The organism is Nonomuraea sp. NPDC050556 (assembly GCF_044457355.1).
Classification (GTDB): Bacteria; Actinomycetota; Actinomycetes; order Streptosporangiales; family Streptosporangiaceae; genus Nonomuraea.
The window spans coordinates 8,238-63,899 of the sequence record NZ_JBITGU010000001.1 but is presented as its reverse complement, the minus strand read 5'-3'; the positions used below and the strand labels follow the sequence as shown (position 1 = coordinate 63,899).

Annotated in this window: 57 protein-coding genes and 1 pseudogene (1 of these 58 cut by a window edge); 22 read left to right on the top strand and 36 right to left on the bottom strand. The window is 70.4% G+C overall.

Annotation, left to right across the window (positions count from 1 at the left end; genetic code table 11):
* The 9 genes from ACIBG8_RS00335 to ACIBG8_RS00295 form a co-directional block, all read left to right on the top strand.
* Positions 1–1,324 carry the 3' portion of a glucose-6-phosphate isomerase gene (locus ACIBG8_RS00335; protein ID WP_397340228.1) on the top strand. The gene continues 290 nt to the left of window position 1, outside the view, so the window shows 1,324 of its 1,614 coding nt (coding positions 291–1,614); the start codon falls outside the window, past its left edge; the stop codon is at positions 1,322–1,324.
* Between the two features lie 3 nt (positions 1,325–1,327).
* Positions 1,328–2,929, top strand: a complete 1,602-nt coding sequence (gene zwf, locus ACIBG8_RS00330) for a glucose-6-phosphate dehydrogenase (protein WP_397340227.1) — start codon at positions 1,328–1,330, stop codon at positions 2,927–2,929.
* Complete coding sequence (opcA, locus tag ACIBG8_RS00325) at positions 2,929–3,843, top strand: glucose-6-phosphate dehydrogenase assembly protein OpcA (RefSeq protein ID WP_397340226.1); 915 nt, start codon at positions 2,929–2,931, stop codon at positions 3,841–3,843. The genes zwf and opcA overlap by 1 nt, the downstream gene beginning before the upstream one ends.
* Positions 3,844–3,911: 68 nt before the next feature.
* The gene (gene pgl, locus ACIBG8_RS00320) at positions 3,912–4,685 is read left to right on the top strand and encodes a 6-phosphogluconolactonase (protein WP_397340225.1); all 774 of its coding nucleotides are present in this window, start codon (positions 3,912–3,914) and stop codon (positions 4,683–4,685) included.
* 46 nt (positions 4,686–4,731) lie between these two features.
* The gene (locus ACIBG8_RS00315; RefSeq protein WP_397340224.1) at positions 4,732–5,409 is read left to right on the top strand and encodes a DUF4129 domain-containing protein; all 678 of its coding nucleotides are present in this window, start codon (positions 4,732–4,734) and stop codon (positions 5,407–5,409) included.
* A complete protein-coding gene (locus ACIBG8_RS00310) occupies positions 5,406–5,876 on the top strand; it encodes a hypothetical protein (RefSeq protein ID WP_397340223.1) in 471 nt (156 codons plus the stop codon). The genes ACIBG8_RS00315 and ACIBG8_RS00310 overlap by 4 nt, the downstream gene beginning before the upstream one ends.
* Positions 5,877–6,848 carry an AAA family ATPase gene (locus tag ACIBG8_RS00305; protein ID WP_397340221.1) on the top strand — a complete coding sequence of 324 codons (972 nt, stop codon included), beginning with the start codon at positions 5,877–5,879 and terminating at the stop codon, positions 6,846–6,848.
* On the top strand, positions 6,845–8,122 hold the full coding sequence (locus tag ACIBG8_RS00300) for a DUF58 domain-containing protein (RefSeq protein WP_397340220.1): 1,278 nt from the start codon (positions 6,845–6,847) through the stop codon (positions 8,120–8,122). Before ACIBG8_RS00305 ends, ACIBG8_RS00300 begins: the two co-directional genes overlap by 4 nt.
* Positions 8,119–8,697 (top strand): hypothetical protein, encoded by a 579-nt coding sequence (locus ACIBG8_RS00295; RefSeq protein WP_397340218.1) that lies wholly within the window; start codon positions 8,119–8,121, stop codon positions 8,695–8,697. Before ACIBG8_RS00300 ends, ACIBG8_RS00295 begins: the two co-directional genes overlap by 4 nt.
* Here ACIBG8_RS00295 and add read toward each other — a convergent pair.
* Positions 8,669–9,679: an adenosine deaminase gene (gene add, locus ACIBG8_RS00290; RefSeq protein ID WP_397340216.1), complete on the bottom strand. Its 1,011-nt coding sequence runs from the start codon at positions 9,677–9,679 to the stop codon at positions 8,669–8,671. The two genes, ACIBG8_RS00295 and add, sit on opposite strands and share 29 nt — an antisense overlap.
* 73 nt (positions 9,680–9,752) lie before the next feature.
* Here add and ACIBG8_RS00285 point away from each other — a divergent pair, with 73 nt between their 5' ends.
* Positions 9,753–10,487, top strand: a complete 735-nt coding sequence (locus tag ACIBG8_RS00285; RefSeq protein ID WP_397340215.1) for a class I SAM-dependent methyltransferase — start codon at positions 9,753–9,755, stop codon at positions 10,485–10,487.
* Here the strand turns inward: ACIBG8_RS00285 and ACIBG8_RS00280 are convergent.
* Genes ACIBG8_RS00280 through ACIBG8_RS00265 form a run of 4 tightly spaced genes read right to left on the bottom strand, consistent with a single transcriptional unit; the run spans position 10,484 to position 13,128 of the window.
* Positions 10,484–10,897, bottom strand: coding sequence for a hypothetical protein (locus ACIBG8_RS00280; protein ID WP_397340214.1), 414 nt, complete (start codon positions 10,895–10,897; stop codon positions 10,484–10,486). The two genes, ACIBG8_RS00285 and ACIBG8_RS00280, sit on opposite strands and share 4 nt — an antisense overlap.
* 47 nt (positions 10,898–10,944) lie before the next feature.
* Positions 10,945–11,517, bottom strand: a complete 573-nt coding sequence (locus ACIBG8_RS00275; RefSeq protein ID WP_397340213.1) for a TetR/AcrR family transcriptional regulator — start codon at positions 11,515–11,517, stop codon at positions 10,945–10,947.
* Between the two features lie 16 nt (positions 11,518–11,533).
* Complete coding sequence (locus ACIBG8_RS00270; RefSeq protein WP_397340211.1) at positions 11,534–12,361, bottom strand: oxidoreductase; 828 nt, start codon at positions 12,359–12,361, stop codon at positions 11,534–11,536.
* 35 nt (positions 12,362–12,396) lie between these two features.
* Complete coding sequence (locus ACIBG8_RS00265; protein WP_397340209.1) at positions 12,397–13,128, bottom strand: hypothetical protein; 732 nt, start codon at positions 13,126–13,128, stop codon at positions 12,397–12,399.
* A 75-nt stretch (positions 13,129–13,203) separates the two neighbouring features.
* Here ACIBG8_RS00265 and ACIBG8_RS00260 point away from each other — a divergent pair.
* Positions 13,204–13,576 (top strand): annotated as a pseudogene (locus ACIBG8_RS00260) (Clp protease N-terminal domain-containing protein); the annotation flags it as partial.
* A 176-nt stretch (positions 13,577–13,752) separates the two neighbouring features.
* On the opposite strand, the gene ACIBG8_RS00255 reads toward ACIBG8_RS00260, so the two are convergent.
* The gene (locus tag ACIBG8_RS00255) at positions 13,753–14,796 is read right to left on the bottom strand and encodes a GNAT family N-acetyltransferase (RefSeq protein WP_397340208.1); all 1,044 of its coding nucleotides are present in this window, start codon (positions 14,794–14,796) and stop codon (positions 13,753–13,755) included.
* A gap of 107 nt (positions 14,797–14,903) precedes the next feature.
* On the opposite strand from ACIBG8_RS00255, the gene ACIBG8_RS00250 reads away from it, so the two are divergent.
* The 3 genes from ACIBG8_RS00250 (at position 14,904) to ACIBG8_RS00240 (ending at position 18,592) form a co-directional block, all read left to right on the top strand.
* Positions 14,904–16,286 carry an NAD(P)/FAD-dependent oxidoreductase gene (locus ACIBG8_RS00250; RefSeq protein ID WP_397340206.1) on the top strand — a complete coding sequence of 461 codons (1,383 nt, stop codon included), beginning with the start codon at positions 14,904–14,906 and terminating at the stop codon, positions 16,284–16,286.
* Positions 16,287–16,295: 9 nt separating this feature from the next.
* Positions 16,296–17,906, top strand: a complete 1,611-nt coding sequence (locus tag ACIBG8_RS00245; RefSeq protein WP_397340205.1) for an amidohydrolase — start codon at positions 16,296–16,298, stop codon at positions 17,904–17,906.
* Positions 17,907–17,986: 80 nt separating this feature from the next.
* The gene (locus ACIBG8_RS00240; RefSeq protein ID WP_397340204.1) at positions 17,987–18,592 is read left to right on the top strand and encodes a glycoside hydrolase family 25 protein; all 606 of its coding nucleotides are present in this window, start codon (positions 17,987–17,989) and stop codon (positions 18,590–18,592) included.
* Positions 18,593–18,646: 54 nt separating this feature from the next.
* On the opposite strand, the gene ACIBG8_RS00235 is transcribed toward ACIBG8_RS00240, so the two are convergent.
* The 5 genes from ACIBG8_RS00235 to gap all read right to left on the bottom strand — a co-directional run bounded on the left by ACIBG8_RS00235 (position 18,647) and on the right by gap (position 22,370).
* A complete protein-coding gene (locus ACIBG8_RS00235; RefSeq protein WP_397340203.1) occupies positions 18,647–18,991 on the bottom strand; it encodes an RNA polymerase-binding protein RbpA in 345 nt (114 codons plus the stop codon).
* A 70-nt stretch (positions 18,992–19,061) separates the two neighbouring features.
* Positions 19,062–19,292 (bottom strand): preprotein translocase subunit SecG, encoded by a 231-nt coding sequence (gene secG, locus ACIBG8_RS00230; RefSeq protein ID WP_397340202.1) that lies wholly within the window; start codon positions 19,290–19,292, stop codon positions 19,062–19,064.
* A gap of 116 nt (positions 19,293–19,408) precedes the next feature.
* On the bottom strand, positions 19,409–20,185 hold the full coding sequence (gene tpiA, locus ACIBG8_RS00225) for a triose-phosphate isomerase (protein ID WP_397340201.1): 777 nt from the start codon (positions 20,183–20,185) through the stop codon (positions 19,409–19,411).
* Positions 20,182–21,366, bottom strand: a complete 1,185-nt coding sequence (locus ACIBG8_RS00220; protein WP_397340200.1) for a phosphoglycerate kinase — start codon at positions 21,364–21,366, stop codon at positions 20,182–20,184. The genes tpiA and ACIBG8_RS00220 overlap by 4 nt, the downstream gene beginning before the upstream one ends.
* The gene (gene gap / locus ACIBG8_RS00215; RefSeq protein ID WP_397340199.1) at positions 21,366–22,370 is read right to left on the bottom strand and encodes a type I glyceraldehyde-3-phosphate dehydrogenase; all 1,005 of its coding nucleotides are present in this window, start codon (positions 22,368–22,370) and stop codon (positions 21,366–21,368) included. The genes ACIBG8_RS00220 and gap overlap by 1 nt, the downstream gene beginning before the upstream one ends.
* Before the next feature lie 186 nt (positions 22,371–22,556).
* Between gap and ACIBG8_RS00210 the strand changes: the two genes are divergently transcribed.
* Both ACIBG8_RS00210 and ACIBG8_RS00205 read left to right on the top strand, forming a co-directional pair.
* A complete protein-coding gene (locus tag ACIBG8_RS00210) occupies positions 22,557–23,117 on the top strand; it encodes a hypothetical protein (RefSeq protein ID WP_397340198.1) in 561 nt (186 codons plus the stop codon).
* 85 nt (positions 23,118–23,202) lie between these two features.
* Positions 23,203–24,012 carry a hypothetical protein gene (locus tag ACIBG8_RS00205; protein ID WP_397340197.1) on the top strand — a complete coding sequence of 270 codons (810 nt, stop codon included), beginning with the start codon at positions 23,203–23,205 and terminating at the stop codon, positions 24,010–24,012.
* Positions 24,013–24,164: 152 nt separating this feature from the next.
* Here ACIBG8_RS00205 and whiA read toward each other — a convergent pair whose 3' ends face one another.
* The 9 genes from whiA to uvrA form a co-directional block, all read right to left on the bottom strand.
* Positions 24,165–25,145: a DNA-binding protein WhiA gene (whiA, locus tag ACIBG8_RS00200; protein ID WP_397340196.1), complete on the bottom strand. Its 981-nt coding sequence runs from the start codon at positions 25,143–25,145 to the stop codon at positions 24,165–24,167.
* Positions 25,146–25,217: 72 nt separating this feature from the next.
* Positions 25,218–26,183, bottom strand: a complete 966-nt coding sequence (yvcK, locus tag ACIBG8_RS00195) for a uridine diphosphate-N-acetylglucosamine-binding protein YvcK (protein ID WP_397340195.1) — start codon at positions 26,181–26,183, stop codon at positions 25,218–25,220.
* Between the two features lie 338 nt (positions 26,184–26,521).
* Positions 26,522–27,385 (bottom strand): RNase adapter RapZ, encoded by an 864-nt coding sequence (rapZ, locus tag ACIBG8_RS00190; protein ID WP_397340194.1) that lies wholly within the window; start codon positions 27,383–27,385, stop codon positions 26,522–26,524.
* Positions 27,382–29,286 carry an excinuclease ABC subunit UvrC gene (gene uvrC / locus ACIBG8_RS00185; protein ID WP_397340193.1) on the bottom strand — a complete coding sequence of 635 codons (1,905 nt, stop codon included), beginning with the start codon at positions 29,284–29,286 and terminating at the stop codon, positions 27,382–27,384. Before uvrC ends, rapZ begins: the two co-directional genes overlap by 4 nt.
* A gap of 72 nt (positions 29,287–29,358) precedes the next feature.
* Positions 29,359–29,784 carry a Rieske (2Fe-2S) protein gene (locus ACIBG8_RS00180; protein WP_397340192.1) on the bottom strand — a complete coding sequence of 142 codons (426 nt, stop codon included), beginning with the start codon at positions 29,782–29,784 and terminating at the stop codon, positions 29,359–29,361.
* Positions 29,785–29,828: 44 nt separating this feature from the next.
* Positions 29,829–30,287, bottom strand: coding sequence for a Rieske (2Fe-2S) protein (locus tag ACIBG8_RS00175; protein WP_397340191.1), 459 nt, complete (start codon positions 30,285–30,287; stop codon positions 29,829–29,831).
* A 106-nt stretch (positions 30,288–30,393) separates the two neighbouring features.
* A complete protein-coding gene (locus ACIBG8_RS00170) occupies positions 30,394–30,813 on the bottom strand; it encodes a Rieske (2Fe-2S) protein (RefSeq protein ID WP_397340190.1) in 420 nt (139 codons plus the stop codon).
* Positions 30,814–30,906: 93 nt separating this feature from the next.
* Positions 30,907–32,004, bottom strand: a complete 1,098-nt coding sequence (locus tag ACIBG8_RS00165) for a M20/M25/M40 family metallo-hydrolase (protein WP_397340188.1) — start codon at positions 32,002–32,004, stop codon at positions 30,907–30,909.
* 182 nt (positions 32,005–32,186) lie between these two features.
* Positions 32,187–35,027 carry an excinuclease ABC subunit UvrA gene (gene uvrA / locus ACIBG8_RS00160; protein ID WP_397340187.1) on the bottom strand — a complete coding sequence of 947 codons (2,841 nt, stop codon included), beginning with the start codon at positions 35,025–35,027 and terminating at the stop codon, positions 32,187–32,189.
* Between the two features lie 183 nt (positions 35,028–35,210).
* Between uvrA and ACIBG8_RS00155 the strand changes: the two genes are divergently transcribed.
* Both ACIBG8_RS00155 and ACIBG8_RS00150 read left to right on the top strand, forming a co-directional pair.
* The gene (locus ACIBG8_RS00155; RefSeq protein ID WP_397340186.1) at positions 35,211–35,963 is read left to right on the top strand and encodes a maleylpyruvate isomerase family mycothiol-dependent enzyme; all 753 of its coding nucleotides are present in this window, start codon (positions 35,211–35,213) and stop codon (positions 35,961–35,963) included.
* Positions 35,960–36,610 (top strand): MBL fold metallo-hydrolase, encoded by a 651-nt coding sequence (locus ACIBG8_RS00150; protein ID WP_397340185.1) that lies wholly within the window; start codon positions 35,960–35,962, stop codon positions 36,608–36,610. The genes ACIBG8_RS00155 and ACIBG8_RS00150 overlap by 4 nt, the downstream gene beginning before the upstream one ends.
* Before the next feature lies 1 nt (position 36,611).
* Here ACIBG8_RS00150 and ACIBG8_RS00145 read toward each other — a convergent pair whose 3' ends face one another.
* From ACIBG8_RS00145 to ACIBG8_RS00085, 13 genes are all read right to left on the bottom strand, one after another.
* A complete protein-coding gene (locus ACIBG8_RS00145; protein WP_397340184.1) occupies positions 36,612–36,878 on the bottom strand; it encodes a hypothetical protein in 267 nt (88 codons plus the stop codon).
* Between the two features lie 19 nt (positions 36,879–36,897).
* Entirely contained in the window at positions 36,898–37,707 is an 810-nt protein-coding gene (pssA, locus tag ACIBG8_RS00140; protein ID WP_397340183.1) for a CDP-diacylglycerol--serine O-phosphatidyltransferase, read from the bottom strand.
* Positions 37,694–38,305, bottom strand: coding sequence for a phosphatidylserine decarboxylase (locus tag ACIBG8_RS00135; protein ID WP_397340182.1), 612 nt, complete (start codon positions 38,303–38,305; stop codon positions 37,694–37,696). The genes pssA and ACIBG8_RS00135 overlap by 14 nt, the downstream gene beginning before the upstream one ends.
* Before the next feature lie 140 nt (positions 38,306–38,445).
* Positions 38,446–39,441 carry a TerC family protein gene (locus ACIBG8_RS00130; protein ID WP_397340181.1) on the bottom strand — a complete coding sequence of 332 codons (996 nt, stop codon included), beginning with the start codon at positions 39,439–39,441 and terminating at the stop codon, positions 38,446–38,448.
* A gap of 535 nt (positions 39,442–39,976) precedes the next feature.
* Entirely contained in the window at positions 39,977–41,041 is a 1,065-nt protein-coding gene (locus ACIBG8_RS00125) for a glycosyltransferase (protein WP_397340180.1), read from the bottom strand.
* Positions 41,042–41,499: 458 nt separating this feature from the next.
* Positions 41,500–43,083, bottom strand: coding sequence for a murein biosynthesis integral membrane protein MurJ (gene murJ, locus ACIBG8_RS00120; protein ID WP_397340179.1), 1,584 nt, complete (start codon positions 43,081–43,083; stop codon positions 41,500–41,502).
* 31 nt (positions 43,084–43,114) lie between these two features.
* Complete coding sequence (locus ACIBG8_RS00115) at positions 43,115–43,963, bottom strand: hypothetical protein (RefSeq protein ID WP_397340178.1); 849 nt, start codon at positions 43,961–43,963, stop codon at positions 43,115–43,117.
* Position 43,964: 1 nt separating this feature from the next.
* A complete protein-coding gene (locus ACIBG8_RS00110; RefSeq protein WP_397340177.1) occupies positions 43,965–44,939 on the bottom strand; it encodes a copper transporter in 975 nt (324 codons plus the stop codon).
* Positions 44,936–46,132 carry a putative cytokinetic ring protein SteA gene (steA, locus tag ACIBG8_RS00105; RefSeq protein WP_397340176.1) on the bottom strand — a complete coding sequence of 399 codons (1,197 nt, stop codon included), beginning with the start codon at positions 46,130–46,132 and terminating at the stop codon, positions 44,936–44,938. The genes ACIBG8_RS00110 and steA overlap by 4 nt, the downstream gene beginning before the upstream one ends.
* Before the next feature lie 73 nt (positions 46,133–46,205).
* Positions 46,206–47,915: a DNA repair protein RecN gene (gene recN, locus ACIBG8_RS00100; RefSeq protein ID WP_397340175.1), complete on the bottom strand. Its 1,710-nt coding sequence runs from the start codon at positions 47,913–47,915 to the stop codon at positions 46,206–46,208.
* A 123-nt stretch (positions 47,916–48,038) separates the two neighbouring features.
* Positions 48,039–48,938, bottom strand: a complete 900-nt coding sequence (locus ACIBG8_RS00095; RefSeq protein ID WP_397340174.1) for an NAD kinase — start codon at positions 48,936–48,938, stop codon at positions 48,039–48,041.
* Complete coding sequence (locus tag ACIBG8_RS00090; protein WP_397340173.1) at positions 48,935–49,747, bottom strand: TlyA family RNA methyltransferase; 813 nt, start codon at positions 49,745–49,747, stop codon at positions 48,935–48,937. Before ACIBG8_RS00090 ends, ACIBG8_RS00095 begins: the two co-directional genes overlap by 4 nt.
* A 22-nt stretch (positions 49,748–49,769) precedes the next feature.
* Positions 49,770–49,928: a hypothetical protein gene (locus tag ACIBG8_RS00085; protein ID WP_397340172.1), complete on the bottom strand. Its 159-nt coding sequence runs from the start codon at positions 49,926–49,928 to the stop codon at positions 49,770–49,772.
* A 71-nt stretch (positions 49,929–49,999) separates the two neighbouring features.
* Here ACIBG8_RS00085 and ACIBG8_RS00080 point away from each other — a divergent pair, with 71 nt between their 5' ends.
* Positions 50,000–50,347, top strand: a complete 348-nt coding sequence (locus ACIBG8_RS00080; RefSeq protein ID WP_397340171.1) for an SCP2 sterol-binding domain-containing protein — start codon at positions 50,000–50,002, stop codon at positions 50,345–50,347.
* Here the strand turns inward: ACIBG8_RS00080 and ACIBG8_RS00075 are convergent.
* On the bottom strand, positions 50,344–50,832 hold the full coding sequence (locus ACIBG8_RS00075; protein ID WP_397340170.1) for an LURP-one-related/scramblase family protein: 489 nt from the start codon (positions 50,830–50,832) through the stop codon (positions 50,344–50,346). The genes ACIBG8_RS00080 and ACIBG8_RS00075 overlap by 4 nt on opposite strands.
* Before the next feature lie 58 nt (positions 50,833–50,890).
* On the opposite strand from ACIBG8_RS00075, the gene ACIBG8_RS00070 reads away from it, so the two are divergent.
* Positions 50,891–51,622 (top strand): ABC transporter ATP-binding protein, encoded by a 732-nt coding sequence (locus tag ACIBG8_RS00070; protein ID WP_397340169.1) that lies wholly within the window; start codon positions 50,891–50,893, stop codon positions 51,620–51,622.
* Positions 51,622–52,392, top strand: a complete 771-nt coding sequence (locus ACIBG8_RS00065) for an ABC transporter permease (protein ID WP_397340168.1) — start codon at positions 51,622–51,624, stop codon at positions 52,390–52,392. The genes ACIBG8_RS00070 and ACIBG8_RS00065 overlap by 1 nt, the downstream gene beginning before the upstream one ends.
* Positions 52,393–52,694: 302 nt before the next feature.
* On the opposite strand, the gene ACIBG8_RS00060 is transcribed toward ACIBG8_RS00065, so the two are convergent.
* Positions 52,695–53,681, bottom strand: coding sequence for an HAD-IIA family hydrolase (locus ACIBG8_RS00060; protein ID WP_397343877.1), 987 nt, complete (start codon positions 53,679–53,681; stop codon positions 52,695–52,697).
* Between the two features lie 725 nt (positions 53,682–54,406).
* Positions 54,407–54,829: a tetratricopeptide repeat protein gene (locus tag ACIBG8_RS00055; protein ID WP_397340167.1), complete on the bottom strand. Its 423-nt coding sequence runs from the start codon at positions 54,827–54,829 to the stop codon at positions 54,407–54,409.
* A 110-nt stretch (positions 54,830–54,939) separates the two neighbouring features.
* Between ACIBG8_RS00055 and ACIBG8_RS00050 the strand changes: the two genes are divergently transcribed.
* Positions 54,940–55,662: DUF1015 family protein (locus ACIBG8_RS00050; protein ID WP_397343876.1), on the top strand; the 723-nt coding region annotated here is incomplete at its 3' end.

Here is a 55,662-nt window from a genome sequence, read left to right as displayed (position 1 = left end):
CGCGACCGCCGACGTCCCGCTGACCGTGCTCGACACGACCGACCCCGGCCAGGTACGGCGGGCGCTGGACGAGCGCATCGAGAACACGATCGTGGTCATCGCCAGCAAGTCGGGCGGCACCGTCGAGACCGACAGCCACCGCCGCATCTACGAGCAGGCGTTCAGGGACGCGGGCATCGACCCGGCCGACCGCATCGTGGTCGTCACCGACCCCGGCTCGCCGCTGGAGCAGGTCGCCGCTGAGGCGGGCTACCCGGTGCTGCTGGCCGACCCGAACGTGGGCGGGCGCTACTCGGCGCTGTCGGCGTTCGGCCTGGTGCCCAGCGCGCTGGCCGGCGTCGACGTCGAGCGGCTGCTCGACGAGGCAGCCGAGGTGGCGCCGCTGCTGGCGCTCGACGAGGGCAACCCGGGGCTGGCCCTGGGCGCCGTGCTCGGCGGGTGCGCGCTGGCCGGTCGGAACAAGCTGATCCTGGAGGACCAGCTCTCGGAGATCAACGGCCTGCCCGACTGGATCGAGCAGCTCGTCGCCGAGTCGACGGGCAAGCACGGCAAGGGCATCCTGCCGGTGGTCGACGCCGAGCCGCGCGGGGCGCGCGACGAACTGATCGTGGCCATCGAGTCCGACAACGGCGACGTGCGGGTCGACGGCCCGCTCGGCGCGCAGTTCCTCGTCTGGGAGTACGCCACGGCCCTGGCCGGGCGGCTGCTGGAGATCGACCCGTTCGACCAGCCGAACGTCACCGAGTCCAAGGACAACACCAGCGCGCTGCTCGGTGCGGGAGAGCTGCCGGTCGGCACGCCCGCACTGGTCGACGGTCCCGTCGAGGTGTACGGCGACGTCCAGGGCAAGGACCTGTCCGAGGTCCTCGACCACCTGCTCGACGCCGTGCCCGAGCACGGCTACCTCGCGGTGATGGCCTACCTCGACCGGCTGTCGGCCTTCGACGCCCCGGTCAGGGAGGGCGCCGACTTCGAGGAGATGACCGACGCCTGGATGGCCGCCGACCCGGCGACGCTGCGCGCGCTGCTGGCGATGCGCACCGAGCGGCCCGTCACCTTCGGGTGGGGGCCGCGCTTCCTGCACTCCACGGGGCAGTACCACAAGGGCGGCCCGCAGGACGGGGTGTTCCTCCTCATCACCGGCGCGCTCGAAGGCGACGTCGAGGTGCCGGGCAAGCCGTACACGCTGGGCAGGCTGCAGCTGGCCCAGGCGCTCGGCGACCTCGGGGCGCTCACCTCGCGCGGGCGGCCGGCCGTACGACTGCACTTGACTGACCGGGCGGCGGGCGTCGCGCATCTGCTCGCCGCGGCACAGGAGGTCTGAACCATGACGGAACCGGCAGCACCCGCGGAGGAGGCGGCCACCGTGGCCGCGGCCGTCGCGGGCACCGCCACCACGCTGGAGGTGGCGGCAGCCAACCCCCTGCGCGACCCACGTGACAAGCGCCTCCCCCGGGTGGCCGGTCCGTGCGTGCTCGTGCTGTTCGGCGTGACGGGGGACCTGGCCAAGCGCAAGCTGCTCCCGGCGATCTACGACCTGGCCAACCGGGGGCTGCTGCCGCCCGGTTTCTCGCTGGTCGGGTTCGCCAGGCGCGACTGGGCCCACCAGGACTTCGCGCAGCTCACCCATGACGCCGTCAAGGCGCACGCGCGGACGCCGTTCCGCGAGGAGGTCTGGAAGCAGCTCGCCGAGGGCATCCACTTCGTGCCCGGCGAGTTCTCCGACGACGGCGCGTTCGACGCGCTGGCCATGGCGCTGAAGGAGATCGACGAGACCCGCGGTACGGGCGGCAACTACGCCTACTACCTGTCGGTGCCGCCGAAGTTCTTCCCGACCGTGGTCAAGCAGCTCAAGCGGACCGGGCTGGCCGACGCGCCCGACGGTTCGTGGCGGCGGGTGGTGATCGAGAAGCCGTTCGGTCACGACCTGAAGAGCGCGCACGAGCTGAACGAGATCACCAACGAGGCCTTCCCCGAGTCGTCGATCTTCCGGATCGACCACTACCTGGGCAAGGAGACCGTCCAGAACATCATGGCCCTGAGGTTCGCCAACAACCTCTACGAGCCGATCTGGAACCGCTCCTACGTCGACCACGTGCAGATCACCATGGCCGAGGACATCGGCCTGGCCGGTCGCGCGGGTTACTACGACGGCATCGGCGCGGCCCGCGACGTGATCCAGAACCACCTGCTGCAGCTGCTCGCCCTGGTGGCGATGGAGGACCCGACCTCCTTCGACGCCTCGGCGCTGCGCAGGGAGAAGGAGAAGGTCCTCAAGGCCGTACGGTTGCCGGCCGACCTCGGCGAGAACACCGCGCGCGGCAAGTACGCGGCGGGCTGGCAGGGCGGCGAGAAGGTCGTCGGGTACCTGGAGGAGGAGGGCATCCCCGCCGACTCCATGACCGAGACCTACGCGGCCATCAAGCTGGAGATCGCCAACCGCCGCTGGGCGGGCGTGCCGTTCTACCTGCGCACCGGCAAGCGGCTGGGCCGCCGCGTCACCGAAGTGGCCGTGGTGTTCCAGCGCGCGCCGCACCTGCCGTTCAGCAAGGACGACACCGAGATCCTGGGGCAGAACGCCCTGGTGATCAGGGTGCAGCCGGACGAGGGCATCACGGTGCGGTTCGGCTCCAAGGTGCCGGGCACCGCGATGGAGGTGCGCGACGTGTCCATGGACTTCGCCTACGGCGAGTCGTTCATGGAGTCGTCGCCTGAGGCCTACGAGCGGCTGCTGCTGGACGTGATGATCGGCGACCCGCCGCTCTTCCCGCACCAGCGCGAGGTGGAGCTGTCGTGGAAGATCCTCGACCCGATCGAGGACTTCTGGGCCACGCAGGGCCAGCCGGAGGACTACCCGGCGGGCACGTGGGGCCCGCCGTCCGCTGACGAGATGATGGCCCGCGACGGCCGCAAGTGGCGGAGGCTCTGATGACGTCGTTCATGTTGACGGACACGACCGCGGGGAAGATCTCCGCGCAGCTCACGCACCTGCGCCACCAGATGGGCGCGCCCGCGGTCGGGATGGTGCTGACGCTGGTCGTGGTGACCGACGAGCGCGACCAGTACGACGCGGTGCGCGCGGCCACCGAGGCGGCGCGCGAGCACCCCTCGCGCATCCTCGTGGTGATCAACCGGGAGACCGACGAGGCCAACCGGCTCGACGCCGAGCTGCGCATCGGGGAGTCGACGCCGGGCGAGGTGGTCGTGCTGCGCCTGTACGGCGAGCTGACCGCGCACGCCGACTCGGTGGTGAGCCCGCTGCTGCTGCCCGACACCCCGGTGGTGGCGTGGTGGCCGGGCGAGGCGCCGACGGTGCCGTCGGAGGACCCGATCGGCGCTCTGGCGCAGCGCAGGCTCACCGACGCCAAGGCCGTCCCCGACGGCATCAGGACGCTGGCGAGCCGGGCCAAGGGCTACGCGCCGGGCGACACCGACCTGGCGTGGGCGCGGCTGACGCCGTGGCGCAGCCTGCTGGCAGCGGCGTTCGACCAGCCGGTGGGCAAGATCAAGAAGGGCGTCGTGGAGGCGGCCGCGGGCAACGCGAGCGCGCCGCTGCTGGCGGCGTGGCTGACCGAGCGGCTCGGCGCGCCGTTCAAGGTGGCAGACTCCAACGGCCCCGGCCTGACGTCGGTACGGCTGTCGCTGGCCGAGGGCGGCGAGCTGACGGTCGCGCGCAGCGACGCCAGGCTGGCCACGCTGATCCGCCCTGGTCAGCCGGACCGGCACGTGGCGCTGGCCCGGCGGCACACCTCGGAGCTGCTGGCCGAGGAGCTGCGCAGGCTGGACCCCGACGAGATCTACGCGGCCGCGCTCAAGCGGCTGGCCAAGACCTACAAGGCCTGATTCGTCACAGAAGGGGCCGCGCGGAGTGCCGCGCGGCCCCTTCGCGTGCAGCGTGAAAGAGTGAGCTCGTGAGTGTTCCGAACGTAGTTGTCCACCGCGACGCCGACGTCCTGGCCAAGGCCGTCGCGGCGCGCATCATCACCCGCCTGGTCGACGCGCAGTCCGCCAAGGGCTCGGCGCACCTGGTCCTGACCGGGGGCACGGTCGGCATCGCGACGCTGGCCGCGATCGCCGCGACCCCGGCGCGCGACGCCGTCGACTGGCGCAAGCTCGACCTGTGGTGGGGCGACGAGCGTTACCTGCCGACCGGCGACCCTGAGCGCAACGAGACGGGCGCGCGCAAGGCGCTGCTCGACCACGTCGACCTCGACCCGGCCCGCGTGCACGTCATGCGGGGGCCGGACTCCGGCCTGTCGGTCGAGGACTCGGCCGAGGCGTACGCCGAGGAGCTGCGCAAGGCGGCCAGGCCGGAGGACCACGGCCCGGTGCCGTCGTTCGACGTGATGCTGCTCGGCATGGGCCCCGACGCGCACGTGGCCTCGCTGTTCCCCGGCCAGCCCGCGCTCTACGACACCAGGCCCGTGGTGGCCGTGCACGGCTCGCCGAAGCCGCCGCCCACCCGCGTCTCGCTGACGCTGCCGACCATCCAGGCGGCCCGCGAGGTGTGGGTCGTGGCGGCGGGCGAGGAGAAGTCGGGCGCGGTACGGCTGGCGCTGTCGGACTCCGGCCCGGTGCAGGTGCCCGCTGCGGGCGCCAGAGGCAGGCAGCGCACGCTGTTCCTGCTGGATCGCGCGTCGGCTTCCAAGATCCCGCCGGGCCTCGGCCGGATCGCCTCCCCTTGAGGCTGGGCGATTTCTCCTGACATAGTTCCTTTTATGGGGAGAATCGTTGGGGCGTAGGTGGCTGCTGCTCGCCCTCGTCGCGGGTGCGCTGATCGCGGTGGCGCTGGGGGCGAACGCCGGTGGGATCCAGGTCGGGCCCATACCGCCGCAGGACCAGGTGGAGGCCGTCCCCCTCGCCACGCCGCCCAGCGCTGTCGCGCCGACCCCGCAGCTCACCCTCGAACCGGAGCCGGAGGCCGTGCCGGTCCTCGACCGGGCCTCGTTCTGGGTGCGGATGCTGGCCATGGCGCTCGGCGCCCTCGTGGTCCTCTACCTGGCCGCCAGGCTGGCCAGGTGGCTGCTGGAGAACTCCGGGCAGGGCGCCTACGGCCGGGTCACGCCGTTGCCACCGGGCGGCGGCGGTCGTGAGACCGAGCAGGTGCGCGCCGCCGTCCTGGCCGCGCTGGCCGACCTCGACGAGGCGGGCGACCCGCGCCGCGCGGTGATCGCCTGCTGGCTGCGGCTGGAGCGGGTGGCCGCGACCGCCGGGACGCCGCGCCTGGCCAGCGACTCCCCCACCGACTTCGTCTCCAGGCTGCTGGAGGCGCACGGTGTCGACGGGGCAGGGCTGGCCGAGACATACGAGCTGGCCCGCTACTCCCCGCACGACATCACCGAGGAGCACCGAGCCTCGGCCAGGCGCGCGCTGACCGACATCGACGCCCGGCTGCGGGTGACCTCGTGAGGGGAATCCTCCTCGGGGTCGCGCTCGCCGCCGTCGCCTATGTCGCGGCGCCCGCCGTCCTGCCGCCGCTCGGGCTGCGCATCGACGGCTGGCAGGCGGCGCTGCTGACGCTGGCGGCCACGCTCGTCACGTGGCTGGCCAGGTCCATGCGGCCGGAGCCCGGACACGACAGCCCGCGCTCCAGGCCGCCGGTGAACGACGGTGCGGGCGTGGCCGACCTCGGCATGTGGCAGCGCAGGCTGGAGGCGGGGCGCGCGGACCCCGAGCGGTTCCGCAACTCCGTACAGGTGCGGCTGTCGGCCACCGTGGCCGAGCGGCTGCGCCAGCGGCACGGGGTCGGGCTCGACTCGCCCGAGGCCAGGCGCATCCTCGGCGACGACCTGCACGATCTGGTGACCGTACCCGCTCCTGTAGTGCCGACGGCGGCGCGGCTGGACGAGCTCATCGCACGCATCGAGGGGATCTAGATGGAACTGACCGAGGTCGGCGGGCTCGCCAGGACCGTGCTCGACCGGATCGAGACGGTCGTCGTCGGCAAGCGCGAGGCGCTGGAAACGGTGCTCGCGGGCATCCTCGCCGGCGGGCACGTGCTGCTGGAGGACTTTCCCGGCCTGGCCAAGACGCTGACGGCGCGGTGCTTCGCGCAGACGCTCGGGCTGGGCTTCCGCCGCCTGCAGTTCACCCCGGACCTGCTGCCTGCCGACGTGACCGGATCGTTCCTGTACAACCAGCGCACCGGCGACTTCGACTTCCGTCCAGGCCCGGTCTTCACCGACCTGCTGCTGGCCGACGAGATCAACCGCACCCCGCCCAAGACGCAGTCCGCGCTGCTGGAGGCGATGCAGGAGCGGCAGGTCAGCGTCGAGGGCGTCACGCACCCGCTGACCGCGCCGTTCCACGTGCTGGCCACCGCCAACCCCATCGAGCACGAGGGCACCTACCCGCTGCCCGAGGCCCAGCTCGACCGGTTCCTCCTGCGCGTCTCCTTCGGCTACCCCTCGCGCGAGGACGAGTGGACGGTCCTGCGGCGCAGGATGGAGCGCCGCCAGGAGGACAGCGTGCTCGAACCCGTCGTGGACGCCGCCACGCTCGTCGCCATGCAGCGGGCTCTGGAGGACGTCGCCGTCGACGACAGCGTCGGCCGGTACATGGTCGAGCTGGCCGCGGCCACGAGGACGCACCCGCAGGTGCAGGTCGGCGCGTCGCCGCGCGGCTCGCTCGCGCTGCTGCTGACCTCCAGGGCGGCGGCTGTGCTGGCCGGGCGCGACTTCGTGACGCCCGAGGACGTCAAGCGGATGGCCGGGCCCGCGCTGGCGCACCGGCTGAGCCTCATGCCGGAGGCCTGGCTGCGCCGTACGGAACCAGGGGCCGTGATCGCGGAGGTGTGCGCGTCGGTGGCCGCTCCGGCCTCCGGCAAGCTCCCGTCCTACAGCCGATGAAGTCCGGCTGGGCCGCCGCGCCCGCGTTGTGGCGCGCGATCGTGATGAGCGCGGCGCTGCCGGTGGCCGCGCTGCTGTTCGGCCGCGTCGACCTGCTGCTCCTGGCGATCCCCTTCGCGCTGGGCACAGCGGCGGCGCTGCTGTCCAGGCCGGGCGGCGACCCGGTGGCCGAGCTGGAGCTCGGCTCGGGCTCCGTGGTCGAGGGCGGGCCGGTCGACGCCAGGCTCACGGTGACCAACCCGGGCCCCGCTCCGGTCATGTGCGTGCTCAGCCCGCGCTCCGACCGCTTCCTGCACCCCAGGTACGGCTCCCGCCACCTGCTGCTCGAGCTCCCCCCGCACAGCAGGGGCGGCGCGGCCCTCGGCTACACGGCAACGCGGTGGGGCGTGCACGAGCTCGGCCCTGCGCTGGCGAGCGTCTTCGCGGCCGACGGGTTGCTGGAGCACAGCGTGCAGGTCGCGACCGCCCGCCAGGTGGCCGCCCTCCCGTCAGCGCCCGGGTTCTCCTCGCGGGTCGGGCTGCCGGACGCGACCGGGATGTCGGGCGTGCACCGCTCGCGGCGTCCAGGCGAGAACGGCGAGCTGTCCGGGGTGCGCCCGTTCCAGCCGGGCGACCGGCTGCGGCGGATCAACTGGCGCACGACGGTACGCACCGGGCAGGCGCACGTGAACGCGATGTTGTCGGAGCGCGACACCGAGGTGGTGATCCTGCTCGACGTGCTGACCGAGGTGGGCGAGTCCGGCGGGGTCGGCGGCGAGGAGAGCGCGCTGGACGCGGCCGTGCGCGCCGCCGCCGCGATCACCGAGCACTACACGCACCAGGGCGACCGGGTAGCGATCGTGGAGCTGGGACGCCCGCGCAGGCTGCGCCCCGGGACCGGGCGGCGTCACTACCTGGCCGCCCTGCAGTGGCTGGCCGGGGTACGGCAGGCGGCCGGGCTGGGCGAGGAGTCCCGCGAGCGGCTGCTGGCCAGCGGTCTCGTCACGCGGGCCGGGCTGATCGTGGTGCTGACGCCGCTGGTCGACGAGCGCAGCTCCATGGCGCTCGCCGTCCTGGCCCGCTCGCGCCGCGCGCTCGTCGCCGTGGACACGCTGCCGCCCGGCCAGCCGGTGCCCGGCGACGGCGCGACGGCGCGGCTGGCCGAGCGGCTGTGGCGGATCGAGCGGGACAACGTGATCGGACGGCTGCGCGAGGCCGGGGTTCCGGTGGAGGTGTGGCGCGGGGCGGGCAGCCTCGACGCCATCCTGCGCGACGCGGCCCGGGTCGCCCGATGAGCGCCCCCGACGTGCGACGCGACTCCGGCCGCCCGATGACCGCCGCGCCGTTCCGCCGGGTGCTGCCCGCCGCTGCGGCGTTGCGTGCGGCGGTCGCGGTGCCGGGTGGGCTGGCCGTCCTGCTCGCACTGCCTCCGGCGTACGCGGACGGGGTGGTGTGGCCGATGGTCGCGGTCGGGCTGGCCGTGCTCGCCGCCGCGCTGCCGAGGTCCGGGGCCGTCGGGGTGTGCATGGGCGCAGCCGTCCTGCTGTGGCTGGTCGGGCCGGTCGCCTACAGCTACCCGCCGGACCCGCTGACCGGCTTCGCCGTCGGAGCGCTGCTCTACCTGCAGCACAGCGCCGCGGCGCTGGCGGCCCGGCTGCCGCTGTCCACCGGCGTCCCTGCCGCCGCGCTCGGCGGGTGGGCGCTCAGGGCGGGCTCCGTCGTGCTCGGGTCGGGCCTGCTCGCCCTGGCGGTGACCGCCCTGCCGGCCCTGCCCGCGAACGTCGCCGTCCCGCTGGGCGCCGCCGGCGCGGTGGCCCTGACCGCCCTGACCAGGTTCCTGCTCACACCAGGGACTCGATCTCGGCGATGAGCGCCTTCTTCTCCTCCTCGGCCAGATAGGAGGCCTGTACGGCGTTGCCCGCGAGCGTGGCGAGCTCCGCCCTGCCCAGCCCGGCCACGCGCGCCGCGACCCGGTACTCGTCGGCCAGCGTGGTGGCGAACATCGGCGGGTCGTCGCTGTTGATCGTGACGAACAGCCCCTCCTGGAGCAGCCGGGGCAGCGGGTGGTCCTCGATCCGCCCGACCTGCCCGGTGCACACGTTGGACGTCGGGCAGACGTCGAGTGGGATCTGCCGCTCACGCAGGTGCGCGACCAGCCGGGCGTCGTCCAGGCAGGAGATGCCGTGCGCCAGGCGCTCGGCGCCCAGCGCCTCGACGGACTCCCAGATCGTCTCGGGGCCGGTCATCTCGCCCGCGTGCGGCAGGCTGTGCAGCCCGGCCGCGCGGGCCGCGTCGAAGGCGGAGCGGAACACGTCGCGGTAGGCGGGGCGGTGCTGCTCGATACCGGCCAGCCCGAAACCTACCAATGCGGCGGGAGGTTCCTCCAGAGCGTGCTCGACGGTGATCCTGGCCGCCTCCTCGCCGTACTCGCCTGGAATGTCGAAGATGTAGGCCATCCGCACGCCGTGGTCGTCGAAGGCGGCTCGGGCGGCGAGGTCGAGCGCCTCGGTGACCGCGCGCATCGGGATCCCGGCCACGTGGTGGGCGTACGGGGTGACCTGCAGCTCGACGTAGCGGCCGTTCTGCGCGGCGAGGTCGCGGGCGTAGCCGGTCACCAGGGTGGCGACGTCCTCGGGCTCGCGGACCAGGGCGTTGACCTTCTGGTAGACGCGGGCGAAGTCGGTGAAGTCGCGGAAGGTGTAGAAGGCGCGCAGCTCCTCCTCGCCCGTGGGCACGCCGCCGTCGGGGTGCCGCCCGGCCAGCTCCAGCACCGTCGGCACCGAGGCGGAGCCGATGAGGTGCACGTGGAGTTCCACCTTGGGCAGGGCGTCGATGAAGGTGTCGATCGTCATGGCTGAGACGATAAGCACCCGGATTGCCCGCAGGACAGTCAGAACCCTGAAATTTCACATAAAGGTGTTAGGTTTGAACGCTGAGGCCTACGAGCGGTGTTTCGCCCTGCTCACCGCGCGCACCGTCGACCCGCTCCTCAACCTGGTCAGCAAGAGCCGGGCGCAGCGCCTGCTCGACGTCGGCTGCGGCACCGGCGTCGTGACCGGGGCGGCGCTCGCGCTCGGCGCGGAGGTCACCGCGGTGGACGCCGACCTCGGCATGCTGGAGCACCTCGCCCGCCGCCACCCGCACGCCGACGTGCGCCTGGCGGCGCTGCCCGAGCTGCCCTTCCCCGACGAGGCGTTCGACGCGGTGGCGGGCAACTTCGTCATCAACCACGTCGAGGACGTTCCTGCCGCGCTGGAGGAGCTGCGCCGGGTGCTGCGACCTGGCGGCACGCTGGCGCTGAGCTGGTGGAAGAGCGATGAGATGCACGCCACCGGGGTGATCGGCGAGGCGATGCTGGCGGCCGGGCTGCCGTACGAGCGGCCGGTGCGCGCCTTCGCCGAGCCGCGCGTCCTCGCCGCCGCGCTGAAGGAGGCGGGCTTCTCCGGCGCCGGGGTGGACACGATGCGGTGGCGGCACCACGTCGACCTGGACGAGTGGTGGAACGGGGTCATCGCCGCAGGTGGGCCGCGGTTCGGGGCGCTGGCCTCGCTTTCCGAGGCGGACGCGGCGCGGGTGCGGAGCGCCTATGACCTGCTGGCCTCGCCGTACGCGGAAGAGGGGTTCCCGGTCGCCGCGCACCTCGCGCACGCCACCCGCTAGAACCCCTGGCAGTGCTTCTCGCCCCAGGCCTTGTACCGGTCCAGAGGCTCGACGATCGAGGTCATCTGCTTCTCCAGCTCGGCGGTCTGGCCCTTGGCCTCGCTGAGGGCGGCGAAGGCGGCGGCGATCTGGGCGACGTCGGCGCGGATCTCGGCCGGGGCCTCGTCAGCGAGCTCTCCCCAAGCCTTGGCCAGGGCCTTCATGTGCGTGGTGCCCGGCTGCCCGAGGTCGCCCAGCACGGTCTTGCCCTTTTCGAGCGCCGCGCCGCAGAACGCGTCGGGGGCGCCGTTCTGCTCGGCGCTCTTCTGGCCCGCCGCCTGTGCCGGGCGCTCGCCAGAGGTGGTGGCCGTGCCGGAGCAGGCCGCCAGGGAGAGGGCCAGGACGCAGGCCGTGATCAGTTCGCGTGTCATGGCTCCAGCGTGCGGCCCCGGCGTCTCATGGGCCGCTCACCGGCGTCTCACACCGCCCAGGCGCGCACCAGCGGGAGCAGGACGTCCTCGACGGACTCCGTCACGAACGCCGCGTCGAACGGCGGGCCGATGAAGATCATGCGGTGCCACACCAGCGCCTCGGCGATGGTGAAGACCTTGCCCGCGTCGACGGGACCGGTCAGCTCGCCGCGGGCCACCGCCCGGTCCAGGAGCGCGGCCGTACCGCTCAGGTCCTTGGACGGCATGTGCTCGCGCAGCGTGCGCGCCAGCTCCTGGTGCGAGACGAGCGTGGACGACAGCCCCATGATCAGGCTGTGCTTGCGCTCGACGGCCCCGCACAGGCCGCCGACCACCGAGGCCAGGTCGCCGGCCAGGCTGCCGGTGTCGTCGGACTGCGGGATGTCCATGTCGAAGCGGCGGCAGATGACGTCGACGACCAGCTCGGGCTTGCCCGGCCAGCGCCGATAGATGGTGGCCTTGCTGGCTTTGGCCCGCTTGGCGATCTGGTCGACCGACATCCGGTCGTAGCCCACCTCCGACAGCAGTTCGAGCGTCGCGTCGAGGATGGCGCGCTCCCGGTCCGGGTCGAGTGGAGCCACGTGCACGTCCCTTGCGTTAGGCGATCTCGTCGAATCGTACGCCGGTGAGCTCGGTGGACACCTCCCACAGCCGCGCCGCGAGCTCCGGCGACCGCGCGTCCTTCGACGGGGTGAGCAGCTGCTTCTTGGGGCCGAAGAACTCCCCTCCGCGCACGTCGGACGACAGCGCCGCGTGCACGGACGGCACCGCGCCCGCCTCGGCCGAGTGCAGGAACAGCTTCGTGAGGAAGTTGAAGGGGCCGAGGTTGAAGAAGTTGGTCGCCGTGGCTCCCGGGTGGGTGGCCGCGGTGAGCAGGTCGGCGCCCGCCCTGTCCGCCTTGCGCTTCAGCTCGTAGGTGAACAGCAGGTTGGCCAGCTTGGAGCGGCCGTAGGAGCTCATCCGGCCGTAGCCCTTCTCCAGGCCCAGGTTGCCGAAGTCGAGCCTGCCCATCTTGTGCGCGTCGCTCGACACGTTGATCACCCGCGCGCCCGGACTCTTCAGCAGCAGCGGGAGCAGCAGCCCGGTCAGCGCGAAGTGCCCCAGGTGGTTGGTGCCGAACTGGAGCTCGAAGCCGTCCTTGGTCTCGCCGCGCGGGATCATGCCGATGCCCGCGTTGTTGACGAGCAGGCGCACCTCCTCCACGCCGGAGGCGAACTCCCGCACCGAGGACAGGTCGGCGAGGTCGAGGCGGCTGAAGACGACCTCGGCGCCCGGCGCCCTGGTCCTGATGTGCGCGGCGGCCGCCTCGCCCTTCTCCGTCGACCTGGAGGCCACCACGACGCGCATGCCGTGCTGGGCCAGCGCGATCGCGGTCGGCAGGCCGATCCCGCTGTTGGCTCCGGTGACGATGGCTGTACTACTCACTGGCCCTCCAGGTGTACGAAACCGTTTCGTACACCCTACCGCGTCTTCTCCAGCCGCTGTCGAGCGTGCCGCTCCTCGCGTTTGGTGACCTCGACCCGCTGGTCGGCCTCGGCGAGCTTCTTGCGCGCCTTGGTGAGCTTGCGCTCCAGCCTGGCCGCCTTCTCGGCGCGTTCCTGCTGTTCCTGTACGGCTGCCGCCAGCGCGTCGCGCCACTCCTGGTAGGCGGCCTCGGCCTCCTCGCGCTCCTTGGCGCGCCTCGCCTCGTCCACCTCGGTGGGGCCGGGCTTCTTCTCCGGCCTGATGCGCGGGATCGGGGCGGGGGCGAAGCCGCTGTAGCTGAGCGGCTTGGCCAGGCGGCCCTGCCGTACCTGCTCGGCCGCCTCGGCGTCCACGGTGGCCGCGTCCAGCGTCTGGTCCACCTCGGTCGCGGCAGCGGCCGACAGCCCGGCCCTGACCAGCTTGGACACCTTCGCCGTCACCTTGACCCTGCGCTTGGTCAGCTCGGCCAGCGCGTCGGCGTCCTGCGCCTGCCAGGCCGCGCGCAACTCCTCGCCGAGCGCCAGCAGCTCGTCCAGCTCCTTGCGATGGTTCCTGGCCGCCTGGTTCACCGCCCAGGCGGAGACGGTCGGCTTGCGCAGCTTGGCCACGGCCCGCGACAGCGGCACGTCGCCCGCCTCCTTGGCGGCGCGCGCCTCGGCCTCGCGGGCGGCGGTGAACTCGGCCGGGGCCAGCGCGTAGAGCCGGTCGGCGATCTCGTCAAGATCCACACTTGTCAATTACCCCAATTGGCGCTCTTTGTAGCGCATAGTGGAGTGCAGCCAACCGCCGGACGGAGGCCCCCCTTGTTCGAGCGTTTCACCGACCGCGCGCGCCGCGTCGTCGTCCTCGCCCAGGAGGAGGCGCGGATGATGAACCACCACTACATCGGCACCGAGCACATCCTGCTCGGCCTCATCCACGAGGGCGAGGGCATCGCCGCCATCGTGCTGCGCGAGAGCGGCGCCGAGATCGAGGCGCTGCGCGCGACCGTGCACGAGAAGGTCGGCGAGGGCGAGAAGCCGCCCGCCGGCCACATCCCCTTCACCCCGCGCGCCAAGAAGGTGCTGGAGCTGTCGCTGCGCGAGGCGCTGCAGCTCGCCCACAACTACATCGGCACCGAGCACATCCTGCTCGGCCTGATCCGCGAGGGTGAGGGCGTGGCCGCCCAGTCGCTCATGGAACACGGGCTCGAACTGGAGTCGCTCAGGTCGCGGGTGATCGACAAGACGCACAAGAACCCGCGAGAACGCACCAGCGAGATGTTCTTCACCCAGGGCTCGATGCTCGGCGAGCGGCTGACCAGGATCGAGGAGAGCCTGGCCAGGATCGAACGCCACCTGGGCATCGGGGAGTCAGGCGACAGCGTGGGCGCCTGAGAGCCGCGGCGCCAGCGCGCCCACCGGCAGCCTGGCCTCCACGACCCCGGGGTCCTCGGTGTAGCTCAGCGTGGCGCCCAGCGACACCAGCAGCCGCCGCATGCGCACGTTGTCCGAGAGCAGGGCGGCCCGGACCTCGGCGTACCCGAGGTCACGCGCCTCCTGCACCAGCATCCTGGCCAGCGCCGAGCCCAGACCGCGCCCCTGCCAGCGGTCCTCGACCAGGAAGGCCATCTCCGCGATGCCGGGGTCGGGGGTGAACATGAGGTTGGCCAGCGCGACCACCTGGCCGTCGTGCCCGGCGACCAGCGAGTGCCCCCTGGTCCTGTCGCACAGGCGCTCGAACACGCGCGGCGGCAGCGCGGGCATCGAGGTGAAGTAGCGGAACCTGCGGCTCTCCGGCGAGCACCTGTCGTGCAGGTCGCGCACGGCCTCGCGGTAGATGGCGGTGAGCGGGCGCACCGAGACCTCCCCGGCGTCCAGCTTCACGTGCCGCTCCGAGCCCATCGGCTCGGCGGCCGGCTGGGCCAGCCGTACGAAGGAGGCCGCCCTGGCGGCCTCGGTGAGCGTGAAGGGCAGCTCCGACCTGCGCAGCCGGATGGCGCGGCGGACGGCGACGGGCACCACGAGCTGGGTCGGATCGGGCAGCTCGCTCACCGCCTCACCGTAGATCCACCGGGCGTCGTCCGCGCGCAGCAGCTCGGCGAGCAGCTCGGGCAGGCGCCAGGGCATCGTGCGCAGCCTGGAGGCCAGCAGCAGCGCCCTGGTGGGCTCGTCGGTCAGCTCGTGGGCGGTGGCGGGCACCACGTGCACCCGGCGCCCTCCCGCGGCCTCCAGCGCCGCCTTGACGCTCTCGGGGGCGGCGGGGATGTCGGCGACGAACTCGTCGACGGTCCCGTCGGTGTCCGGCTGGACGCTCAGGCCCAGGATGTTGCCGCCCCGGTCGGCCAGAGCGGCCGCCAGGGAGGCGAGCCGACCCGGCCTTTCATCCACTGTGGTACGGATGCGCAAGAATCCCATACACATGAGCATGCGCGCCCCCTGTTACAACCGACGGCACCTCGTGTTTCATTTGGTATCCGTCGCGAGATGACGCCGGATGTACGGATATAGCAGGATGTAGGCCCATGAGTGTGCGTGTTCCTTTGTCTGACGGCTTCGCGAATGGAGACGTCTCCTTCTGGTACCGGTCGCTGGGAGTGCCGCCGGCCGGTGCGGCGCTCGACGGGTCGATCGAGGCCGACGTGGCGATCGTCGGCGCCGGTTACACCGGGCTGTGGACCGCGTACTACCTCAAGAAGGCCAGGCCGTCCCTGCGCGTGGTGGTGCTGGAGAAGGAGTTCGCCGGGTTCGGCGCCTCGGGGCGCAACGGCGGCTGGCTCACCGGTGAGCTGGCCGGGTCGCACGAGCGATACGCGAAGACGCACGGACCTCACGCCGCGAAGGCCCTGCAGCGGGAGATGTACGCCTCCATCGACGAGGTCATCGCCGTCTGCGAGAAGGAGGGCATCGACGCCGACGTCGTCAAGGGCGGCGTGCTCACCGTCGCCCGCAACACCGCGCAGGCCGCCAGGCTGCGCGACTGGGTGATCTCCGGCCAGGAGTGGGACGTCGACCAGCGCCTCGTGGACGGCTCCGCGCACGTGCGCGTGGCGGGGACCGTACAGGCCTCGTGGAGCCCGCACTGCGCGCGCATCCAGCCCGCCAAGCTGGCCCAGGGGCTGGCGCGGACCGTGCGCGAGCTCGGGGTGGAGATCTACGAGCGCACGCCGGTCACCGAGATCGCGCCGCACCGGGCCGTGACCCCCTACGGGACGGTCACCGCCTCCTTCGTGATCAGGGCGACCGAGGGGTTCACCTCGGAGCTGAAGGGCCTGCGCCGGCAGTGGCTGCCGATGAACAGCTCCATGATCGTGACCGAGCCGCTGCCCCCGTCCTTCTGGGACGCCGTGGGCTGGCAGGGCGCCGAGCTGCTCGGCGACATGGCGCATTACTACATGTACGCCCAGCGCACCGCCGACGACCGCATCGCCTTCGGCGGGCGCGGCAAGCCCTACCTGTACGGCTCGCGCGTCGACGCGCGTGGCCACACCCACGAGTGGACCGTCGAGGCGCTGTGGAGCCTGCTGGTCGACTTCTTCCCCGCCGCCGCCTCCTCCAAGGTCGCCCACGCCTGGTCGGGCGTGCTGGGGGTGCCGCGCGACTGGTGCTCGACCGCGCACGTCGACCCGTCGACAGGCCTCGGCTGGGCGGGCGGCTACACCGGGCACGGGGTCACCACCACCAACCTGGCCGGGCGCACGCTGCGCGACCTGATCCTGGGCGAGGAGACCGAGCTCACCGCGCTGCCGTGGGTGGGGCGCAGGGTGCGGGCGTGGGAGCCCGAGCCGCTGCGCTGGCTGGGCGTGCACTCGATGTACCGCCTCTACCGCGTGGCAGACTCGCGTGAGCGTTCGATGCCGCGCACGTCGGTCCTCGCCCGTTTCGCCGACCTCATCACCGGCCATTAGGAGCCTTCGTTGACCATCCTGTTCCGCGGCGGCCGGGTCTTCACCCCCGCCGGTCCTCTCGACGCGGCCGTCCTGGTCCGCGACGGCGTGATCGCCGCCGTGGGCGCGGAGTCCGACCTGGTACGGCTGGCCGGTGCGCACGACACGGTGGACCTGGACGGCGGGCTGCTGACCCCGGGGTTCACCGACGCGCACATCCATCCGGTGCAGGCGGGCCTGGAGCGCGCCAAGTGCGACCTCTCGGAAATTTACGGACTCGACGCCTACGTGTCCGCCGCTGGTGCCTATGCGGCGAAATTTCCGGACAAGGAGTGGATCGATGGTGGCGGGTGGGACATGTCGGCCTTTCCCGGCGGCCTCCCCCACCGGTCGCAGCTCGACTTCCTCGACCGCCCCGCGTACCTGATCCAGCGCGACCACCACGCCGCCTGGGTCAACACCCGCGCGCTGGAGTTGGCCGGGATCACCCGCGACACCCCCGACCCGGCCGACGGCCGCATCGAGCGCGACGCGGACGGCACCCCCAGCGGCGTCCTGCACGAGGGCGCCATGGACCTGGTCGGCCTGCTCACCCCGCGCCCGACCGCGCAGGACCAGGACGCCGCGCTCGTCGAGGCGCAGGCCCATCTGTTCTCGCTGGGCATCACCGGCTGGCAGGACGCCATCGTGGGCTCCTACGCGGGCTCGGACGACCAGCTGCCCACCTACATCTCGGCCGCCCGCTCGGGCCGCCTGAAGGCCCGCGTGGTGGGCGCGCTGTGGTGGGACCGCACCCGCGGCGCCGACCAGCTGGAGGACCTGCTCGCCCGCCGGGAGTCCGCTTCCGATCTCGAACGCTTCAGCGCGGGCTCGGTGAAGATCATGCAGGACGGCATCGCGGAGAACTTCACCGCCGCCGTCATCGAGCCCTACTGCCGATGCGGCGGAACCGGCCTGTCGTACGTGGACCCGATCGCGTTGAACGGCTACGTCGCCGAGCTGGACAGGCACGGCTTCCAGGTGCACTTCCACGCCATCGGGGAGCGTGCCGTACGCGAGGCTCTGGACAGCTTCGAGGGCACCTCGCCAGCCAACCGCCACCACATCGCGCACCTGCAGATCATCGAGCCGTCCGACGTGCCGCGCTTCGCCAGGCTCGGGGTGACGGCCAACCTGCAGCCGCTGTGGGCCACCCACCACGCGCAGATGGACGAGCTGACACTGCCGTTCCTCGGCGAGCCGCGCTCGTCGTGGCAGTACCCGTTCGCCGACCTGCTCGCCGCAGGGACCCGCTTCTGCGCGGGCAGCGACTGGCCGGTGTCGAACGCCGACCCGCTGCAGGGCATGCACGTCGCCGTCAACCGCACCGAGCCGGGCAGCTCCGTGCACGCGGACTACCCGACCGCCCAGGACCCGTTCCTGCCCGGCCAGCGCATCGACCTGGGCACGGCGCTCACCGCCTACACGGCGGGGTCGGCGTGGATCAACCGCTCCCCCGCCGGGGCCATCGAGGAGGGCCGCCCGGCCGACCTGGTGGTGCTCGACCGCGACCCGTTCACCCTGCCGGAGAAGGACATCTGGACCACCGGGGTGCGGATGACGTTCGTGGACGGCGAGCCGGTCCATCAATCGAACGGCTGAGCCGGACCTCAGCCTTTCCTCAGGCGTTGACCAGCCAAAACGCCGACGCCTGAGGAGGCTGGGGCGGTGATGGTGAGGAGATGTACACCTCACTCATCCTCGCGCTGCTCTTCGGGGTCGACGTGTCCAACTACGACGCGAACCACGACTTCGGCAAGAGCGGCGCCGCCTTCGGCATCGCCAAGGCGACCGAGGGCACCGGGCACGACGACCGCAGCTTCGCCAGGCACTGGCGGGAGATGTCGGAAAAGAAGATCGTCAGGGGCGCCTACCACTACGGGCACCCGAAGAACGACCCGATCGCGGAGGCCGACCACTTCCTGAAGGTGGTCCAGGCGCAGGGCCTGGGCAAGGGCGACCTGCTCGCCCTCGACCTGGAGACCACCGACGGCCGCTCAGAGGAGCAGGTCAACACGTGGGCCCGCAGGTGGCTGGAGCACGTCGAGGCGAAGACCGGGGTCAAGGCGCTGTTCTACAGCAGCTGGTCGTTCGCCGGGCAGTACGGCGACGGGCTGCAGGACTACCCGCTGTGGGTGGCGCACTACGGCAAGAAGAAGGGGACCGTGGAGCCTCCCGGCGACTGGAAGGAGTGGACCATCCACCAGTACGCCTCGGGCAAGGGCGGCGACGAGAACGTCTCCCGGCTGAACGCCGAGCAGCTGCGCGCCCTGGGCTACCAGGGCTGAGCGTGGCGAAGCCCCGGGGAGGTCAGCTCACCCGGGGCTTCAAACTCACTGGTGTTACCAGGGCGACTTGTTGTTGCGAAGGCGCTCGAGCGCCTCCTCCAGGATCGCCTTGCCGTCCTTGTCGCTCCTGCGCTCCTTCACGTAGGCCAGGTGCGTCTTGTACGGCTCGTTCTTCGGCGGCGCAGGCGGGTTCACCTCGTCCTGACCGGCCGGGAGACCGCATCGGGGGCAGTCCCACGTTTCCGGGACCGCCGCGTCGCTGGCGAAGCTGGGGCGCGTCTCGTGCATGTTGGCGCACCAGAACGAGACCCGCACTCTCGGAGCTGCCTCGCCGCGCTCGGCCTCACCCATCGGCCCGGCGCCGACTCGGCTGCCACGGATCGCGTTGCCACTACCCACGGATGAACTCCTTGCTCGATCGCCCCGCGAGACACGGGGGGAGAATCAATGTCACGCGTCAACTGCTACCTCAGGACTTGAGCAACAGGCCCAGAGCGATGATGCAGACGAACCAGACCGTGCCGGTGATGATGGTCAACCGGTCGAGGTTGCGCTCCACCACAGAGGAACCGCCGAAGTTCGACGAGAAGCCGCCGCCGAACATGTCCGACAGACCGCCGCCCTTGCCCTTGTGGAGCAGCACGAGCAGGATCATGAGACCACTCGCCAGGATGAGGGCGATGGAGATTCCGATTTCCACGGTAGACCTGTTCTTTCCATGCTCTGTTCAGCGTGACGATTCAAACTTGCTTCTAGAGGGTACGGCCTGCTGTCAAGTCGCACCCCCGGAACACTCCAGTTAGCCGGACATTGCGGCTAATTCGGCGTTGTGCCGAACCTGCAGATCTTCACGAACTCTCCGGCGTCGATGCTCGCCCCGCCTACGAGCGCTCCATCGACATCGGATTGTGACATGATCCCGCCGATGTTGCCTGACTTGACCGAGCCACCGTAAAGGATACGGATCGCGGCGGCCACCTCGGGGTTGTACAGCTCGGCGAGTCGCTCTCGCAGTGCCGCGCACACCTCCTGGGCGTCCTCCGGAGTCGCCACCTCGCCCGTGCCGATCGCCCACACGGGTTCGTAGGCCACCACTATCGATTGTGCCTGCTCCGCGGAGACTTTGCGCAGCGCCCCGTCGAGCTGGGAGATGGTGAAGGGCACCTGCCCGCCCGCCTGGCGCACCTGCAGCCCCTCGCCGACGCACAGGATCGGCGTCACCGAGTGCCGGTAGGCGGCCAGCACCTTGGCGTTGACCAGCGCGTCGTCCTCGTCGTGGTACTCACGCCGCTCCGAGTGGCCGATCGTCACGTAGGTGCAGCCCAGCTTGGCCAGCATCGCGCCGGAGATCTCCCCGGTGTAGGCGCCGGCGTCGTGCTGGGACAGGTCCTGCGCGCCGTACTCGATGCGCAGCTTGTCGCCGTCCACGAGGGTCTGCACGCTGCGCAGGTCCGTGAACGGCGGGAGCACCGCGACCTCGACCTTGTCGAAGTCCTTGTCGTTCAGGGCGAAGGCGAGCTTCTGCACCAGAGCGATGGCTTCGAGGTGGTTGAGGTTCATCTTCCAGTTGCCGGCGATGAGCGGCTTTCTCACTGAAGCGCCTCCAGACCGGGCAGGGTCTTGCCTTCCAGGTATTCCAGGCTCGCGCCACCACCGGTGGAGATGTGCGAGAAGCCGTCCTCAGGCAGACCGAGCTGGCGTACGGCTGCCGCCGAGTCGCCACCCCCGACCACGGTGAAGGCGTCGGAGGCGATCAGCGCCTCCGCCACGGCCTTCGTGCCACCCGCGAACGCCTCGAACTCGAAGACGCCCATCGGGCCGTTCCAGAACACGGTCTTGGCGTCGGCCAGCTTGCCCGCGAACAGCTCGCGGGTCCTGGGACCGATGTCGAGCCCCTCCCGGTCGCCCGGGATCGCGGTGGCCTCGACGACCTCGAAGGCCGCGTCCTTGTCGAAGCCCGTGGCCGCAAGCACGTCGACCGGCAGCACCAGGTCGACCCCGCGCTCCCCGGCCTCCTTGAGGAAGCCGCGCACCTGGTCGAGCTGGTCGGCCTGGAGCAGCGAGTTGCCGACCTCGTAGCCCTGCGCCTTGAGGAAGGTGTAGGCCATGCCGCCGCCGATCAGCAGCCTGTCGACCTTGGTCAGCAGGTTGGCGATGACGCCGAGCTTGTCCGACACCTTGGCGCCGCCGAGCACGACCACGTAGGGGCGCTCGACGTCGTCGGTGAGCTTCTTCAGCACCTCGACCTCGGCCACGACCAGGCCGCCCGCGGCGTGCGGCAGGATCTGCGGCACGTCGTAGACGCTGGCGTGCTTGCGGTGCACCGCGCCGAACCCGTCGCCGACGTACAGCTCGGCCAGGGCGGCCAGCTTCTCGGCGAAGGCCCTGCGCGTGGCGTCGTCCTTGGACTCCTCGCCCGGCTCGTAGCGCAGGTTCTCCAGCAGGAGCACCTGGCCGTCGTGCAGCGCGTTGGCCTCGCTCTGGGCGGACTCCCCCACCACGTCTTCAGCGAAGACCACCGGGACGCCCAGGAGCTCCTGGAGCCTGGCGGCCACCGGCTTCAGCGAGTATTTCGGGTTCGCCTCGCCCTTGGGCCTGCCCAGGTGCGCGCAGACGATGACCTTGGCGCCGCGCTCGCTGAGCGCCTTGATCGTCGGGACCGACGCGCGGATGCGCCCGTCGTCGGTGATCGTCTCCCCTTCGAGGGGGACGTTGAGGTCGGCGCGCACGAGCACGCGCCGCCCCTTCACGTCGAGATCGTCGAGCGTGTGCATCAGAGGTCGTTGCCCACCAGCTCGATGAGGTCCACGAGGCGGTTGGAGTAGCCCCACTCGTTGTCGTACCAGCCGATGACCTTGACCTGGTTGCCGATCACCTTGGTGAGGCCGGCGTCGAAGATGCAGGAGGCCGGGTCGGTGACGATGTCGCTGGAGACGATCTCGTCCTCGGTGTAGGTCAGGTAGCCCTTGAGCGCGCCCTCGGCGGCGGCCTTGTAGGCGGCCTTGACCTCGTCGACGGTCACGTCGCGCTTGACCTCGACGGTGAGGTCGGTGGCCGAGCCCGTGGGGATCGGCACGCGCATGGCGAAGCCGTCCAGCTTGCCCTTCAGCTCGGGCAGCACGAGGCCGATGGCCTTGGCCGCGCCGGTGGAGGTGGGGACCACGTTGATCGCGGCACCGCGGGCGCGGCGCAGGTCGGCGTGCGGGCCGTCCTGCAGGTTCTGGTCCTGCGTGTAGGCGTGGATCGTGGTCATCAGGCCCTTCTCGATCCCGAAGGAGTCGTTGAGGACCTTGGCCAGCGGCGCCAGGCAGTTGGTCGTGCAGGAGGCGTTGGAGATGACCGTGTGGTTGGCCGGGTCGTAGGTGTCGTGGTTGACACCCATGACGATGGTGACGTCCTCGTTCTTCGCCGGGGCGGAGATGATGACCTTCTTGGCGCCGTTCTCGGCGTGCACCTTGGCCTTGTTGGCGTCGGTGAAGAAGCCGGTGGACTCGACGACGACGTCGACGCCCAGGTCGCCCCAGGGCAGCTTGGCGGGGTCGCGCTCGGCGAACGCCTTGATCGTCTTACCGTCGACGACGATCTCGTCGTCGGTGGCCTTCACTTCGTACGGCAGGCGGCCCAGGATGCTGTCGTACTTCAGCAGGTGGGCGAGCGTCGCGTTGTCCGTCAGGTCGTTGACGGCGACGATCTCGATGTCCTTGCCGCTGGCGGCGACCGCGCGCCAGAAGTTGCGGCCAATGCGGCCGAAGCCGTTGACGCCTACGCGGATGCTCACGGGAAACGATCTCCTCGTACGTGGTGGCGGGCTGAAACCTCAACCACGAACCCTATCGGACCCAAATTGGTTTAGACCACTTCAGCCCCCACCCTGTTTTGGCTCGATCTTTAGACGGAGTTTGCGCTGTTCGAGTAAAGTGCCCGACTCGTCACAGTAAATGCATCAAGTCGTCAAGGACCGCACATGCCTCAGCAGAAGACCGGCCTCGTCCCGGGCATCCTCGTCGGGCTCGCCGCCATGCTCGTCGGCGCGGCCGCATATGGCGCCATCATCGGCATTTCCGGATACGAGATCGGGTTCGCCGCCATCGGCGTCGGCGTGCTCGTCGGCTTCGGCATGATGGCCGTCAAGCCGACCAGCCCCGTCCTGCCGCCGCTGGCGGCGCTGTTCGGGCTCGCGGGGGCGGCGCTCGGGCAGATCATCGGCACCACCTGGCTGCTGGTCGCCGAGACCTCCATCGGGTACGGCGAGGCCGTCTCGGCGGTCGTGCCGGCGTTCGGCGACATCCTCGGCGAGGACCCCAAGTCGCTGCTGTTCTGGGCGATCGGCGCGTTCGCCGGATACTCGTTCGTCAGCAAGCGCGTCCGCGCGGCCAACGAGGCGGGCCCGTCCGCCGAGGCGTACCCCGGCGCTGTCCCGGCCGCCGAGCAGGGTGGCCCTGCGTTCGGCGCCCCTGCTCCCACCGCACCAGTCGCGCCTGTCGCCGCTGACCAGGACGCGCCGAAGAACCCCGCCCAGGGGTGACCACAGGGGCGCCGTCGTTCACGAGGGATGGACGGTGGCGCCCGTCCGTTGTTGTACTGGCTTGGATGTCACTGAGGGGGCTCAGATGTCGCAGCCGAAGTCGAGGTTGATCCCCGGCCTGATCGTCGGATTCTTCGCCATGCTGCTCACCGCCGCCGGCGCCGCGGCGGTCTACGTGTTCCAGGACCGCCTGCCCGCCACCGTCGTCCACTACGGGGACGGCGTGCCGCTGGTGGTCGCGCTGGCGGTGCTGACCGGGCTGGTGGTGGGGCTGGCCGTGCGTGCCGTACGGCCGCGCAGCCGCGTCCTGCCGCTCTTCGCCGCGCTGTACGGCGGCGCGGCGGTGGTCGGCGGCGTGGTCGTGGGCTTCGCGCCGCGCAGCCGCGCCACCACCCTGCCGCTGCCGCTCGACGCCAAGCCGGTCGTGCCGCCGCTGCCGACGGTGGCCGACGTGATCGGCGGGCTCGACGAGAGCGTGGGCATCTTCTGGCCGCCCGACGACGAGTTCTGGAAGCCCTACACGATCGTCGCGCTGGGGGCGGTGGTCGCGTTCCTGCTGGTGGCTCTGCGCGTGCGCAAGGTCAGGCACGCCACGCTCGCCTCTCAGCCGCCTGTGCAGGACGAGGAGCAGGAGTACCGGGCGCCCTTCGAACCCGCCCAACCGGCGGACACCACCCGGCCCCCGGCCGACCTGTTCGCCCCCACGGACACCGCCCGCTCGGCCGACCCGTTCACTCCGGTGGAAGCCCCACGCCCCGCCGACCCGTTCACTCCGGTGGAAGCCCCACGCCCCGCCGACCCGTTCACCGCGGTGGAAGCCCCACGCCCTGGGCTCACTCCACCGGCTCCCGAGTCCCACGGGCCTGGCGACCTGTTCACTCCGCGCAACCCCTGAACCCAGCGGGTGCCGCGTGGAGCCACGGAGCCCGCCCGACGATTCGCTCGTCGCGGCGGGGACCCCGTGAGCCTCACGAGACGCCCGTGACAGACGGTCACGCACGACGGCGGGAGGGTGTCCCCTGGCTCCGCCGTACCCCCAGAAAAGGGTCAGGGGGAGAGCATGTCCACGGTGAGGTTGGCCTCGGTGTTGGGGATGCCCATGTCCTGCGCCCGCTTGTCGGCCATCGCCAGCAACCGCCGGATCCGCCCCGCTATGGCGTCCTTCGTCAGCGGCGGGTCGGCGATCTGCCCCAGCTCCTCCAGCGACGCCTGCTTGTGCTCCACCCGCAGCCGCCCGGCGATCACCAGGTGGTCAGGGGCCTCGTCGCCCAGGATCTCCAGCGCCCGCTGCACCCGCGCCCCGGCCGCCACCGCCGCCCGCGCCGACCTGCGCAGGTTGGCGTCGTCGAAGTTGGCCAGCCGGTTGGCCGTCGCGCGCACCTCGCGGCGCATGCGGCGCTCCTCCCAGGCCAGCACGCTGTCATGCGCCCCCAGCCGGGTGAGCATCGCGCCGATCTGGTCACCGTCGCGGATCACGACCCGGTCCACGCCGCGCACCTCGCGCGCCTTGGCGTGGATCTTGAGCCGCCGCGCCGACCCCACCAGCGCGAGCGCCGCCTCCGGCCCCGGGCAGGTCACCTCCATCGACATCGACCGCCCCGGCTCGGTGAGCGACCCGTGCGCCAGGAACGCCCCGCGCCAGGCCGCCTCAGCGTCGCAGGAGGCCCCCGCCACCACCTGACGCGGCAGGCCCCTGACGGGACGTCCGTGATTGTCGATCAGGCCCGTCTGCCTGGCCAGCGCCTCGCCGTCGCGGTAGACGCGCACGACGTAACGCGAGCCCTTGCGCAGCCCGGCGGGCGCGAGCACCATCACCTCGGCCTTGTGCCCGAACACCTCGTGGATGTCCTTGATCAGCCGCCGCGCGGTGGCGTTGGTGTCGAGCTCCGCCTCGATCACGATGCGCCCGCCCACCAGGTGCAGTCCGCTCGCGAACCGCAGCAGCGTCGATACCTCCGCCTTGCGGCAGCAAGGCTTCAACACGGGCAGGCGGCTCAGCTCGTCCTTCACCACACCTGTCATCGCCATAAGCGTTAGTCCTCCCCCATTCAGACCTGCTCCCAAGCAGTCTCTCGCACCTTCCGGCCTCGCCGACCAGGATCAACGCTTCTGGAGGAAAATCTCGTCCAGGACGGAGGCAAGACGTCGTGGGTCATGCCTCGGCGAGCCGTCCCCGGTCGCCACGTCGGCCATCACCAGCCGGGCGCCGAGCGAGGCGGCGGCCTTGTCGAGCGCGTCGCGGTCGTCGACCACGCCGGTGTCGGCGAGCACCACGTCGATGGCGAGTTCCGGCGCGTGCTGGCGCAGGACGTCGAGGTGTTGCTGGGGGGAGAAGTCGTCGGTCTCGCCCGGTTGCGGGGCGAGGTTGAGCGTCACCAGGCGCCTCGCGGTCGTCTCGTGGAGCGCCCGGGCGAGCTCCGGCACCTTGAGGTGCGGCAGGACGCTGGTGAACCACGACCCCGGGCCGAACACCACCCAGTCGGCGTCCCTGACCGCCTGGACGGCCTCGTGGCAGGCGGGCGGGTTGTCGGGCACCAGGGAGATCGCCTGGACCCGTCCCGGCGTCAGCGCGCACGCCACCTGGCCGCGGACGGTGGAGATGCGGCCGTCGAGCTCGACCTCGGCGACGATGTCGAGCGGCACGGACGCCATGGGCAGCACCCGCCCGTGGGCGCCGAGCAGCCTGCCCACCCAGTCGAGCCCGGCCACGGGGTCGCCGAGGAGCTCCCAGAGCGCGACGATCAGCAGGTTGCCCACGGCGTGGCCGTGCAGTTCGCCCTCGCTGCGGAAGCGGTGCTGGACGACCTCGCTCCAGGTGCCGCCCCACTCGTCGTCGCCGCAGAGCGCGGCGAGCGCCATGCGCAGGTCTCCTGGGGGAAGCACGCCGAGCTCCCTGCGCAGCCTGCCGCTGGACCCGCCATCGTCCGCCACGGTCACGACGGCGGTGAGCGCGTCGGTGACCGCGCGGAGGGCCGACAGCGACGCGTAGAGCCCGTGCCCGCCGCCGAGCGCGACCACCCTGGGGCCGCCTTGGCTGTCGGCGATCTCACGTTCCGTACGGACCACGGGACCGCTCCACTCCTGGGTCGGGACCGGACGCTGGGTACCGCCCGCCGTTTGGGGACGCCGGGGGCCGCTGCCATCCCACCCGGCCACACCTTCGCCGAGCTCCCGGGACACCCCAGGCTTTTCGTAGACGCCGGGCTTTCCGGGGACGCCGGGCCTTTCGGGGATGCCGGGCCTTTCGGGGATGCCGGGCTTTTCGCGGACCCCGGCAAGGGGCCCCACGGCGGGCTCTTGGCGAAGCTCCACAGCAGGCGAAACCTCCCCTGCGGGTGGCCGCTGGGTTTCCTGGGGCCGCGCAGGGCGGGTGTCGGGGTTTGTCAGAGTGCTGTCGTCATCCGTCACTCCCGGCCCACATCCCGGTGACTCACCTGGACCTCCATCCCGCGCTCGCGCAGGCGACCGCCGAGCTGCTCGGCCATGGCGACGCTCCGGTGCTTGCCACCGGTACATCCCACCGCCAATGTCGCATAACTCTTGCCCTCACGCGCATACCCAGCAGCAACGATCTTGAACGCTTCCTCGTAGGCGTCCAGGAACTCCTTGGCCCCCGGCTGCCCCAGCACGTAGTCGCGCACCGGCACGTCGAGCCCGTTCATCGGCCGCAACTCCGGCACCCAGTGCGGGTTGGGCAGGAACCGGCAGTCCACCACGAGGTCCGCATCGACCGGCAAGCCGTACTTGAAGCCAAAGGACACCACGTTGACCCGCAACCCCGGCCGGTTCTCCCCGCCGAAGTAGGCCACGATCTTGTTGCGCAACTCGTGCACGTTGTGCGACGAGGTGTCGATCACCAGGTCGGCGTTGGCGCGCACCTCGCGCAGGATGCCGCGCTCGCGCGCGATCCCGTCCACGAGCCGCCCGTCGCCCTGCAGGGGATGCGGCCGCCGTACGTTCTCGAACCGCCGCACCAGCTCCTCGTCGCTGGCCTCCAGGAACACCACGCGCACCCGCACGCCGCGCCCCTCGAGCTCCTCGATGGCGGCGTTGAGGTCGGTGGTGAACGCCAGGCTGCGCACGTCGACCACGGCCGCCACCTTGTCGGCGGCCAGCTTGACCCGACCCGCCTCCTCGGCCATCGCGAACAGCAGGCCGGGCGGCAGGTTGTCGATGACGAACCAGCCCAGGTCCTCCAGGGCCTTGGCCGCCGTGCTCCGACCGGCTCCCGACATGCCGGTGACGATGACGAACGCTGGATCGCTCATTGTCCCTCCCCCTTCAGCGTCGACACGATCACCTCGGCGATGGCCGGGCCGATGCCCTGGACCTCGCAGATCTCGGCTGCGGACGCCTCACGCAGCCGCTTCACGGAGCCGAAGTGTTTGAGCAGCGCCTGCCTGCGCGCCGGGCCGAGGCCGGGGACGCTGTCGAGCGCGCTCTCCTTCACAGTCTTGGACCGCTTGGAACGATGGTAGGTGATGGCGAACCGATGCGCCTCGTCCCGCACCCGTTGCAGCAGGTAGAGGCCTTCGCTTGACCGTGGCATGATGACCGGCTGGTCGTCGCCGGGCAGCCACACCTCCTCCAGCCGCTTGGCCAGCCCGCAGACCGCGACGTCGTCGACGCCGAGCTCGTCGAGGGCGCGCTGCGCCGCCGCCGCCTGCGGGCCCGCGCCGTCGACGACGACGAGGTTGGGCGGGTAGGCGAACTTGCGCGGTTTGCCGGTCTCTGGGTCGATCGGGCCGTGGCCGGAGTCGTCCTCGGCCAGCTCGCCGGTGGCCGAGCGCTCTTCGAGGTAGCGCTTGAAGCGGCGCTGGATGACCTCGTAGATCGAGGCGACGTCGCCGTCCTTGGTCTTCACCGAGAAGCGGCGGTATTCGCTCTTGCGCGCCAGCCCGTCCTCGAAGACCACCATGGACGCCACGACGTTCTCCCCCTGCAGGTGGGAGACGTCGTAACACTCGATGCGCAGCGGCACCTGGTCGAGGTCGAGCGCGTCGGTGATCTCCTGCAGCGCCTTGCTGCGGGTGCTCAGGTCACCGGCCCTGCGGATCTTGTGCTGGGCCAGCGACTCCTTGGCGTTGCGCTCGACGGTCTCCATGAGCGCCTTCTTGTCGCCGCGCACCGGCACCCGCAGCTCCACCCGGGCTCCGCGCTGCTCGGACAGCAGCTCGGCCACGGCCTCGGGCTCTGGCGGCAGCGCGGGGACGAGGACCTCGCGCGGGATGTCGCCCTCTGCGTAGATCTGCAGGAGGAAGTGCTCGACGAGCTCGCCGGGCGTGGTCTCCTCGACCTTGTCGACCACCCAGCCGCGCTGGCCGCGGATGCGCCCGCCGCGCACGTAGAACACCTGGACGGCCGCTTCGAGCGGGTCCTCGGTCAGCGCGATCACGTCGGCGTCGGTGGCGTCGCCGAGCACGACGGCCTGCTTCTCCAGCGCCTTCTGCAGCGCCTGGATGTCGTCGCGGATCCTGGCGGCCCGCTCGTACTCCTGGCCGTCCGCCGCGACCTTCATGTCCTTTTCGAGGCGCTTGATCCAGCGGGCCGTGTTGCCCGCCATGAAGTCGCAGAAGTCTTCGGCCAGCGCGTAGTGCTCCTGGGGCGTCACCTTGCCCACGCAGGGCGCGGAGCACTTGTCGATGTAGCCCAGCAGGCAGGGGCGGCCGATCTGCCCGGCGCGTTTGAACACCCCCGAGCTGCAGGTGCGCACGGGGAAGACGCGCAGGAGCAGGTCGACGGTCTCGCGGATGGCCCAGGCGTGGGAGTAGGGCCCGAAGTAGCGGGTGCCCTTGCGCTTGGCTCCGCGCAGCACCTGCACGCGCGGGAACTCCTCGCCCATGGTGACCGCGAGGTAGGGGTAGGACTTGTCGTCGCGGTACTTGACGTTGAAGCGCGGGTCGAACTCCTTGATCCAGGAGTATTCGAGCTGCAGCGCCTCGACCTCGGTGGAGACCACCGTCCAGTCGACGTCGGCCGCGGTCGTCAGCATCGCCTGCGTGCGCGGGTGCAGGTTGACGAAGTCGGCGAAGTAGGAGTTGAGCCGCTGGCGCAGGCTCTTGGCCTTGCCGACGTAGATCACCCGGCCGTGCGCGTCCCTGAACCGGTAGACCCCGGGGGACTCGGGGATCGATCCCGGTTTGGGCCGGAAACTCAAGGTGCTCGCCACACGGGAAAGACTATCGGCCCGCACCGACAGAGCCTGCCGTACAGAAGCTGCCCGTACGGCAGGCCGCGGTCGTCAGGCCAGCGAGATGGAGTCGCCGTCGACCTTGATGGGCTGCTCGGGCAGCGGCTTGGTGGCCGGGCCGTTGGCCACCGAGCCGTCGGCGACGTTGAACTTGCTGCCGTGGCAGGGGCAGTCGATCGTCCCGTTGGCGACGCTGCCGACGGTGCACCCGTTGTGCGTGCAGATGGCGGAGAAACACTTGAACTGTCCGGCCGTGGGCTGCGTGACGACGACCTTCTGGTCCTTGAAGATCGTGCCGCCTCCCACGGGGACGTCCTTGGTGGTGGTCAGCGCGCCGCCCGCCGGCGGCGCCGCTGACGCTGACGAGGTGGCTGCGACAGGCTGTTCACCGGCGCCGCAGGCGGCGAGCGCGACGGCAAGACCGCCGACGCCCACTCCCGCGATCACCGTTCTGCGGCTGTGAAGGTCATCTCCCATGTGATCAATAAATCGCATCACTGTGAGAAAACCGTGAGAACACGCTAGACGAGCTTGATCTCGTCCCCGTCGACCTTGATCTTCTTCTCGGCCAGCCCCTTGGTGGCCGGGCCGTTGGCGACGGAGCCGTCGGCGATGTTGTACTTGCTGCCGTGGCAGGGGCAGTTGATCGTCCCGCCGGACACGCTGGCGACCGTGCAGCCCTGGTGGGTGCAGATCGCCGTGAAGCACTTGAACTGCCCGTCTGCGGGCTGCGTCACCACGACCTTCTCGCCCTCGAAGACCTTGCCGCCGCCCGACGGGATGTCGCCGGTCGCGGCGAGCTTCTTGCCGCCGCCGCCCTTCTTCTTGGGCGCCTTGGTCGTGGCGTCCGCCTGCGGCTGATCCTCCACCGTGGCCTCCGTGGCCGGTTGGCCACCGTACCCGGAACAAGCGGTGAGCACCGCGGCGAGCCCGGCGCCTCCGGCGCCGAACACCACCGCACGGCGCGTCGTCTCTGACATGGTCGGTCCCTCCCAGTAACGGTGCGTACATTCCAGGTACGGCTGACGCCCTGGCACCGGTTCAGCCTCTCCCGGGACGGGCGGCTGGACCATGCAGAATTACCGCTCAGACCAGGATGATGCCGTCACCTTCCACCTTGACCTGATAGGCGGCCAGCGGGGCGCTGGCCGGACCTTTCAGGCACTTGCCGCTGTCCGCCGCGAACTCGCTGCCGTGGCACGGGCACGTCATGACCCCCGCCTCGGGACGGCTGACCGCGCATCCCTTGTGCGTACACCTCGCGCTGAAGGCCTTGTAGACGCCCGCCGTCGGCTGCGTCACGACGATGCGCCACTTCTGGTTGACCTTGCCGCCACCGACAGGGACCTCGCTGACCTTCGCGATCTCCTGGCCCTTGATGCTCGCGGCGCTCGGCGCCTTGTCGCCCTCGGACGAGCAGGCCGTCAGCGCCACCCCGCACACCGCGGCCCCGGCCGCGCCCAGCACCTCGCGCCGCCCGATCCCGGGCATGACGGAATCCCCCATGGTTGCTTGACCCTTCCGCGTCGCCGCCGACCCCCTGCAGGTCAGGCCTTTGCCACGACTTCACTTTATTGCCGCACCCCGGCGGTCCCTCACTCAGGTGCCGCAGAACTCCACGGCCGTCGCGGCCAGGACGCGGGCCACCCGCTCGACGGAGGCGAGGTCCACCCACTCGGTCGCGGCGTGCGCCCCCTCGCCGGCCGGGCCGTACAGGAGGCAGGGGATGCCGGCCTCGTCGAGCAACGCGCAGTCGGTCCAGAACGGCTCGCCCCTGATCACCGCCGGCCCGGCCTGGGCCAGGAGGGTGCGCACGATGGTCGCGTCCCTGTCGGCCTCGAACGGGCGCCTGACCAGGCCGGGCTCCAGGCGGTAGCGGAAGTCGGGTACGGTCGCCGCCAGCCGGTCGAGCAGCGCGGTGAGCTCCGCCTGGGCGTCCTCGCCCGGGACGGTCCTGTGCTCGACGGTGACGCGGCACGTGGCGGGGTAGGTGGAGGCCTCCCGGCCGCCGCTGATCATGGAGGCGTGTACGGTGCCCCGGCCGAGCAGGGGGTGGGTGTGCTCGCTGCGCCACCCGTCGAGCGCCACGAGCAGGTGACCCGCCTTGGCGATGGCGTCGATGCCCAGGTCGGGGCGGGATCCGTGGGCGGCGCGCCCCTGGATCTCGACGTCGAACCAGGCGAAGCCCTTGTGCGCCAGGGTGACTTCGAGGTCGCTGGGCTCGGCGACGACGGCGGCGTCGGCGGTGAAGCTCTTCAGGACTTCGGCGGTGCCGGAGCTGGCGTGCTCCTCGTCGGCGACGCAGGCGACCAGCACGTCACCGCGCAGCCGTTGACGTGCTGCCGTGGCGGCGGCGACCATGATCGCCGCGAGCCCGCCTTTCATGTCGTACGTTCCCCGCCCGTACAGCCGCCCGTCTCTTTCGACGGGTTCGAGCGGGTCGCCGTCGTAGCCGGCGAGGCCGACGGTGTCGAGGTGTCCGTTGAGCATGAGCGACGGCCCGCCGCCGGCGCCCTTGGCGACGCCGACGATGGACGGCCTGCCCGGCGTCTCCTCCAGCCGGTGCACCTCGAACCCGTGCCCGGCCAGCCATTCCGCACAGAACGCCGCGATCTCCCCCTCACCCGCGCCGCCGGAGACCAGGGCGGGGTTGACGGAGTCGATCGCGACGAGGGACCGCAGGAGAGGCAAGATCACCCCAGCAGCGTCCCCCGCCCTCCAAACCCCTGTCAACCGCTCCACGAGGGGCGCCTGCGCGACGGACCCCGCGAATCTCCCATGGGGGCATGTGGGCCCTATGGGAAGACGCCCGGCCCGTCGTGCCTGCCGTACACCCTGCCCGTCACACACTCGCCGGGCAGGGCGATGCGGCGCGGTGGTCAGATGGAGAGGATCTTGCGCAGGAAGTGCCCCGTGTGGCTCCCCTCCACCAGCGCCACGTCCTCCGGCGTCCCCGTGGCCACCAGCGTGCCGCCACGAGACCCACCCTCGGGCCCCATGTCGATGATCCAGTCAGCCGTCTTGATCACGTCGAGGTTGTGCTCGATGACGATCACCGTGTTCCCGCCGTCCACCAACCGCCCGAGCACCCCGAGCAACCGCCGGATGTCCTCGAAGTGCAACCCGGTGGTCGGCTCGTCGAGCACGTAGATCGTCCGCCCCGTCTGCCGCCGCTGCAGCTCCGACGCCAGCTTGACCCGCTGCGCCTCACCACCGGACAACGTCGTCGCGGGCTGCCCCAGCCGCACATAACCCAGCCCGACGTCGTTGAGCGTCTGCAGGTGCCGCTTGATCGCCGGGATCGCGTCGAAGAACCCCAGGGCCTCCTCGATCGGCATGTCCAGCACCTCGGAGATCGTCTTCCCCTTGTAGTGCACCTCCAGCGTCTCCCGGTTGTACCGGGCGCCGTGACACACCTCGCACGGGACGTACACGTCCGGCAGGAAGTTCATCTCGATCTTGATCGTGCCGTCACCCGCGCACGCCTCGCAGCGCCCGCCCTTGACGTTGAAGCTGAAGCGCCCGGGCTGGTACCCGCGCACCTTCGCCTCGGTCGTCGCCGCGAACAGCTTGCGCACGTGGTCGAAGACCCCGGTGTAGGTGGCCGGGTTGGAGCGCGGCGTGCGCCCGATCGCCGACTGGTCGACGTGCACGACCTTGTCCACCTGGTCCATGCCGACGATCTTCGAGTGCCGTCCTGGCACGCCGCGCGCGCCGTTCAGCTCCTTGGCCAGCGCCGTGTAGAGGATGTCGTTGACCAGCGTCGACTTGCCCGACCCCGACACCCCGGTGACCGCGGTGAACACACCGAGGGGGAAGTCGATGTCGACCCCCTGGAGGTTGTGCTCCCGCGCTCCCTTGACCGTGATCTGCCGCTTCTTGTCGCGCTTGCGGCGCTTCGGCGGGATCGCGATGCTCTTGCGCCCCGACAGGTACTGCCCGGTCAGCGACGTCTCCGACGTCAGCAGATCCTGTACGGTGCCCGACACGACGACCTGGCCGCCGTGCTCGCCCGCGCCGGGACCGATGTCGACCACCCAGTCGGCCGCCGCGATCGTGTCCTCGTCGTGCTCGACCACGATCAGCGTGTTGCCCATGTCGCGCAACCTGATCAGGGTGTCGAGCAGCCGCATGTTGTCGCGCTGGTGCAGCCCGATGGACGGCTCGTCCAGGACGTACAGCACGCCGACCAGGCCGGAGCCGATCTGCGTGGCCAGCCTGATGCGCTGCGCCTCACCACCGGCCAGCGTGCCCGAGGCGCGGTCCATGGTCAGGTAGTCGAGACCCACGTCCAGCAGGAAGCCCATGCGGGCGTTGATCTCCTTGACCACCCGCTCGGCGATCTGCATGTCGCGGTCGGACAGCTCCAGCTGGGACAGGAACGCCGCGCACTCGCCGATCGACATGCCCGAGACGTCGGCGATCGACCGGTCTGCCACGGTCACCGCGAGGGAGACCGGCTTGAGCCGCTTGCCCTGGCAGGTGGGGCACGGGATCTCCCGCATGTAGCCCTCGTAGCGCTCCCGGCTGGCGTCGCTCTCCGCCTCGGCGTGCCTGCGCTGCACCCACGGGATGACGCCCTCGTAGGTGGTGTAGTAGGAGCGCTGCCTGCCGTACCGGTTGGAGTAGCGGACGTGCACCTGCTCCTCGTGGCCGAACAGCAGCGACTTCTGCGCCTGCTTCGGCAGCTTCTCCCACGCCGTGTCGAGGTTGAACCCCATGGCCAGGCCGAGCGCCTCGATCAGCCTGATGAAGTATTCGCTGGTGTGGCCGCCGGCCCACGGGTGCAGCGCGCCCTCGCGCAGCGTCTTCTCCGGGTCGGGGACGACCAGCTCGGGGTCGACCTCCATCTTGGTCCCCAGGCCGGTGCATTCCGGGCACGCGCCGAAGGGCGAGTTGAAGGAGAACGACCGCGGCTCCAGCTCCTCGAACGACAGGTCGTCGTAGGGGCAGTAGAGGTGCTCGGAGTAGAAGCGCTCGCGCGCCGGGTCGTCCTCGGGCAGGTCGACGAACTCCAGCGTGATCGTGCCACCGGACAGCTGCAGCGCCGTCTCCACCGAGTCGGTGAGCCTGCGCACCGCGGACTCCTTGACCGACAGGCGGTCGACGATGACCTCGATGTCGTGCTTTTCCTGCTTCTTCAGCGTCGGCGGCTCTTCGAGCCTGATGATCACGCCGTCCACCCGGGCGCGGGCGAAGCCCTTGGTCTGCAGCTCGCGGAAGAGCTCGACGTACTCGCCCTTGCGCCCGCGGATCACCGGCGCGAGCACCTGGAAGCGGGTGCCCTCCTCCAGCTCCATCACGCGGTCGACGATGGCCTGCGGGGTCTGCCTGGCGATCGGCCTGCCGCAGGTCGGGCAGTGGGGCTTGCCGATGCGCGCCCACAGCAGGCGCAGGTAGTCGTAGACCTCGGTGATGGTGCCGACGGTCGAACGGGGGTTGCGGCTGGTCGACTTCTGGTCGATCGAGACGGCAGGGGACAGCCCCTCGATGAAGTCGACGTCCGGCTTGTCCATCTGGCCGAGGAACTGCCGGGCATAGGCGGACAGGGACTCGACGTAACGCCGCTGCCCCTCCGCGAAGATCGTGTCGAAGGCAAGGCTCGACTTCCCGGAGCCGGACAAGCCGGTGAAAACGATCAGAGAGTCTCGCGGGAGGTCAAGCGAGACGTCCTTGAGGTTGTGCTCACGTGCGCCACGCACGATCAGGCGGTCTGCCACAGCGATCCCGGATGTCGATAGGCGGATAGGTCCAGCGGGGATGGTAGACGGGGGCTACGACAATTTCGGTGGCCCGGCGAAATCTGGTGCCCCTCAACAGGTTACGGCTTTATCAGAGGGCAGCAGGAGTCCTTCGGGTTTCAACCACGTGACGTGCGGCTTTATGCCCGGTAAGGATCTCCTATGAGCGTTCTCCCCTCGCTTCAAGCGGAACTCGCCGCGGCCACCAACCGCTTCCTGGCCACCGTCGCGTCCCTGACGGACGTCTCCCAGCCGTCCTTACTGCCCGGCTGGAGCCGGGGACACGTGCTCGCCCACGTGGCGCGCAACGCCGACGCCCACCTCAACCTGCTGACCTGGGCCAGGACCGGCGTCGAGACCCCGCAGTACGCCAGCCTCGCGGCCAGGGCCGACGAGATCGAGGCGCTCGCGCCCAGGCCGGTCGCCGAGCACCTCGCCGATCTCCGCGACGGCGCCGCCCGGCTGGCGGGAGCCGTACGAGATCTGCCGGAATCGGCCTGGAGCGCGACCGTCAGCGGCCTGCGCCCGCCGCCGCACCCCGCCTGGTACATCCTCGTCCGCAGGCTGCGCGAGGTGGAGATCCACCACGTGGACCTCGGCGCGGGGTACGGCCCGGCCGACTGGCCCCCGGTTTTCGTTCGGCGGGAGCTGCACGACTGCCGCGCCTCCTGGGACCGGGCGTCGAGCACGGTGAGCGAGATCAGGTTCCCCTCCGAGACCTGGACCGGCCTCGGCGAGGGCCCGGCCGTCGCCGGTTCGCCGTCGGCGGTGCTGGCCTGGCTGACCGGGCGCTCGTCCGGCGAGGGGATTAGGGTGGGGTCAGAGGGGCGGATGAGTGTGCCCGCCGCACCCGCGTGGCTGACGCTGCCCGCCCCCGCCGATCTTCCAGCGACACCCCCGGAGGACTACCCATGACCTATACAGGCGACGTCCAGGTCGGCGGCCCGGCCGATGTGCGTGAGCTGCCGGGCCTGACGATCTCCAAGCTGGCCGTAGGACCCTTCGACAACAACGCCTACCTGTTGCGCTGTACGGTGACCGGCAGCCAGCTGCTCATCGACGCGGCAGCCGAGGCCGACCGCCTCCTGGCGCTGCTCGGCGACGGTTCCGCCGGTGAGCTCGACACGATCGTCACCACCCACCAGCACGGCGACCACTGGCAGGCCCTGGAGCAGGTGGCCAAGGTGACCGGCGCGCAGACGATCGCCCACCCGCTCGACGCCCCGGCGCTGCCCGTGACGCCCAGCCGTACGGTCGAACACGGCGACACGATCGCGGTCGGCGAGATCGACCTGGAGGTGATCCACCTGCGCGGCCACACGCCCGGCTCGATCGCCCTGCACTATGACGGCCACCTGTTCACCGGCGACTCCCTGTTCCCGGGCGGCGTCGGCAACACCCAGAAGGACCCGGAGCGCTTCACGCAGCTCTACACCGACGTGGTGGAGCGCCTCTTCGACGCCTTGCCCGACGAGACCTGGTTCTACCCGGGCCACGGCAAGGACTCCACCCTCGGCACAGAACGCCCCTCCCTCCCCGAATGGAAGGCCCGCGGCTGGTAGCTCAGCCGTACCGGGAAAGAACCGTGACGATGCGCTGGGCCGCGGTGGCGGGGTCGTCGGCGAGGCCGAGGATCTCGCCCCACGACCAGCGGTAGAACCAGCCGTCCGACAAGGGCACGCAGTCGACCGTCTCGGTCAGCATCGCCGTGTCAGGATCGCTGATCTTCAGCGCGGGCGGGTCGGAGCGCAGCGTGGCGGTCAGGCCCCGCGACTCCACCTCCCCCGCCAGCCTCGACAGGAAGTACGTGCGCGTGTGTTCGCGGGGCATGACCTCACAGTAGAACGGGTCAGACCTTGCTGGCCTTACGTTGCTCGCGCTTGTAGAAGAGCATGCGCAGCGGGATCGCGGCCACCAGCGCGATCTGCATGCTGGCCCCCACCTTGATCGGCAGGTCGCCGCCCTCGGGGAAGGCCACCCAGAACGTCAGGAAAGCCACGTTCACCATGATCCAGCCGAGCACGACCGCGGCGAGCTGGCCCTTGGGCTTGGGGTACTCGATGCGGCTGACCATCAGCCAGGCCACGCCGAGCAGCGCGATGAGCGCCGGGTAGCTGGGCTGGAACAGCATGACGATCGAGATGACCGTCATGGCGCCCATCGGGATGGGCAGGCCCATGAAGTCGCCGCTCTTGGTCTTGACGCAGGCGAACCGCGCCAGCCGTACGACTCCCGCGATCAGTACGGCTGCCGCCGCGCCGATGACCGCCCACAGCTCCACCTTGTCGGTGAAACCACCCCAGATCACGATCATGAACGCCGGGGCGAAGCCGAAGCTGATCACGTCGGCCAGGTTGTCCAGCTCGGCGCCCATGGCCGAGGCGCGGAAGCGCCTGGCCACGAGGCCGTCGAACAGGTCGCAGGTCGCGCCGATCAGCAGCAGGACGACCGCCGTCGCGAAGAAGCCGGGGGCCACGATCAGGCCCTTGCCGTCCTTCAGCGACTCGATCGCCGAGGACGCGAGGAGGCACACGGCCAGGAAGCCGCACAGCGCGTTGCCCAGCGAGAGCGAGTCGGCCGCTGACAGCCGGAACGCCTTGCCGACCGGCCCTTGAGGCTCGTCCTGGCCTTGCCAACCACTGGCGTCAGCCGCGGTCAATTCTGGTCACCCCCGCCACCGTCTTCTCACCCACGGCCACCGCCGGAGCGATTCCCTCCGGCAGGTAGATGTCGACGCGCGAGCCGAACCGGATCAGGCCGATCCGTTCGGTCTGGGAGAGCTTGGCGCCCGCACTCACGTAGGGCACGATCCGCCGCGCCACCGCGCCCGCGATCTGCACCATCTCGATGTCACCGAGCGCGGTTTCGAAATGCCACACCACGCGCTCGTTCTGGTCGCTGTCCTTGTTGAAAGCCGGCAGGAACCCACCAGCCACATGCTGCACGGAGGTGACCGTTCCCGCAAGAGGCGCCCTGTTGACGTGTACGTTCAGCGGGCTCATGAAGATCGCCACGCGCGTGCGGCCGTCCGGCCACGGGTCGATGCTCTGGACGACGCCGTCGGCCGGCGACAGGACCCTGCCCTGACCGGGCGTCCGGTCAGGGTCGCGGAAGAACCAGAGCATGGCCCCGGTGAGCGCGGTGAGCGGCACGGCCGCCAGCGCCCAGCGCCGGTCACGGCCGCTGAGCAGCGCGGTGACACCGGCCGCTGCCACGGTCGGGAAGAGCCACGGGGAGACGCCGCGGGCGAGCCGCACGCGGCCTGGGTTAGCAGAATCGTCTGACACGGACAACCTTTGATGGTGACTAAGGACTGGGCGCTTTGCCGTGATGTTACAGAACTCGCAACTCTTTCACGCCGCAACCAGACAAGCAAAGCGCCTCTCAGGCCGGTTGGCTAGCCCTGGTTCGCATCCGCTGAGGTGGTGATTTCCTTGCTCTTCCGCGCGTCGCTGCGGGACTTGAGAAGGCTCGCCACCGTGGTGATGACCATGGTCGCGCCGATGACGCCGAGTGAGACCGAGATCGGCACCTCCGGCGCCCACGAGACATGGCTGGCGTGCAATGCCTCCAGAATCAGCTTAACCCCGATGAAACCGAGGATGAACGCCAGCCCGTAGCTGATGTACACCAGGCGCTGCAACAGCCCGCCCAGAAGGAAGTACAGCTGACGCAGCCCCATCAGGGCGAACGCGTTGGCCGCGAAGACGATGAAGGGGTCCTGGGTCAGCCCGAAGATCGCCGGGATGGAGTCGAGGGCGAACAGCAGGTCGGTGGTGCCGATCGCGACCATCACGATGAGCATCGGCGTGACCATGCGCCGGCCGTCGACCTTGACGGTGACCTTGGAGCCGACGAACCCCTCGGTGGTCGGGAACGCCTTGCGCACCCACCTCAGCAGGACGTTCTCGTTGAACTCGTCGTGATCGCCCTTCAGGTGCTGCCTGACCAGGTTGACCGCGGTGTAGATGAGGAAGGCGCCGAAGACGTAGAAGAGCCAGCTGAACCGGGTCAGGGCGGCGGCGCCGAGCGCGATGAAGATGCCGCGCATGACCAGCGCGAGCAGGATGCCGACGAGCAACACCTTGTGCTGGTAAGCGCGCGGTACGGCGAAGCGGCTCATGATGATGAAGAAGATGAACAGGTTGTCGACGCTCAAGCTGTATTCGGTGATGTATCCGGCGAAGAACTGCCCTGCCGCGTCACCACCGAGGGTCAACCACAGGACCACTCCGAAAACGGCGGCGAGCGCCACGTAGAAGGTGACCCAGAATCCCGCCTGTCGCATGGAGAACTCACGGGCTTCACCACGGTCGACGATCCATAGGTCGACGGCGATCACAACGAGGAGGCCACCGATTACGGCGAGCCAGGCCCACATAGGTACGGCCACGATCTGTCAATCCCTCCGGCGCGCATGACTGACTGCCGGAGGTCTCTCCCGCCAGCTGGACACCGCGGACCGGTAGCCCCGGGGGCCCCGTGGAGTGGGGCTGCACCGTGATGACGAGGCTACCGCGAAGGGATACTCCCCTCCCTAACCCACGCAGTATAGGAGAACCAGTAAGCGGTGCCTAATCTTCCAGGTCTTCTTGGCAAATCCCATACACGCCGCTATCGATCCATCACAAACCGCAACCCTTCCCTCAAAACGCCCTCCACGCTGCGAACACACCCCCGTGTAGCTCCCCGACGGGACGCATGCCCGCGGGGACCAACCCCGGGACACACGCAGCCCTCTGGGCCCCAGCCCCGCCTCAGGCCCCAGCCCGCCTTGGCCCCCGCCTTGGGCCCAGCCCTTGTGAGGGCGAGCGCGCTGGAGCGCTCGACCGGCCCACACGTGCTTCACCGAGCGTGCACGCCCAACCGGGCGGCGCCTGCGCTCGCGAGGGGCGCGAATGCGCTGCCCTCCAGCCTTGTGAGGGCCGTCAGCTCCCGTAGGCGTAGAGCGCCGCCACCACAGCGTCGTCAGCCGTGGGCAACTCCGCCCCACGACGGGCCGAAGCCCGCGCCAAGCTCTCCGCCCGCTCCGGGTCGGAGATGATCTCCTGTACGGCGGAGCGCATAGCGGCCACGTCCCCGAACGGCACCAGCACCCCCGCCTCCCCCACCAGCTCAGGAATCCCCCCCACAGCCGTGGCGATCACCGGACGCCCGGCCTTCAGTGTCTCGCTGAGGCTCAACGGCTGCCCCTCCCACCGGCTCGGCCAGACCACAGCCGTAGCCGCCCCCAGCAGATCAGGCACATCCCCCCGATTGCCCAGCAACACCACAGGCAACCCCTCAGCGTCGATCCGCCCCTTCAACTCCCCACGCAAAGGCCCATCCCCCGCGATCACGAACAACACGGCGTCCAACCCGGCCGCCACGTCGAGCAGCACCTCGAGCCCCTTCTGCTGAGCCAGCCGCGCCAAGCTCAACAGGATGGGCCGATCCCCAGCCCCGAGCTCCGCCCGCACCTCGGCAGGCGTCCGCACCGCCGGACGCAGATCAGGCGCGGGCACCACAGCCGCGGACACGTCCCGAGCCCCGAGCGCCCGCATCCGCTCCCCCAGGTCGGGAGACACCACCAGCACCCGATCCGCCCGCCGAGCCACGATGCGCTCGAGCGCCGCGTACACCGCCCCCACCATCCCCCCGGCGGTGAGCGCGTTGTGCAGCGTGACCACGAGCCTCGGCCCCCGCCCCGCCAGCGCCGCCAGGGCTCCCGCCCGCAGCCCGTGCGCGTGAACGACGTCCGCCTCCCGCGTCAACCGCCTGACAGCGAGTACGGCACGCAGGTCGTTGACCGGATGCGGCCGATCGGACACGGCCACCGCGACGAACCGCGCTCCGGCCTTGGTGAACCCGAAGGCGTCCTCGACGCTCTGCGGGCCGATCACGACCACCTGGTGGCCGCGCCGTACCAGGCCTTCGGTCAGCATGAGCACGTGCCTGCCCGTACCGCCGGACGTGGTGCCCAGCACGAAAGCCACCCGCACAACCGCTCCCATCCCTACTTCTCCACCCTGACCACGCGCTCACCACTCCCCTGCTGCGCCGGGGGCAACGAGAGGTCCCCCCGAAGACCGCCGTCTAAGACCGCCGTCGAAGACGCCCTCACCCCGAAGGTGGCCGCAGGCTCCTCGCTGCGAGCACCTCGCGGTTGCCCACAATCCGTCCAGAGCCATCCTCCGACAACGCGACGCCCAGGAGCGGCGAGACCCGCACGCGAGCAGAAGAAGCGACACAAACCCGCACGCGGGCGCAGGGCGCGGGTGCGCAAAGGCGACGTGCGGGAGGAGCGAGTATCCCCCTGAACCCGGCATCCCTTCCGAGGAGCTCCTGCCAAGGAGTCCAGCCCTCCACAATGGGCCCCAGCCCATCCCAAGGAGCCCAACCCCTCGCGGGGACCCCAACCCCTCGCGGGGAGCCCAGCCCTTCCCAGCGGAGCGGCCAATCCGCACAACCGTCATCGTGACCCCCCGCGCCGCAGGACGAGGGACACCAGCGTCCGGGCGTCCGGGCGGTCGACCAGCGCCGCCACCAACGCACCCACCACCACGGCCGCGACCCCGGCCAGCACCGTCGCCCCGAGGTTCCCCCACAACCCCTCCGCGTCCAGCCCAGCCACCACCCCAGCCCCCGCCAGGTACCCGCACACAGCCCCGCCCACCCCGGCGGCCGCCGCCCTCCCCAACCCAGAAACCGCGGCCCGCCCCCGCGCACGCACCACCGACGCCAGCAGCAGAACCCCGCCGACCGTCATCCCGACCGTCATCCCCAGCGCCATCCCGCCGATCTTCCACCCGGCGGGAAACAGATGAACGAAGACCGTCTGCGCCACCATGACGACGAGCCACGCCGCCACCGTCCCCACCGCGACCGCCCGCCCGCGCCCAGCCGCGTACAACACCCGGCTGAGATGCGCGATCAGCCCATAACCGATCAGCCCAGGCGCGAACATCGCGACAGCCCGTGCGAGCTCCGCAGGCGCCACATCGGTCTTGAACCCCAGGAACACGATCGCCCCAGGCGAGGACACCCCGGCCAGCACCCCCGCGGCCAGCCCGGAAACCAGCACCACCGCCCGCGTCGTCCGCGCGGCGAGCAACGCGAACCCGTCGACGTCCCCATCGGACGCCCGAGCGGACAACCCGGGAAACGCGCTGGTCGCGATGGGCACGGCGAGCACCGCGTAGGGCACCAGGTAGACGGCCCACGCGTAGTTGTAGACCGCGATCGCCCCGGTCCCCACATCGTTCGCCAGGAAGACCACCAACGCCATCGCCGCCTGCTGCGCCACGAGCCCGGCGATCCCGGCGAGGGCAAGACGACGCACCTGTACGGCCACGCCCGGCGGAAAGGACAACGTCGGCCGCCAGCGCAGCCGCAGCCCCAGCACCGGCCCCACCACGCTGACGACCAGCGCCACGACCCCCAGCGAGGTCCCCACCGACAACGCCAGCTCAGCGGCGGGAGTGGCGAGCTGACCCGGCAGCACCCCGGCGTCCAGCGGCACGAACAGCAGGTAGGCGGCGATCACCACGATGCTCGACACCAGCGGCGCCACCGCGGGCCCGGCGAACCGCTGGTGCGCCTGCAGCACGCCGTAAAGCACCACGGCCACGCCGTACAAAGGGATCTGCGGCGCGAAGACCACCAGCATCCGGGTGGCCACCTCCGAGCCGCCGGCGCACACGCCGTCGCCGAAGAACAGCCCGATGATCGGCCCAGCCAGCAGCGCCGTCAGCGCCCCCAACGGCACCAGCACCACGAGCACCCAGGTCAGCAGCGCGGAACTGATCCGCCCCACGTCGGCCGACCGCCCCGCCAGCACCGGGACGACCATCCCGGCCAGCGCCCCGCCCACGACGACCTCGAAGACGATGTTGGGGATCTGGTTGGCGGTGAAGTAGGCGGTGGCCAGGCAGTTGGTGCCCACGGTGTTGGCGAAGACGTATTGCTTGGCGAACCCGGCGACCCTGGCCAGGATCGTGATCGCGCCGATGAGCACGGCAGAACCCGCGACCCCCCGCGCGACCCGTTCGTTCATGCGGGCCATCCTGTCAGGCGGGGCCGACAGTTCATGGGGCGACGGGGCGGCGACCGAGCATGTCGAGGCGGTTGAGCACGGGGTTGCCCGCGATCACGCGGGTGAAGCTGATCTTCTCGGACGCGGCGGTCAGCGCGGCGACCGTGCCGAGCAGCACGAGCCTGCCAGGACGGCCCAGCCGGGTGGCCGCGGCGAGCCCGAGCAGCGCGCCGAGCGCGTTGGCTCCCGCGTCGCCGAGCATGGCCCGCTCGCCCAGGTCCTCGGGCAGCAGCGCGACGGCCGCCCCGAGCGGTACGGCCACCAGTCCGGCGGCTACAGCGTCGCCGCGCAGCACGGACAGGGCGAGCAGGGGCGTTCCGGTGAGCAGCCCCACCTTGATCGCCCGGCCCGGCCGCAGGTCGAACAGGTTGGCCAGGTTGGCGCTGCCCGCAACGAGCGCACCGTTGACCAGGGTGTCCACCGGCCCGCTGGACACGAGCGCGGCCGAGGCCAGCCCGGTCGCGCCGATGCCGAGGATCTTGACGGCCCCGCTGGTGACCTCGCCGCGCGCCAGCGCGCTCAGGTGCCCCTTGAAGCCTTTGGAGGCGGTCGCGCCGTACAGGTCGTCGTAGGCGCCGAGCGCCCCGCTGCCCGCTCCGGCCAGGACGGCGGCCAGCCGTACCCGGGCGGGAAGGCCGGGAGCCAGGGCCGCGCCCGCGCTCGCGCCGGCCACGAACGCCGGGCCTTCGAGCAGCGTCAGCTGCTCGCCCCTGTGGTTGGTGCGCGCCCAGCGGTCGTCCTTCTGGTCCACCTTTCGGCGGGTGAGGGCGGTGTAGGCGGCTTTGGCGGCGATCGCGCCGATCGCGGCGCCCGCCAGCGCGCTCAGCAACGCACGGGCCATGTCAGCTCCCTGACGAGGTGGGGGTGGGGGACGGGGTGGGGATCGGCGGCTGGAAAGCGGAGGAGTCCGCGCCGAGCCCGTACTGGCCGGACTCGCCGGCCAGCTGTTCCTGCAGGGCGAAGACGACGACGACCCGCCCGGCGGGCATGTCGATGCTGTCGTCGCTGGAGATGGTCTTGACGAGCTCGTTGTTGTCGCGCAGCGCCGCGATCACCCCGCCGACGGCGGTGGCCGAGGCCAGGTTGCCGCCCACGACCGCGCCCTTGCTGCCGGCGTCGAGCCCCGAGGCCACCGAGACGATGGCGTTGGCCTGGACCTCGGCGCTCTCTCCCTCGTACGGCTTCTCCGGTGCGAACACCACCGCGGTGGTGGCCCGCTTGGCCGGGTCCTTCTCGATCGTCAGGAAGCCGCCCTGCTCGAAGCTGGCCAGGACGTCGGCCGTGGCCGTGTTCACCGTGCCCGCCTGCGCGGCGTCGTTGGTGACCAGCGCGGCCGCCAGGAGGATGCCCGCCTTGTCGTAGGGGGTCGCGGTGGCCGGGAACGTGACCGTGCTCGGCTTGATCGTGGTGACCAGCTCGTCGAGCAGCCCGCTGCGCTTGGGGTCGACGAACTTCTCGGTCAGCGTGACCCGCCCGGTGATGATCGCGCCCGCCTGCTCCAGGACCAGCTGCTGCGCCTCGCGGACGGTGGTGTTGGCGCCCGCCGCCTCCACCAGCACGACGCGCTGGCCGGCCAGGTCGCCGGCGACGAGCTGCGGGGTGACGGCGCTGACGAAGGAGTCGTTGCCGCGCTGCCTGCTGCGCTCGACGTCGAGCTGGGCGCGCAGGTCGGCCTTCTCCGCCGTCAGGCTCTCGACCAGCCCCTGGGCCGACTCGAGCGCCGGCTCCTGCAGCAACGTCGTGCCCAGCACGATGCCGGTCGCGAGCGCGAGGAAGATCGCGACGATGGAGACGAGGTGATAGCGGAAATCGATCACGAGAAGAGTCCGACCAGCCAGAAGATGAAGCCGTTCCACGTGTCCTGCAGCCCGCTGAACCAGGTCTGGCCGATCGGTGAGACGCCGAGCGCGACACCCATCGTGATCAGGGCGGCGAAGGCGAGCAGGAGCAGCGAAGGCATGGAGATCCGGCTGCGGTAGAGCCGGCTGACGCCTTTGGCGTCGATGAGCTTGCTGCCGATGCGCAGCCTGGTGAGGAAGGTGCTGGCCATGCCGGAGCGGCCCTTGTCGAGGAACTCCTCGAGCGTCCAGTGGGTGCCGACGGCGACGATCAGCTCGGCGCCCTTGTCGTCGGCCAGCAACATCGCGATGTCCTCGCTGGTGCCGGTCGCGGGGAACAGGACCGCTTCCCTGCCGAGCTGGTGCACCCGCTCCAGACCGGGGGCGCGGCCGTCCCGGTAGGCGTGCACGACGAGCTCGGCGCCGCAGGTGAGCGCCTTGGTGGAGACCGAGTCGAAGTCGCCGATGATGAGATCGGGCAGGTAGCCTGCCTCGATCAGGGCGTCGGCGCCGCCGTCCACGCCGATGAGCACCGGGCGGTATTCCCTGATGTAGGGGCGCAGCGTGGCGATGTCTTCCTTGTAGTGATAGCCGCGCACGACGATGAGAACGTGTCTGCCGTCGATGGGGGTACGGATCTCCGGCACGCCGACTCCGTCGATGAGAAGCTTTCCCTCACCGCGAACGTACTCCATCGTGTTGACGGCGAACGCCTCGATCTGTACGGAAAGTCCGGCTCGCGCCTCGGCCAGCGCGGCCTCCACGCTGTCGGCCGTCTGCACGTCGCCCTTGCCGACCATCTCCTCGGCGAGGTAGAGCACCCCGTCGCACAGCCGTACGGTGTCACCGTCCTTGATGCGCTCGAACAGCTCGGACGAGGCGTTGTCGACGAACGGCACCCCGGCGTCGAGCAGGATCTGCGGCCCGAGGTTGGGATAGCGGCCGCTGATGCCTGAGGCGACGTCGACGACGGCCGCCGCGCCACACGCCACGAGTGCCTCCGCGCTGACTCGGTCAACGTCGACGTGGTCGATGATCGCGATTTCACCGGACTTGAGGCGCTTGGTCAGCCTCTTGGTCCGTCGATCGATTCGAGCCACTGCCGAGATGCCGGGAAGGTCGTCGACCTTCCGCCCGCGGAGGCCCGGCACTCTGCTTCCCGGAACCTTCATCAAGACCATCCTGCCAGAGTGAAGGAGCCGGAGGGCCCTGCACTGCGCGGCGTGTCTGTTATGTCACGCAGGATCACCTGTCGGCAGCGGCCAGATCGAGGAGTTCTTCGGCGTGTGCCCTGCCCAGTTCGGAATCTTCCATGCCTGCCAGCATGCGCGACAGCTCGCGCACCCGCCCCTCGTGGTTGAGCGTCACGACGCCGCTGCGCACGACGCTGCCGTCGCTGGCCTTCTCCACCACCAGGTGCTGGTCGGCGAAGGCGGCCACCTGCGGCAGGTGGGTGACGACGATGACCTGCGCGGTGCGCGCCAGCCTGGCCAGGCGCCTGCCGATCTCGACCGCCGCCTTGCCGCCGACCCCGGCGTCCACCTCGTCGAAGACGAACGTCGGCACCGGGTCGGCGCCGGCGAAGACGACTTCGATGGCGAGCATGACGCGGCTCAGCTCACCGCCCGATGCGCCCTTGTTGAGGGGCAGCGGCGGCGCCGCCGGGTGGGCCGCCATGCGCAGCTCGACCTCGTCGACGCCGTCAGGGCCGAACTCGCCTGCCTCGCTCAGCTGCACGATCACCCTGGCGTGTGGCATGGCCAGGGCGGTCAGCTCCTCGGTGACCGCGCTGCCGAACCGCTCGGCCGCCGCGGTGCGGATGCGGGTCAGCTCGCCGGCCAGCTCGGTCAGCCGGGCGGTGAGCTCCTGGTGCTCCCTGTCGAGCTCGACGATGCGGTCGTCGTCGCCCTCCAGCTCCGACAGGCGCGCGGCGGAGCGCTGCGCCCAGGCCAGCACGCCCGCGCTGTCTTCCGCGTACTTCCTGACCAGGCTGGTCAGGACCGCCCTGCGCTCCTGCACGGAGGCGAGCCTGGCCGGGTCGGCCTCGATGGACTCGGCGTAGGCGGCCAGGTCGGTGGCGACGTCGGAGATGAGGTAACCCGCCTCGGCGAGGCGGTCGGCCATCTGCGCGAGCTGCGGGTCGACGTCGCGCACCGCCTCGACGGCCGAGCGGGCCTGGCCGAGCAGGGAGGCCACGTCGTGGGTGCCGCCTGAGGACTCCATGGGGTCGCCGAGGAGCGCGGTGTGCGCGGTCGTGGCGGCGCCGCGCAGGGCGTCGGCGTGCGAGAGCCGTTCCTCCTCGGCGCGCAGGTCGACGTCCTCGCCCGGTTTGGGGTCGGCCTTCTCGATCTCGTCGAGGCTGAAGCGCAGCAGGTCGGCCTCCTGCGCGCGCTCCTTGGCGCGGGTGGTCAGCTCGGCCAGCAGCGCGCCGACCTCCTTGTGCCGCCGGTAGGTCTGGGTGTAGGCGCGCAGCGGCTTGACCAGTTCCTCGCCCGCGTAGCGGTCGAGGGAGGCGCGCTGCCTGGCCGACTGCAACAGGCGCTGCTGGTCCATCTGGCCGTGCACGGCGACCAGGTCGTCGGCGAGGTAGGTGAGCGTGCCGACCGGAACGGTGCGCCCGCCCAGCCAGGCGCGCGAGCGCCCTTCGGCGGAGACGGTGCGCGAGATGATCAGCTCGCCCTCTTCGACCTCGCCACCGATGTCCTCCACCTGCTGGGCGACGCGGCCCGCCGGGTCGACGACGAGCGTGCCCTCGACGGTCGCCTTGTCGGCGCCTGGGCGGATGCGCGAAGGATCGGCGCGGCCGCCGAACAGCAGCCCGAGCCCGGTCACGACCATCGTCTTGCCCGCGCCGGTCTCGCCGGTGACCACGTTGAATCCCGGAGAGAGCTCGAGAACGGCCTCGTCGATCACGCCGAGACCCTGGATGCGGACCTCCTCGACCCTAGGTCGCACTGGCCACTTCCTTCACTGTGCTTATGGTCGCGCTCGCTTCGGAACCCACGGCCCGTCCCTCGCTCCTGCGCTCAGCCGAACACCTGTGCGCATGTGATCCTACGCTCTCCGAGCACTATTGACTCAGGGTCGCACCCTTCCGCGCCACCCCTGAACGGGTAGTTCGAACTTCGCGACCAGCCGATCCGTGAAGGGCGCCCCGGTGCTCTCGATGCCGTGAAGCCGCGCCAGCCGTACCGGAACGTCGGACTTCCTGACCTCGATGCGCGAGCCCGAAGGCAGGTCGAAGCGGCGTCTGCCGTCGCACCAGAGGACGCCTCCGGGCGTGTCCGGGAGAATCTCCACGGCGAGCGACGAACGCGGCGAAACCACCAGCGGTTTGGCGAACAGGGCATGTGCGCTGATAGGCACCACGAGCAGCGCCTCGACCTCCGGCCAGACCACCGGGCCGCCTGCGCTGAAAGCGTAAGCGGTCGAGCCGGTCGGGGTGGCGCAGATGACGCCGTCGCAGCCCCAGCGCGACAGCGGGCGGCCGTCGATCTCGGTGACGACCTCGAGCATGCGCTCGCGCTTCTCCACCGTCGCCTCGTTGAGCGCCCACGTGTCGGCCAGGACCTGGCCGTTGAGCCTGGCCACGACGTCGAGCGTCATGCGCTCCTCCACGTCGTAGCGGCCGGCCACGACCGAGTCGACCGCCGCCGCGAGGTCCTCGACCTCCGCCTCGGCCAGGAACCCGACGTGGCCGAGGTTGACGCCGAACAGCGGGGTGCCCGCCGGGCGGGCGATCTCAGCGGAACGCAGCAGCGAGCCGTCGCCGCCGAGCACGATGATGAGCTCGGCGTCCTTGGCCGCGGCCGGTTCGCAGCAGACGACCTCGACGCTGCCGTTGCCGAGCTCGGGCGCCTCCGACTCCAGCACGCGCACGCTCAGCCCCGCGTCAACCAGCCGATCGATGACCAGCTTGGCGCTCTCGACCGCCGCGCCGCGCCCGGTGTGCGCGGTGACCAGCACTGTCCTGTTCATTGCGGCCCTTCGCTGACTGCCCGCACGATCTCGCCCTCGAGGTCGGCCACGGGGGGCTCCCCCTCTCCCTTGCCCATCCAGAGCAGGTACTCGACATTGCCAGAAGGTCCGGGCAGCGGGCTGGCCGTTACGCCACGGACGGAAAGCCCGAGCTCGTGCGCCTTGGCTGCCACATCCCGTACGGCTTGCGCCCGCAGCTCGGGGTCGCGCACCACGCCTCCGGCGCCCACCCGCTCCTTGCCCACCTCGAACTGCGGCTTGACCAGCATGACGAAGTCGGCGAGCGGCGCGGCGACGGCCGCCAGCGGGGGCAGCGTCAGGCGCAGCGAGATGAACGACAGGTCGCCGACGACCAGCGTGGGCGCCTCGCCCAGCAGCTCGGGCGTCAGGTCGCGGACGTTGAGCCGCTCCATGACGGTCACCCGGTCGTCGGTGCGCAGCGACCAGGCCAGCTGGCCGTACCCGACGTCGACGGCCAGGACGTGCGCGGCGCCGTTGCGCAGCAGCACGTCGGTGAAGCCGCCGGTGGAGGCGCCCGCGTCGAGGCAGCGGCGGCCCTCGACCTTCAGGGCGGGGAACGCCTCCAGGGCGCCGAGCAGCTTGTGCGCTCCGCGCGAAACGTAGTCGGGGCCGTCGGGCGACTCGGTGACGACGAGGGCGGCGGCGGTGTCGACCTGGGTGGCCGGTTTGCCCGCCACCTGGCCGCCGACGGTGACGCGGCCCGCCTCGATGAGCTGGGCGGCCTGCTCGCGCGATCTGGCCAGGCCCCGCCGTACGAGCTCGCTGTCCAGCCGGACACGGCGGCTCATCGGCCCTCCCTCGAAGGCTCGCTCACGCGTCGTCCACGGAGCCCAGGGTCTCCTCCAGCGCGGAGAAGGCCTCCTCGAACACCTGGACATGCTCGCCGACGGGCAGTGCGGTCACCCGGCCGAGCCCGGCCATGACGGCGTCGACGCGCTCGTCGCCGGTCTCCTCGGGCAGCTCAGTCATGACACGACCGTAACGCCTCCCGGCATGGCTCGGCACCTCGACCGGCCCGTGGTGGATAGGATGAGTTGCCTATGGCAAGTGTCGAGGAGTGCCGGGCCGCGCTGGCCAAGCTCGTCGCCCAGTTCGACGAGATCGACGAGGAGAGCAGGGCCAAGCACGTCGTCGAGCGGACGGTGAGCTGCCGCGTCTCCGACCTGGGCGTGCTGTTCTACGGCAGGCTGCACCACGGCGGGCTCGACCCGTTCGACGAGCAGCCGCCGGCCGACGGCAAGGACGCCGACGTCAAGGTCACCATCGCCAGCGACGACCTGATCTCGCTGGTCGACGGCGAGCTCGACCTGGCCAGAGCGCTGCTCGGTGGCCGGGTCAAGATCGACGCGAGTTTCGGCGACCTGCTCAGGCTGCGCCGGCTGCTCTAGCGGCCCTCATGGCTGATCATGTCGATGCAGGCCGCGATCGCCATGATCAGCGCCTGGTCCTCCCCCGCGTCGACCTCGATGCCGTAGGTGTCCCTGACGCGGAACCACTTCTTCGACACGGTGGCGATGGTGTCGCGGCCCCTGTCGATCTCGTACTCGTGGTCGACGAAGTCGCCCTTGGCCTTGAGCTCGCCGCCTGACGCCAGCTCGACCTCGAAGCGGTCGCGGATGCCGATCAGCTTCTTGTGCAGGGTGGCGACGGTGTCGCCGTCGCGCTCGATGCGCATCTTGTCGCGGAAGCTGATCAGCTTCGACTGGATCTTCAGCAGCTCGTTGCCCTGCCGGTCCTCCAGGACGAGGGTGTCGCGGATGCGCATGGCCTTGCCGTTCACCTTGAAGACCTTGTCGCCCTGGTCGTCCTCGATCCAGAAGTCGTCGCCGATCGAGAACATCTTCTGCCGCATCTGGTAGCGGACCGTCTTCATCGCTGCCCCCTGCTAAAGTGTTTAACGGATTCGTTAACTATTCCTGGATAGGCGGATCATGGGTCTCATCATCGACGCCTTACTGAGCCGCTCCTTCGGAGACAGGACCGCCGTCTCCGATCTGGAGCTCCAAGTTTCGCCGGGCGAGGTCTTCGGCCTGCTCGGACCCAACGGGGCGGGCAAGACGACCACCATCAGGATGCTGGCCACCCTGCTGCCGCCCAGCTCGGGCAGCGCTTCCGTGTGCGGGTTCGACGTGGTCCGCGCTGCGGGAGAGGTACGGCGGCGCATCGGCTACGTCATGCAGCAGGTCTCCCCCATGGGCTACTACATGCTCACCGGCAGGGAGAAGACCGAGATCGAGGCGGCGCTCTACCACGTGCCGCGCCGCCAGGTGCGTACCCGCGCGGCCGAGGTGCTGGAGCTGGTCGGGCTGACGGCGGACGCCGACCGGCTGGTGCAGGAGTACTCGGGCGGCATGCAGAAGCGGCTCGACCTGGCCTGCGGGCTGCTGCACCGGCCGGAGCTGCTCATCCTCGACGAGCCGACGCTCGGCCTGGACGTGCAGTCGCGGCACCGCATGTGGGACCACATCCGTTCGCTGTGCGACGAAGGCATGACGGTGTTGCTCGCGACCAACTACATGGACGAGGCCGACCGGCTCTGCGACCGCCTGACGATCATCGACCACGGCCGTTCCGTGGCCGCCGGTTCGCCAGGGGAGCTGAAGGCGGCCCTGGGCGCGCTGTCGCTCGACGACGTCTTCCTCCACCACACCCGGGAGCTCTGATGCAGGAGATCCTCGCCCTGTCCCGCCGCTGGCTGATCATCCTGCTTCGCGAGCGGCTGAACCTGCTGTTCAGCGTCCTCCAGCCGGCTGTCTGGATGGTGTTCTTCGCCGGGGCGCTCGGCGGCGTCATGGACGCCCGCGCGGTCGGGACCACCGACTACCTGGCGTTCGCGATGCCGGGCGTGATCGCGTTCACCGTCGTGGGCAACGGGGTGACGGCGGCGATGCCGCTGCTCTTCGACAAGGAGACCGGTTACCTGGACAAGCTGCTCAGCATGCCGATCAGGCGCAGCTCGCTGATCATTTCCCGCTTCGTGTTCCAGTTGGGGATGAACACGGCGCAGGTGCTGGTCACCATCCTGGTCGCGGTCCTTCTGGGGGTACGGCCGGCGTCCGGTGTCCTGGGGGTGGTGGCGATCCTGGTCACGGCGGGGGTGTTGACGCTGGCGCTCACTGCGGCGGCGATGACGCTGGCTTATGCGGTGCCGTCGCATGGGACGTTCTTCGCGATCGCCGGGTTCGTCACGTTGCCGCTGCTGTTCATGAGCAACGCGTTCGTGCCGTTGTCGGCGATGCCTGGGTGGATGGCGGTGGTGGCTCGGGTCAATCCGCTCACGTACGCGATCGAGGCGATGCGGGCGTTGACGTTGGAGGGGTTCGTGGTGTCCGTGCCTGGGTCGTTGGGGGTGTTGGTGGTGGTTTCTGGGGTGTTGCTGGGTTTGGGCGCCTGGCAATTCGGCCGCCAAACCAGCGACCGCGTCGCGGGGTAGCACCTGGGTTTCGAGCGGCTGGCGCCTTGCTTTGAACGGCTGGCGCCTTGTTTTGAACGGCTGGCGCCTTGTTTTTGGGCGGCTAGCGCCTTGCTCTGAGCGGCTAGCGCCTTGTTTTTGGGCGGCTAGCGTTGGGGCTTGCAACGCCTAACCCAGGCCTCTCGCATCACCCCCTGCGAGCCCCCTCATCTCCCCCATGCGCTCTCTTATCTCCCTCACCTGCGCGAGCAGGTGAGGGAGGAAGGGGTCTTCCTGTCAGGCGTTCTTGGCGGTTAGCGCTGGGTTTGCGCAGCGTGCGGCGATCAGCCGAGGACATCCAACACCGACTGGACAGCCTGCGCCTCAAGCGCCTTCTCCCCAGCCGCCGCCCAAGCGGCATCACAAGCAGCCCTGAGCCCATCGATGCGCGCTCCCTGACCCTCGAGCCGCAAAGCCCCATCACTCCACGTGGCCTGCCACCCCCCGCAAGCGCCCTGCCGTACCTCGGGATAGACCTCATGCAACGCACCAAGATCCTCCCCCACATACGTAGGCCGATGCTCAGGCGAGGCAGTCAGCAGATCCAACGCCGTAGCCACCCCCGTCAACACCAGCAGACTGTCGACCCCCGCATTGGTAGCCCCCTCGATGTCGGTGTCAAGCCTGTCCCCCACGACAAGCGGCCTGACCGCCCCCGTACGGATGATCGACTCCCGGTGCAGCGGCGGCTCCGGCTTGCCCGCCACCTCCGGCTCAACCCCCGTAGCCGTGACGATCACCCGGATCATCGCCCCATTGCCCGGCAACTCCCCCCGCCCGGTAGGCATGGTGGTGTCCGCATTGGAGGCGATGAACATCGCCCCCTGCCGCACAGCCAGCACCCCTTCGGACAACAGCCCGTAGTCAAGCCCAGGCGCGATCCCCTGCACGACGGCGACCGGCTTCTCCCAGGCGGTGGTGACCGGCGTAAGCCCACGCTCCCGCACCGCCTGCCGCAACCCCATCCCCCCAACCACCAGCACCTTGGCCCCAGGCTCCACCCGCTCGGCAACAACCCGAGCCGCAGCCTGCGCCGAAGTGACCACATCGCCCGCAGTGGCCGGAACCCCAAGCTCCACAAGGTGCGCCGCGATGGCCCCCGGCGTCCGAGAAGCATTGTTCGTCACATAGGCCAGCCGTACACCCTGGTCATGCGCGCGATGAAGGGCTTGAGGAGCGTTGGGTACGGCATGCCGCCCGAGATAGACAACCCCATCAAGATCAAGCAACAACGTGTCATACCCATCAACCAACACCGCGCCCCCACCCATCAACCCGCCCAACCCCTACCCCCAAACCCTACAAACCCCACCCAGCCACCCCACACCACAACCCACCACCCGCCCGAACCTCACCCCATCACACCGCAATCCACCACCCCACCCCACCATTCGCACAAACCTCACCCCGCCACCCCACCCGAACCTCACCCCGCCACCCCAACCGGACCTCACCCCGCCACCCCACCCCGCCACCCCAACAGGGCCTCACCCCGCCATACCGCGTGCCCCCAACCGCTACCCCGCACGCCCCCAACCGCTACCCCGCACGCCCCTAACCGCTGCCCCACATGACCCTCAACCTGCTACCCCGCACGCCCCCAGCCCCGACCTGAGCAACCCTCAACCCCAGCGGGGCGCACCATCCTCAAGCCAGACCGCGAGCACCCCGCAACCCCACACGACCCCGAGCATCCCGCTCGAACAAGCCGCCCAGATACCGAACCTCTCGACCCGAGCACCCCTCAACCCCACACGACCCCGAGCACCCGACACGACCGTCAAGCCTGGACCCCGAGCGACCGTCAACCCAGCACCTCACTCCACAGCGCACCAGCACGCAGGGCCTTCAACCCACCCACACGTCTCTGCCCCGTAGCCCGTGCGCAGGCAAACCCACGGCCTGCACCCAGCACAGCCCTGAACCACGCGGCACGCCCTTATGCCCTGAGCCCCACCACGCTCGTAAGGCCCGAACTCCGGCACAACCCGAAGGGCTACATGGCCTTGCGAGCCCGGAGTGTCGCCCGCACGTTCTTCAACGCCGTCACGTAATGCCGGTGATCAGGACGCATAGCCACAGCAATAGCCAACGGCTCCAACGCCCCCTCCATATCCCCCGTACGCCACAACGCCAGCCCCAACCCGAAATACGCGTAATCCTCCGTCGGATTGGCCGCGACGATGCGCCGGAAACTGTCCGCCGCCTCCGCATACTGCCGAGAGTTGAACTGCGCCCGAGCCAACGCCTCCCGCACACTGCGCGACTCAGGCTCAGCCTCAGCCGCCCGCTCCAGCAGCGCCGCAGCCGCCGCCGGGCTCCCCTCGCTCAGTAGCTTGACCCCGCGCTGGTACCAGTCGTAGACGTCACCCGCAGGGGTCCGCGGGGAATCATCGGGGACGTTTCTCCCTTGGTTCATATGTGAGGCCTCCTACATCGTCAGACGACAGATCCGGCCGATTCACTGAGGAACCGGGCACCGCCACGGCGTTGGAGCAATCCCTGGAAGACTCAGGCCTTTATGGGAACATGCCCGCTATGGCGACTCCTGAACTGCCGGTGCCCGATGGGCTGGTGCTACGTCCGTTCCGCGGTGTGCGCTTCACCGTCGACGACCCCGCCTCGGTGACTTCACCGCCTTATGACTTGATCTCCGACAGCGACGTACGCCGCCTCCTCGACAGCCACCCCAACAACGTCGTCCGACTGATCCTTCCCGGCACCCCCCAAACCCCGGCGCAAACCGCACCCAATCCGAGCTCCCCACCCACACCCTCCCCAACCCCGAACCCCCAGCCCAGCACGGACAGCACCCTCAACCACCTCTCAGCTCCGGATGCTCCGGAAGCTCCGGAAGCTCCGACCAGCACGAACATCCCCACCAGCAGCAGCGCAAATACCCCAGGCCCCACCAGCCCCAGCACCCCAGCCCTCACCCAGCCGTCCGCGCCCGAGGGGCGTATCGCCGCAAGCACGAGCAACACCGCGTCAGCAAGCGACGAAGAGACAGCCACAGTCACGGGCAGTGGCGCTGGAACCGATGCCAACGGCGACACCACGAGCGGTGGCCCTGGAATCGACGCCAACAGCGACACCACGAGCGGTGGCCCTGGAGCCGACGCCAACAGCGACACCACGGGCAGTGGCCCTGGAATCGACGCCAACAGCGACACCACGGGCAGTGGCCCTGGAATCGACGCCAACAGCGACACCACGGGCAGTGGCCCTGGAATCGACGCCAACAGCGACACC

Excerpts from the sequence above, each read along its gene's own strand:
- opcA (WP_397340226.1), top strand. The coding sequence starts at position 2,929 with ATGACGTCGTTCATGTTGACGGACACGACCGCGGGGAAGATCTCCGCG.
- ACIBG8_RS00125 (WP_397340180.1), bottom strand. The coding sequence starts at position 41,041 with ATGGGAGCGGTTGTGCGGGTGGCTTTCGTGCTGGGCACCACGTCCGGC.
- zwf (WP_397340227.1), top strand. The coding sequence starts at position 1,328 with ATGACGGAACCGGCAGCACCCGCGGAGGAGGCGGCCACCGTGGCCGCG.
- whiA (WP_397340196.1), bottom strand. The coding sequence starts at position 25,145 with ATGGCGATGACAGGTGTGGTGAAGGACGAGCTGAGCCGCCTGCCCGTG.
- ACIBG8_RS00250 (WP_397340206.1), top strand. The coding sequence starts at position 14,904 with ATGAGTGTGCGTGTTCCTTTGTCTGACGGCTTCGCGAATGGAGACGTC.
- ACIBG8_RS00255 (WP_397340208.1), bottom strand. The coding sequence starts at position 14,796 with ATGGGATTCTTGCGCATCCGTACCACAGTGGATGAAAGGCCGGGTCGG.
- ACIBG8_RS00155 (WP_397340186.1), top strand. The coding sequence starts at position 35,211 with ATGAGCGTTCTCCCCTCGCTTCAAGCGGAACTCGCCGCGGCCACCAAC.
- ACIBG8_RS00175 (WP_397340191.1), bottom strand. The coding sequence starts at position 30,287 with ATGTCAGAGACGACGCGCCGTGCGGTGGTGTTCGGCGCCGGAGGCGCC.
- ACIBG8_RS00095 (WP_397340174.1), bottom strand. The coding sequence starts at position 48,938 with ATGAACAGGACAGTGCTGGTCACCGCGCACACCGGGCGCGGCGCGGCG.
- ACIBG8_RS00080 (WP_397340171.1), top strand. The coding sequence starts at position 50,000 with ATGGCAAGTGTCGAGGAGTGCCGGGCCGCGCTGGCCAAGCTCGTCGCC.
- ACIBG8_RS00150 (WP_397340185.1), top strand. The coding sequence starts at position 35,960 with ATGACCTATACAGGCGACGTCCAGGTCGGCGGCCCGGCCGATGTGCGT.
- ACIBG8_RS00180 (WP_397340192.1), bottom strand. The coding sequence starts at position 29,784 with ATGGGAGATGACCTTCACAGCCGCAGAACGGTGATCGCGGGAGTGGGC.
- add (WP_397340216.1), bottom strand. The coding sequence starts at position 9,679 with ATGACGATCGACACCTTCATCGACGCCCTGCCCAAGGTGGAACTCCAC.
- murJ (WP_397340179.1), bottom strand. The coding sequence starts at position 43,083 with ATGAACGAACGGGTCGCGCGGGGGGTCGCGGGTTCTGCCGTGCTCATC.
- ACIBG8_RS00300 (WP_397340220.1), top strand. The coding sequence starts at position 6,845 with ATGAAGTCCGGCTGGGCCGCCGCGCCCGCGTTGTGGCGCGCGATCGTG.
- ACIBG8_RS00220 (WP_397340200.1), bottom strand. The coding sequence starts at position 21,366 with ATGCACACGCTCGACGATCTCGACGTGAAGGGGCGGCGCGTGCTCGTG.
- ACIBG8_RS00060 (WP_397343877.1), bottom strand. The coding sequence starts at position 53,681 with ATGGGTGGGGGCGCGGTGTTGGTTGATGGGTATGACACGTTGTTGCTT.
- ACIBG8_RS00295 (WP_397340218.1), top strand. The coding sequence starts at position 8,119 with ATGAGCGCCCCCGACGTGCGACGCGACTCCGGCCGCCCGATGACCGCC.
- ACIBG8_RS00205 (WP_397340197.1), top strand. The coding sequence starts at position 23,203 with ATGTCGCAGCCGAAGTCGAGGTTGATCCCCGGCCTGATCGTCGGATTC.
- ACIBG8_RS00055 (WP_397340167.1), bottom strand. The coding sequence starts at position 54,829 with ATGAACCAAGGGAGAAACGTCCCCGATGATTCCCCGCGGACCCCTGCG.
- ACIBG8_RS00115 (WP_397340178.1), bottom strand. The coding sequence starts at position 43,963 with ATGGCCCGTGCGTTGCTGAGCGCGCTGGCGGGCGCCGCGATCGGCGCG.
- ACIBG8_RS00075 (WP_397340170.1), bottom strand. The coding sequence starts at position 50,832 with ATGAAGACGGTCCGCTACCAGATGCGGCAGAAGATGTTCTCGATCGGC.
- ACIBG8_RS00145 (WP_397340184.1), bottom strand. The coding sequence starts at position 36,878 with ATGCCCCGCGAACACACGCGCACGTACTTCCTGTCGAGGCTGGCGGGG.
- steA (WP_397340176.1), bottom strand. The coding sequence starts at position 46,132 with ATGAAGGTTCCGGGAAGCAGAGTGCCGGGCCTCCGCGGGCGGAAGGTC.
- ACIBG8_RS00070 (WP_397340169.1), top strand. The coding sequence starts at position 50,891 with ATGGGTCTCATCATCGACGCCTTACTGAGCCGCTCCTTCGGAGACAGG.
- ACIBG8_RS00090 (WP_397340173.1), bottom strand. The coding sequence starts at position 49,747 with ATGAGCCGCCGTGTCCGGCTGGACAGCGAGCTCGTACGGCGGGGCCTG.
- ACIBG8_RS00085 (WP_397340172.1), bottom strand. The coding sequence starts at position 49,928 with ATGACTGAGCTGCCCGAGGAGACCGGCGACGAGCGCGTCGACGCCGTC.
- rapZ (WP_397340194.1), bottom strand. The coding sequence starts at position 27,385 with ATGAGCGATCCAGCGTTCGTCATCGTCACCGGCATGTCGGGAGCCGGT.
- ACIBG8_RS00305 (WP_397340221.1), top strand. The coding sequence starts at position 5,877 with ATGGAACTGACCGAGGTCGGCGGGCTCGCCAGGACCGTGCTCGACCGG.
- ACIBG8_RS00280 (WP_397340214.1), bottom strand. The coding sequence starts at position 10,897 with ATGACACGCGAACTGATCACGGCCTGCGTCCTGGCCCTCTCCCTGGCG.
- ACIBG8_RS00170 (WP_397340190.1), bottom strand. The coding sequence starts at position 30,813 with ATGGGGGATTCCGTCATGCCCGGGATCGGGCGGCGCGAGGTGCTGGGC.
- ACIBG8_RS00240 (WP_397340204.1), top strand. The coding sequence starts at position 17,987 with ATGTACACCTCACTCATCCTCGCGCTGCTCTTCGGGGTCGACGTGTCC.
- ACIBG8_RS00065 (WP_397340168.1), top strand. The coding sequence starts at position 51,622 with ATGCAGGAGATCCTCGCCCTGTCCCGCCGCTGGCTGATCATCCTGCTT.
- ACIBG8_RS00210 (WP_397340198.1), top strand. The coding sequence starts at position 22,557 with ATGCCTCAGCAGAAGACCGGCCTCGTCCCGGGCATCCTCGTCGGGCTC.